This is a genomic window from Streptomyces polyrhachis, assembly GCF_042663125.1.
GTDB lineage: Bacteria > Actinomycetota > Actinomycetes > Streptomycetales > Streptomycetaceae > Streptomyces > Streptomyces polyrhachii.
The window spans coordinates 1-52,044 of sequence record NZ_JBHSZO010000039.1; the positions used below are offsets into that span (position 1 = coordinate 1).

The 52,044-nt window shown below is 70.3% G+C and carries 38 protein-coding genes and 2 pseudogenes; 18 read left to right on the forward strand and 22 right to left on the reverse strand.

Features of this window, described 5'->3' with window-relative positions; translation table 11 throughout:
- Positions 1–1,480, reverse strand: a 1,480-nt coding sequence (locus ACFQLX_RS21260) for a 2-oxoacid:acceptor oxidoreductase subunit alpha (protein ID WP_386417497.1), incomplete at its 3' end; no start/stop codon positions are given.
- A 408-nt stretch (positions 1,481–1,888) separates the two neighbouring features.
- Here ACFQLX_RS21260 and ACFQLX_RS21265 point away from each other — a divergent pair.
- The gene (locus tag ACFQLX_RS21265) at positions 1,889–2,476 is read left to right on the forward strand and encodes a TetR/AcrR family transcriptional regulator (protein WP_386417499.1); all 588 of its coding nucleotides are present in this window, start codon (positions 1,889–1,891) and stop codon (positions 2,474–2,476) included.
- 237 nt (positions 2,477–2,713) lie between these two features.
- The gene (locus ACFQLX_RS21270) at positions 2,714–4,462 is read left to right on the forward strand and encodes an MFS transporter (RefSeq protein WP_386417501.1); all 1,749 of its coding nucleotides are present in this window, start codon (positions 2,714–2,716) and stop codon (positions 4,460–4,462) included.
- A gap of 121 nt (positions 4,463–4,583) precedes the next feature.
- Here ACFQLX_RS21270 and ACFQLX_RS21275 read toward each other — a convergent pair whose 3' ends face one another.
- The 7 genes from ACFQLX_RS21275 to ACFQLX_RS21305 all read right to left on the reverse strand — a co-directional run bounded on the left by ACFQLX_RS21275 (position 4,584) and on the right by ACFQLX_RS21305 (position 25,045).
- Positions 4,584–5,258, reverse strand: a complete 675-nt coding sequence (locus ACFQLX_RS21275; RefSeq protein WP_386417503.1) for a TetR/AcrR family transcriptional regulator — start codon at positions 5,256–5,258, stop codon at positions 4,584–4,586.
- A 223-nt stretch (positions 5,259–5,481) separates the two neighbouring features.
- Positions 5,482–7,305 (reverse strand): NAD(P)/FAD-dependent oxidoreductase, encoded by a 1,824-nt coding sequence (locus ACFQLX_RS21280; protein WP_386417505.1) that lies wholly within the window; start codon positions 7,303–7,305, stop codon positions 5,482–5,484.
- Positions 7,306–7,319: 14 nt separating this feature from the next.
- Positions 7,320–8,987, reverse strand: a complete 1,668-nt coding sequence (locus tag ACFQLX_RS21285; protein ID WP_386417507.1) for an NAD(P)/FAD-dependent oxidoreductase — start codon at positions 8,985–8,987, stop codon at positions 7,320–7,322.
- A gap of 82 nt (positions 8,988–9,069) precedes the next feature.
- Complete coding sequence (locus tag ACFQLX_RS21290; RefSeq protein ID WP_386417508.1) at positions 9,070–14,493, reverse strand: beta-ketoacyl synthase N-terminal-like domain-containing protein; 5,424 nt, start codon at positions 14,491–14,493, stop codon at positions 9,070–9,072.
- Positions 14,493–23,213, reverse strand: a complete 8,721-nt coding sequence (locus tag ACFQLX_RS21295) for a type I polyketide synthase (protein WP_386417510.1) — start codon at positions 23,211–23,213, stop codon at positions 14,493–14,495. Before ACFQLX_RS21295 ends, ACFQLX_RS21290 begins: the two co-directional genes overlap by 1 nt.
- 151 nt (positions 23,214–23,364) lie before the next feature.
- Positions 23,365–24,723 carry an NAD(P)/FAD-dependent oxidoreductase gene (locus ACFQLX_RS21300; protein WP_386417512.1) on the reverse strand — a complete coding sequence of 453 codons (1,359 nt, stop codon included), beginning with the start codon at positions 24,721–24,723 and terminating at the stop codon, positions 23,365–23,367.
- Complete coding sequence (locus ACFQLX_RS21305) at positions 24,716–25,045, reverse strand: acyl carrier protein (protein ID WP_386417514.1); 330 nt, start codon at positions 25,043–25,045, stop codon at positions 24,716–24,718. Before ACFQLX_RS21305 ends, ACFQLX_RS21300 begins: the two co-directional genes overlap by 8 nt.
- A gap of 243 nt (positions 25,046–25,288) precedes the next feature.
- On the opposite strand from ACFQLX_RS21305, the gene ACFQLX_RS21310 reads away from it, so the two are divergent.
- Both ACFQLX_RS21310 and ACFQLX_RS21315 read left to right on the forward strand, forming a co-directional pair.
- Positions 25,289–26,041: a 4'-phosphopantetheinyl transferase family protein gene (locus ACFQLX_RS21310; protein WP_386417516.1), complete on the forward strand. Its 753-nt coding sequence runs from the start codon at positions 25,289–25,291 to the stop codon at positions 26,039–26,041.
- Positions 26,042–26,192: 151 nt separating this feature from the next.
- Positions 26,193–26,963 (forward strand): thioesterase II family protein, encoded by a 771-nt coding sequence (locus ACFQLX_RS21315; protein ID WP_386417518.1) that lies wholly within the window; start codon positions 26,193–26,195, stop codon positions 26,961–26,963.
- 86 nt (positions 26,964–27,049) lie between these two features.
- On the opposite strand, the gene ACFQLX_RS21320 is transcribed toward ACFQLX_RS21315, so the two are convergent.
- The 5 genes from ACFQLX_RS21320 to ACFQLX_RS21340 form a co-directional block, all read right to left on the reverse strand.
- A complete protein-coding gene (locus ACFQLX_RS21320) occupies positions 27,050–27,580 on the reverse strand; it encodes a flavin reductase family protein (protein ID WP_386417519.1) in 531 nt (176 codons plus the stop codon).
- A gap of 115 nt (positions 27,581–27,695) precedes the next feature.
- Positions 27,696–29,171, reverse strand: a complete 1,476-nt coding sequence (locus ACFQLX_RS21325; protein WP_386417521.1) for an amino acid adenylation domain-containing protein — start codon at positions 29,169–29,171, stop codon at positions 27,696–27,698.
- The gene (locus ACFQLX_RS21330; protein WP_386417522.1) at positions 29,168–30,307 is read right to left on the reverse strand and encodes an acyl-CoA dehydrogenase family protein; all 1,140 of its coding nucleotides are present in this window, start codon (positions 30,305–30,307) and stop codon (positions 29,168–29,170) included. The genes ACFQLX_RS21325 and ACFQLX_RS21330 overlap by 4 nt, the downstream gene beginning before the upstream one ends.
- 52 nt (positions 30,308–30,359) lie before the next feature.
- On the reverse strand, positions 30,360–31,790 hold the full coding sequence (locus ACFQLX_RS21335; RefSeq protein ID WP_386417523.1) for a citrate/2-methylcitrate synthase: 1,431 nt from the start codon (positions 31,788–31,790) through the stop codon (positions 30,360–30,362).
- Positions 31,791–31,874: 84 nt separating this feature from the next.
- Positions 31,875–33,224 carry a cation:proton antiporter domain-containing protein gene (locus tag ACFQLX_RS21340; RefSeq protein WP_386417525.1) on the reverse strand — a complete coding sequence of 450 codons (1,350 nt, stop codon included), beginning with the start codon at positions 33,222–33,224 and terminating at the stop codon, positions 31,875–31,877.
- A 520-nt stretch (positions 33,225–33,744) separates the two neighbouring features.
- On the opposite strand from ACFQLX_RS21340, the gene ACFQLX_RS21345 reads away from it, so the two are divergent.
- From ACFQLX_RS21345 to ACFQLX_RS21355, 3 genes are read left to right on the forward strand one after another with little or no spacing between them, the layout of a single operon-like run.
- The gene (locus ACFQLX_RS21345; protein WP_386417526.1) at positions 33,745–33,921 is read left to right on the forward strand and encodes a hypothetical protein; all 177 of its coding nucleotides are present in this window, start codon (positions 33,745–33,747) and stop codon (positions 33,919–33,921) included.
- Complete coding sequence (locus tag ACFQLX_RS21350) at positions 33,918–35,252, forward strand: glutamate-5-semialdehyde dehydrogenase (protein WP_386417527.1); 1,335 nt, start codon at positions 33,918–33,920, stop codon at positions 35,250–35,252. Before ACFQLX_RS21345 ends, ACFQLX_RS21350 begins: the two co-directional genes overlap by 4 nt.
- A 15-nt stretch (positions 35,253–35,267) precedes the next feature.
- On the forward strand, positions 35,268–35,432 hold the full coding sequence (locus ACFQLX_RS21355) for a hypothetical protein (protein ID WP_386417528.1): 165 nt from the start codon (positions 35,268–35,270) through the stop codon (positions 35,430–35,432).
- Between the two features lie 60 nt (positions 35,433–35,492).
- Here the strand turns inward: ACFQLX_RS21355 and ACFQLX_RS21360 are convergent, their stop codons facing one another.
- From ACFQLX_RS21360 to ACFQLX_RS21370, 3 genes are all read right to left on the reverse strand, one after another.
- A complete protein-coding gene (locus ACFQLX_RS21360) occupies positions 35,493–36,215 on the reverse strand; it encodes a transposase (protein ID WP_386417530.1) in 723 nt (240 codons plus the stop codon).
- 252 nt (positions 36,216–36,467) lie between these two features.
- Complete coding sequence (gene proB, locus ACFQLX_RS21365) at positions 36,468–37,613, reverse strand: glutamate 5-kinase (RefSeq protein ID WP_386417532.1); 1,146 nt, start codon at positions 37,611–37,613, stop codon at positions 36,468–36,470.
- A gap of 74 nt (positions 37,614–37,687) precedes the next feature.
- Positions 37,688–38,647, reverse strand: a complete 960-nt coding sequence (locus ACFQLX_RS21370) for an alpha/beta fold hydrolase (protein WP_386417534.1) — start codon at positions 38,645–38,647, stop codon at positions 37,688–37,690.
- Between the two features lie 794 nt (positions 38,648–39,441).
- On the opposite strand from ACFQLX_RS21370, the gene ACFQLX_RS21375 reads away from it, so the two are divergent.
- A complete protein-coding gene (locus tag ACFQLX_RS21375) occupies positions 39,442–40,503 on the forward strand; it encodes a hypothetical protein (protein ID WP_386417536.1) in 1,062 nt (353 codons plus the stop codon).
- Positions 40,504–40,536: 33 nt separating this feature from the next.
- Here the strand turns inward: ACFQLX_RS21375 and ACFQLX_RS21380 are convergent, their stop codons facing one another.
- Both ACFQLX_RS21380 and ACFQLX_RS21385 read right to left on the reverse strand, forming a co-directional pair.
- Positions 40,537–41,217, reverse strand: a complete 681-nt coding sequence (locus tag ACFQLX_RS21380) for a TetR/AcrR family transcriptional regulator (protein ID WP_386417538.1) — start codon at positions 41,215–41,217, stop codon at positions 40,537–40,539.
- Positions 41,218–41,392: 175 nt separating this feature from the next.
- Positions 41,393–41,995 carry a TetR/AcrR family transcriptional regulator gene (locus ACFQLX_RS21385; protein WP_386417540.1) on the reverse strand — a complete coding sequence of 201 codons (603 nt, stop codon included), beginning with the start codon at positions 41,993–41,995 and terminating at the stop codon, positions 41,393–41,395.
- Positions 41,996–42,158: 163 nt separating this feature from the next.
- Between ACFQLX_RS21385 and ACFQLX_RS21390 the strand changes: the two genes are divergently transcribed.
- Genes ACFQLX_RS21390 through ACFQLX_RS21400 form a run of 3 tightly spaced genes read left to right on the forward strand, consistent with a single transcriptional unit; the run spans position 42,159 to position 45,025 of the window.
- The gene (locus tag ACFQLX_RS21390; protein WP_386417542.1) at positions 42,159–43,232 is read left to right on the forward strand and encodes a 3-oxoacyl-ACP synthase III family protein; all 1,074 of its coding nucleotides are present in this window, start codon (positions 42,159–42,161) and stop codon (positions 43,230–43,232) included.
- Positions 43,229–44,803: an acyl-CoA carboxylase subunit beta gene (locus ACFQLX_RS21395; RefSeq protein ID WP_386417544.1), complete on the forward strand. Its 1,575-nt coding sequence runs from the start codon at positions 43,229–43,231 to the stop codon at positions 44,801–44,803. The genes ACFQLX_RS21390 and ACFQLX_RS21395 overlap by 4 nt, the downstream gene beginning before the upstream one ends.
- A gap of 12 nt (positions 44,804–44,815) precedes the next feature.
- Positions 44,816–45,025 carry an acyl-CoA carboxylase epsilon subunit gene (locus ACFQLX_RS21400; RefSeq protein WP_386417546.1) on the forward strand — a complete coding sequence of 70 codons (210 nt, stop codon included), beginning with the start codon at positions 44,816–44,818 and terminating at the stop codon, positions 45,023–45,025.
- A gap of 137 nt (positions 45,026–45,162) precedes the next feature.
- Here the strand turns inward: ACFQLX_RS21400 and ACFQLX_RS21405 are convergent, their stop codons facing one another.
- The 3 genes and pseudogenes from ACFQLX_RS21405 to ACFQLX_RS21415 form a co-directional block, all read right to left on the reverse strand.
- Complete coding sequence (locus ACFQLX_RS21405; protein ID WP_386417564.1) at positions 45,163–45,738, reverse strand: aromatic-ring hydroxylase C-terminal domain-containing protein; 576 nt, start codon at positions 45,736–45,738, stop codon at positions 45,163–45,165.
- Positions 45,739–45,771: 33 nt separating this feature from the next.
- Positions 45,772–46,830: pseudogene (locus tag ACFQLX_RS21410) on the reverse strand (FAD-dependent oxidoreductase); the annotation flags it as partial.
- A 310-nt stretch (positions 46,831–47,140) separates the two neighbouring features.
- Positions 47,141–47,299 (reverse strand): hypothetical protein, encoded by a 159-nt coding sequence (locus ACFQLX_RS21415; protein ID WP_386417548.1) that lies wholly within the window; start codon positions 47,297–47,299, stop codon positions 47,141–47,143.
- A gap of 161 nt (positions 47,300–47,460) precedes the next feature.
- On the opposite strand from ACFQLX_RS21415, the gene ACFQLX_RS21420 reads away from it, so the two are divergent.
- The 7 genes from ACFQLX_RS21420 (at position 47,461) to ACFQLX_RS21450 (ending at position 51,162) form a co-directional block, all read left to right on the forward strand.
- Positions 47,461–47,712: a helicase associated domain-containing protein gene (locus ACFQLX_RS21420; RefSeq protein WP_386417550.1), complete on the forward strand. Its 252-nt coding sequence runs from the start codon at positions 47,461–47,463 to the stop codon at positions 47,710–47,712.
- Entirely contained in the window at positions 47,657–48,265 is a 609-nt protein-coding gene (locus ACFQLX_RS21425) for a class I SAM-dependent methyltransferase (protein WP_386417552.1), read from the forward strand. The genes ACFQLX_RS21420 and ACFQLX_RS21425 overlap by 56 nt, the downstream gene beginning before the upstream one ends.
- Before the next feature lie 243 nt (positions 48,266–48,508).
- The gene (locus ACFQLX_RS21430) at positions 48,509–49,327 is read left to right on the forward strand and encodes a DUF6042 family protein (protein ID WP_386417554.1); all 819 of its coding nucleotides are present in this window, start codon (positions 48,509–48,511) and stop codon (positions 49,325–49,327) included.
- Positions 49,328–49,376: 49 nt separating this feature from the next.
- Positions 49,377–49,640: a hypothetical protein gene (locus tag ACFQLX_RS21435; protein WP_386417556.1), complete on the forward strand. Its 264-nt coding sequence runs from the start codon at positions 49,377–49,379 to the stop codon at positions 49,638–49,640.
- Positions 49,637–50,002, forward strand: coding sequence for a hypothetical protein (locus ACFQLX_RS21440; protein WP_386417558.1), 366 nt, complete (start codon positions 49,637–49,639; stop codon positions 50,000–50,002). Before ACFQLX_RS21435 ends, ACFQLX_RS21440 begins: the two co-directional genes overlap by 4 nt.
- Positions 50,003–50,288: 286 nt before the next feature.
- Complete coding sequence (locus ACFQLX_RS21445; protein WP_386417560.1) at positions 50,289–50,804, forward strand: DUF4265 domain-containing protein; 516 nt, start codon at positions 50,289–50,291, stop codon at positions 50,802–50,804.
- Positions 50,805–50,856: 52 nt separating this feature from the next.
- The gene (locus ACFQLX_RS21450) at positions 50,857–51,162 is read left to right on the forward strand and encodes a hypothetical protein (RefSeq protein ID WP_386417562.1); all 306 of its coding nucleotides are present in this window, start codon (positions 50,857–50,859) and stop codon (positions 51,160–51,162) included.
- Positions 51,163–51,385: 223 nt separating this feature from the next.
- Here the strand turns inward: ACFQLX_RS21450 and ACFQLX_RS21455 are convergent.
- Positions 51,386–51,568, reverse strand: a pseudogene (locus ACFQLX_RS21455) (IS5/IS1182 family transposase); the annotation flags it as partial.
- Positions 51,569–52,044 lie beyond the last annotated feature (476 nt).

The window sequence follows — 52,044 nt, forward strand, 5'->3', positions numbered from 1 at the left end:
GCTCGTGGTTGGCCGGGTCGTAGGAGATGTTGCCCGAGCCGTCCTGCTTCTCGATACCGCCGATACGGTGCTCCAGGCCGGGGGTGCCCGGGACGGCCCAGGGACGGGCCAGGGTCTTCGGATCGCGCTTGTACGGCCAGAAGACTTCCGTACCGTCGGCCAGGGTGTGGTTGGGGCTGCGGGCGAACTGCACCCGCAGGTCCGGCAGGTCCTGCGGGTGCGGGATCCTCCATGGCTCGGAGCCGTTGGCGAGATAGCCGTCGGAGAGCAGGAAGACCGGAGTGCGGTAGGCCAGTGCGATCCGGGTCGCCTCCAGTGCGGCGTCGAAGCAGTCGGCTGAGGTCATGGGGGCGACGATCGGGACGGGGGCCTCGCCGTTGCGTCCGTACATTGCCTGGAGGAGGTCCGCCTGCTCGGTCTTGGTCGGCAGTCCCGTGGAGGGGCCGCCGCGTTGGATGTCGATGACCACCAGCGGCAGTTCGAGTGAGACGGCCAGAGCGATGGTCTCCGCCTTGAGCAGGATGCCCGGACCGGAGGTAGTGGTGACGGCGAGCGCGCCGCCGAAGGCCGCGCCGAGGGCGGCCCCGACCGCGGCGATCTCGTCTTCGGCCTGGAAGGTGCGTACGCCGAAGTTCTTGTGCCGGGACAGCTCGTGCAGGATGTCGGAGGCCGGGGTGATCGGGTAGGAGCCCAGGAAGAGCGGCAGGTCGGCCTGGCGGGCGGCGGCGATCAGCCCGTACGACAGCGCCAGGTTGCCGGAGATATTGCGGTACGTGCCGGAGGGGAAAGCGGCGGTGGCCGGGGCGACCTCGTAGGAGACGGCGAAGTCCTCGGTGGTCTCACCGAAGTTCCACCCCGCGCGGAAGGCAGCGACGTTCGCCTCGGCGATGGCCGGCTTCTTGGCGAACTTGGCACGCAGGAACTTCTCGGTACCCTCCGTCGGCCGGTGGTACATCCACGACAGCAGGCCCAGCGCGAACATGTTCTTGCAGCGGTCCGCGTCCTTGCGGGTGAGCCCGGAGTCGGCGAGCGCCGCTGCGGTGAGGGTGTTCAGGGGGACGGAGTGGACGTGGTAGCCGTCCAGGGAACCGTCCTCCAGCGGACTTGTCTCGTAACCGGCCTTCTGCATCGCCCGCTTGGTGAACTCATCGGTGTTCACGATGAGCTCACCACCGGGGGAGACGTCGGCGAGGTTCGCCCTGAGGGCGGCCGGGTTCATGGCTACGAGGACGTTCGGTGCGTCGCCGGGCGTGAGGATGTCATGGTCCGCGAAGTGCAGCTGGAAGCTGGACACTCCCGGCAGGGTTCCTGCGGGGGCGCGGATCTCGGCGGGGAAGTTGGGCAGTGTCGCCAGGTCGTTGCCGAAGGATGCCGTCTGCGAGGTGAACAGATCACCCGTGAGCTGCATACCGTCGCCCGAGTCACCTGAGAAGCGGATGATGACCCGGTCGAGCCGATCCGTCTGTTTCGTCACTGGCACGTGCCTCTCCCTGGGCGGAATGTGCGCGCGGGCATGCACCCGCAGAGCCGTCGCGCTGAACGAGGGTGGGGAGCCCGCTGCGAGCATAGGAGGATCCTCGGATGAATTCAATGGTTGCTGAATTATTCGAGGAGAGGTTCGTGCGAGCCGCCGACGCCCCCTCGGTCCCTGCGTGCCCGGAGTGCCGATCGCCCGTCGGTGCGGGTTCAAAGACCAAGTAGCGATGGCGAGTTGGAGGTTTCGGCGGTACGGAAGGGCTTTGACCAAAGAAGTCACCAAGTGTAGAGTTCATGGTCGGCTGAACTGTCGTGAGGTTCGTCGGCACGCCGTTCTGCGGTCGCGGACGCCCATGCCGGGGCCGGGCGAAGCACGTCCTTTGGAAGCTCGTGAGCGAGAGGAGGTGCGGCGGTGGCCGAGAGCGGGGACGGGACCGGTGCGCGTGAGGACATCATGCGGTCGGCCGCCGACCTCTTCGCCGAGCTCGGTTACCGCAATACGTCGCTGCGTGCCGTGGCGGCGTGCGCACGCTGCGATCCCGCGCTCATCGCCCACTACTTCACCTCCAAGGAGGACCTCTACGACTCCGTTGTCGCGGAGGTGGTCCATCCGGCCGAGGTGTTCCGCGAGGCGGTGGGGCGGCGGGATCGGGCCGCGGCGGAGTGGCTGCTGCGGCGGGCCGTGGCGGACTGGGGTGACCCCGTGCAGCGCCGGCGCATCCTGGGCGTACTGCGCTCCGCGCTCGATCTGCCGGCAGCCCGGGAGCGGCTGCGCCGGTCGCTGATCCCCGAGGGGGTCGCGGGCGCGGACGAGATCAGGCTGGCGCTGATCGGCAGTCTGCTCGTGGGGGTGGTGACGTCGCGTCCTGGAGGGCTGCTTCCTGGCGGACCGGGGGGAATCGGGGACTCCTCGGAGCTGGTGTGCCTGCTCACGCCGGCGGTGGCCTCCCTCCTCGTCGCCGATCCGGTCGGGTCCGATCCGGTCGAACCGGTGGTGTGACGCTGACTGCGCGGAGTGCTCCGGAGCCGCCCGAAGGTATGCCCGCCCCGTCCATCCCGAAGGCGCCCCCTGTGTGAACAAGGGTGTCCTTCCGGCGCGTTGGGACCTCCCCGGTTGGTCGGCAGTACGGACGTCGAGCTTGCGCCAGGGAATTCAGTACTCGTAGACTTCACTGGGCAATGAAATAACCCGGGGAGCGCTGACACCGGCCGGCGCACCCAAGGAGGAGGCACGAGCATGGAATCGATCGACACGGCTGCGAAGGCACCGGTCGCGCCCGGCGGTTCGTCCGGACCGCCGCCCGCTCCCCACCCGGCGCGCTGGCTGATCCTCGCCGTCACGCTGTCCGCCGTCTTCATGCAGATGCTGGACACCACGATCACGATGGTCGCGCTGCCCTCGCTGCAGACCGACCTCGGCTCGACCTTCGCCGAGATCCAACTCGTCGTCGCCGTCTACTCGCTGGCCTTCGCGTGCTCCCTGGTCACGGGCGGCAGGCTCGGCGACATCCATGGCCGCCGCAAGATCTTCCTGATCGGCATGCTGGGCTTCACACTCGCCTCGGTGCTGTGCGGCGCGGCCCCCGGCTCGACCTTCCTGATCGCCTCCCGCGCTCTGCAGGGCCTGTGCTCGGGCCTGATGTTCCCCCAGGTCCTGTCCATTATCCAGATCACGTTCTCGGCGAAAGAGCGCCCCAAGGCCCTGGCGATGTACGGGGCGTCGATGGGTCTGGGCACGGTCCTGGGCCCGGTGCTCGGCGGCTGGCTGATCGAGCTGGACCTCCTGGGCACCGACTGGCGCGCGATCTTCTACGTCAACCTGCCGGTCGGACTGATCGCCCTGCTGCTGGGACTGGCCAGGATTCCGGAGTCCTCGGCGGAGGGCGCACGACGGCTCGACGTCACCGGGGCGGCCGTTCTCAGTGTCGGGCTCTTCAGCCTGATCCTGCCGCTGGTCATCGGCCGTGAACACGACTGGCCGCTCTGGAGCCTTGTGCTCCTGGCGCTGAGCCCGCTCGTGCTCGCCGGGTTCTTCGGGTACGAGGCCGCGCTGTCCAAGCGTGCCGACAGGTCGCCGCTGGTGCCCAGCGGCCTCTTCAGGGAACGGTCCTTCACCGTCGGACTGCTGATCAGCGTGGTGTTCTTCGCCGGCATCCCGTCGTTCTTCATGGTCTTCTTCATGAGCCTGCAGATCGGCTTCGGCTACACGCCGATCTCCGCCGGCCTGGTCAGCCTCGGCTTCGCCGCACTCATCGCGGTGGGCTCCGCCCGCTCGGCCGCCGTGGTCAAACGGCTGGGCACCAAGACCCTCGCACTCGGCAGCGGTCTGCTGCTGGTCGGCATCTCGGGCGTCATGGGCACCCTGCACTGGGCCGGATCGGACCTGCACGGCTACCAGTTGGTCCCCTCGCTGATGGTCGCCGGCCTCGGCGGCGGCTTCTTCCTCGCCCCGTGCACCGGCATCATCCTGGCCGGTATCCGCTCCCGTGAGGCCGGCGCGGCGTCCGGCATGCTCGCCACCGTGCAGCAGGTCGGCATCGCCATCGGCATCTCCGTCGCGGGCATCCTCTTCTTCGGCCTGCTCGGTTCGAACGCAGACGGGGCCAGCAGGTCGGCGCTGCCGGAACTGCGCGGCGACCTCGCCGCGGCCGGACTGTCCGCGCAGCAGCAGGCACACGTCATCACCGGGTTCCGCAACTGCTTCCACGACAAGATGAACCAGAAGGACCTCACCGCCACGCCGGGGAGCTGCGTCGCTGTCCAGCAGGAGGTGGCGAGCGCTCCCGTACCGGCTGGGACCAGGGCGAAGGTCCAGGCCGCGGTGCTCGGCAGGGCGGTTCCCGAGGCCCGCAAGTCCAACTTCAGCGACAGCTTCGGGCAGGTCGCGTTCTGGCAGATCGGCTGCTTCGGCCTGTCGTGCCTGCTGGTCCTGGCGCTGCCGAAGGTTCGCCCCGAGGACGTACAGGACGTTCCCGGAGGCGCCTGACCGAAGCGAAGGGCGGCCCCACCGGGGGGCGGTCCGCGGCGCCCTGGTCAACCCCGTGCTCGCGGCGGCCGCCTGGGTCATCGTCCCGGGGGGCTTGATACGGGCCCTAGGTTCGGGACGGTCAGTCGAAGTGCACGTCCAGGGCGGGGCTGTACCACTCGATGAGCTCTTCGAAATCGAGTGAGGCGAGCGGTTCCATGTGCAGGACGTAACGCAGCATCACCAGGCCGGCGAGCTGCGCGGACACCAGAGAGGCCAGCGCGGGGACCGTCTCGCCCCCCAGGGGCGCGAGGTGCCGGATGCAGGTTGCGAAGCCGTCCTCGATCTGGTCGCGGAAGGTCCTGGATGCGGCCTCGTCCGACAGCCCGGTGCGGTAGACGGCGACGAGCGCGGGACGGGTCGACGGGCTCTCCCAGAAGGACAGGAACGTCCGGGCGATCCGCTCGCCCGGACGTTCCGGGGCCGACTGCGCGCTGGCGGCTGTCAGGGAGTCGAAGAGGGCCGCGGTGTCGAGCCGGGAGGCGACCGCGTCCTGGAACGCGCCTTCCTTGTTGCCGAAGAAGTGGTGGATGAGGGCGGGGTCGACCCGTGCCTGCTGGGCGATCGCACGCATCGTGGTGCCCGAGTACCCCTTGGCCGCGAAGAGTTCGAGCGCCGCGTCGAGGATGTGCTCCCTGGTGCCGCTCTGGCCGGGGCGGCGGCCGCCACCGCGCGAGGGGGATCGGCGTCCCGGGGCGGCGGAGGCCGGCTGGGCGTCGGCCTGCGCGGCGCGGGGGGTCCTGTTTCCGATGTCCACCAGTCCCCCTTCGGGTTAATTCACTGTTACAGGAAATCGACGGTACCACCCTTCCCCGGGGGAGGGCTCCCCGGGGAAGGAATTCCACTTGCGCCGGGGAAGGCTGGGTGCGCCACTCGCGCGGGTGGCGCACGACAGGGAACCGCCGCCGACGGTCCCATGCCCGAGGGCCCGTGCGGTGCGGCGGTTCCGCTGGCAGGATGCTCGTCGGCGGCTCTCGCGCCTATCGGTCGGTGTCGGGCAGGACGGTGGCCCCCGGGGTCAGGACCCGCTGCACCATATGCGGGGCGCGGCGTTTGGCCCATAGCAGTACTTTGACCCGTTTCAGCGGGGTGAAGTTGTAGTAGCGGTCGGTCGGATCACCGAAGGCGAACAGGGGCGGGACGAACGAAGCGCTGCGCAGCCGGCCGAAGACTCGTTCGGCCGCGGCGCCCGGCGCCAGCCTGCTGTCCGCGACCTGCCGTGCCAGCCGGTCCATGTCGTCGAACAACGCGACGAATCCCGGATAGACGGGAAACCACAGGCCCGCGCCCCTGAACCGCCCCAGCTCACGCCACTGGTCGGGCCGCCCCGGTCGGGCCAGGGCGTCGTTGCGGGCCCGCTTGAGGGACAGTGCGGCGAACATCGAGTGCAGCAGCCAGACGCGGCAGAAGGCGTTCCAGAGCCGGAAGTCGGTGGTGGCTGTCAGCGCCGTACTCAGCAGCCGCTCCCCGTGCTCGATCAGCGAGTCCTGGAACGATTCCAGCGGCCGGAAGCGCGCTACCGACCAGTCTCCGCTGTCCGCCGCGGAGATGAGGTGCGCGGCCGCCTCGTGTACCAGCTCCGCGGTCAGGGTGACATCACGCGAGAGCGTGAAGTCGCAGCGCACGGCAGAGCGTTCGAGGACGACGAAGCCCTCGCCGGCGGTGGCGTTGGCGCCGTACTGCCACGGCTCGGAGCCCGTCCACGGACGGACCGCTGCCGCCTGCGCGAACTGCCACCGCAGATCCGGGAAGCGGCTGATCACCTGCTGGAAGTCCTCCTCGGCAGAGGCCGATCGCTGCGGCCACAGCTTGGCGTCGAGGCTCACCGCCACGCTGGTCAGCGCGGTCTCGCCGGTGCGCTGCTCACCGAACGGTACGAGTTGGATCCACCCGCCGGGGAAGACCACCTGCGTGGTGCCCCCCGTCCAGGGAGTGCCCCCGCTGCCAGGGTCCACCCGCCGCTCCAGCGGTCGGACGCCCCGCAGATGCGCGGTCAGTACCCGCGAGGAGTGCCGCAGCGGACGCAGAGCAGGATCGGGGCCCAGGCGCCGCAGCATCGGCGCGTCGGGTCCGGACATGTCGACCACGAACGCAGCCCTGACGCTGCTGCCGTCGGCCAGTCGGACACGGAAGTCGCCGGCCTCGCCCACCACGTCGGTGAACGTCGCGCGGCCTGGCGGCACCCGGGCGCCGTAGTCCACGGCAAGGCGGTGCACCCAGGCGTCCACGTCGGGGCGGTACAGATGCGACTCGCCGTGCTCGCTCGGCACGTTGAACTGCACCACGTGATGCGGCCGTACGGGGGCACCCGGTCGCGCGTACACGAAGCCGATACTCCGCTTGACCCCGGACGTGCTGCGGATTTCCGCGGGCAGCTCGCCGAAATGCCCCAGCGCGGACAGCTCCGGCACTCCGTAGCGGCGGGCCAGCAGTTCGAAGACCTCCGCGGTGTACGGGACCGTTGTCTCCCCCGCCGCCGTGGTGGCGTCGTGCGGCGAGTCGACAAGGACCACGTCGATCCCGGCGCGGGCCAGGATCGCGGCGAGCATGCCGCCGCCGAGATGGGCGCCGAGCACGGCGACCGTGTGGCGCGCCGTGCTCGCGGGGCTGCCGGCTGCGGCAGCGCCTGCCCGCCCGCTGGGCGGGGTGCCCTGGCTGTCCGGCTCGGTGCGGGCCGCGGCGGACTCGCTCGGCAGCGAGGACTCCGCCGCCCCCACTGCCTCGGCGCCCTCCGCCCAGTCCTGTGCGGATCGTCGGGGGGCGCCCGCGGCGGATGACTGTGCCGTGTTCTCGTCCATGGGCATCGGCCCGTACTCCCTCATGAGTGCCTGCGCAGACGGGATCGCAGGAAGCCGCCGAGCGCGCCGGCCACCACCGGGCCGGTGTCTGCGGCCGCCGACCCGCGCTTGGCCCAGTGCATGGTGCGGATCATGCGGGCCGGATTGGGGTTGTAGAAGCGGTTCGCCGGGTCGTGCAGGCCGAACGGCGGCGGTGCGTAGCCGTCGTCCTGCAGCAGGTCGAACAGTTCGCCCGTGGCGTGGTCGGTGGTCGCCAGACCGGACTCGACGTCGCGGCAGGCGCCCCAGGCGGCATCAGTGATCTTGTTGAAGCCCTCACTTGCCGGGAACAGAGCCCCGGGGTACGGCTGCGCCTCCAACTCGCGCCAGATGAACGGGTCCTTGGAGCGCTGGAACCGGGTGAGCGCGTCCTGGGCGTTGAGCGTGCCGAGAACCGTACCCAGCGCCCACATGCGAAATGTGGCGTTCCACATCCCGTAGTCCCGGAACGAGGTGAACGAGGATGCCACCACGTCGTCATGGGACCGCACGAGGCCCTGCTGGAGCGTCTGGACGTGCGCGAAGCGCTCGGCTGAGAAGTCGTCGTCCCCGGCCGCCTCGATCAGCCGCCAGGCCAGCGAGTTGACCACATCGGTGGTGTTCGTCAGGCCGCGTGAGTACAGCGCGTCCACAAAGCCGGCCGCGTGCGAGGTCAGGCAGAAGCGGTCGCCGACGACCTGCTGCGAGGAGTACTGCAGCCGCCCGGTGGACACCCAGGGGCGTGCCGCCTTCGCGTACCTGAACTGCGGGGCGATGTCCGGGAAGCGCTCCAGGAACTGCGCGAACTCCTGCTCCGGTGGGAGACCGGTCTTCGGGTGCCTGCGCGGATCCAGGGTCAGACCGACGCTGCACAGCCGGTTGGTGGCACCCCGGTGGTTGTCGAAGGGGATGACCCACACCCAGCCCCCGTCGAAGACGTGGTGCAGGGTGCCCTGGTGCCAGGGGCTCGGGTTGTCGTGCTTGAGGCCGGCGGGGCACTCGTCGTACGGGCGCACCCCGAGCATGTGGGTGAAGAGGGCCCGCGAGTGGGTGCGCTGCTGGGGAACCTCGTCACGCAGGGCGAACTTCCTGGCCAGCGGCGAGTTGTGCCCCCCCGCGTCCACGACGTACCGGGCGCGGATCGCGGGCCCGTTCTCCACCGCCAGGGTGACTCCCGAACCGTCCACCTCGACGTCCGACACCCGGGTGCCGAGCCGCGGCACCGCGCCGTAGCGCACCGCGACACCGAACATGTACGAGTCGACGTCCTGGCGGAACATGTGGGATTCGGTGGACAGCGCTACGGGAATGACGAACTGGTTGATTTCGCCGGCATCCTGGGCCTCTCCCTCGCGGTGGTATACGAAGCCGAAGTTCCGTTTCTGGCCGTTGTTTGAGGACACCTTGGAGCGCATCGTCGAGAAGTGGCTCAGATGCGCGATCTCAGGCACCTCGTAGCGCGCGGCGAGGACGCGCAGCATCACCGACGTGTACGGGATGGTGGACTCGCCCACGGCGAAGCGCGGGTGGGTACCGGCGTCGATCAGGACCGTCCTCACCCCGTTGCGGGACAGGATGGCCGCCAGGATGGATCCGGCGATTCCGGCGCCCAGGATGGCGACGTCATGGACGGCCTTGCCGGGTGTGCCGGATGCGGGCAGCGGTTGCATGGTGTTCTTTCCTCCAGGTGTCGAAACGCAGTGGTGGTGCCGGGGTACAGGCGGGCGCGCGCGGTGGCCCGGCACCCGGCCGTCATGCCTGGTCCGCGGGTGGCGGCGGGGCCGGCGCACTGGTGGCGGCGGGATACCTCTCCTCGATCAGCCCGTGGAGGAAGGAACCCCAGTTGATGCCGGGGCAGGCGAAGAAGTCACGGCTGTTGATCTCCAGGCCCAGGTCGTCGCGGCAGCGGCCGATCAGCTCCATCACCATGAGGCTGTCCAGCCCCATATCGGCGAGCCGGGTGTCCTCGGTGAGGATGTCCAGCTCCAGGCGCAGGATCCCGGAGAGCTGGACGCGGATGTACTCGTCGAGCTCGGCGAGACGTTCGCGGCTGTCGAGCCCGATCAGCCGGGCGGTCAGCGCGCTCAGCCCGCCGTCTGCGGCCGGATCCCCGGCGGGCGCGCTGCGGATCTCGCTGAGGATGGGCCGCTCCCGCCGCGCCTCCATCAGGTCGCGGAACAGCGACCAGTCCGCCGAGCACACCGTACGGTGGGCGATCCCCTCGGCCACGGCCTCCCCGAGCAGTTCCAGCGCGTGGTCGGGGTTGAGCTGGTGCAGTCCGATGGAACGCAGGAAGGCCATCACCGAGTCGTCCGCGAGCCCCGACTGTGCGGCCCACGGCCCCCAGGCGACCGTCGTGGCGGCGAGCCCCTTGGACTGCCGGTAGTAGGCGAAGGAGTCCAGGAAGGCGTTTGCCGCCGAGTAGCCGGCCAGGTGCTGCGAGCCCCATACCGAAGCGATGGAGGAGAAGGAGACGAACAGGTCCAGGTTCTGGTCGATGGTGGCGTGGTGCAGTGCCCAGGTACCGTCCACCTTCGCGTGCAGGCACCGATCGTAGGTGGACGCCTCGCCCTCCCGCAGGAACTGCGGCTCCGACAGCCCCGCCGCGTGCACCACGCCGCGCAGCGGACGCCCGGACAACCTCAGTCGGCCGGTCAGCGAGCGCAGCGCCGATTCGTCGGCGGCATCCAGCGCCACCACTCGCACATCGGCACCTTGGGCCTCGATGCGACGGACGCCGGCGATACGGCGCGCAGTGGTGTCGTCGTGTTGCGGGTCGTCCCAGGCCGCACGGTCCGGAAGGCCGGTACGGCCGACCAGTACAACGGTGCCCGCTCCGTTCTTGGCCAGCCACTCGCCCAGCAGCAGGCCAAGGCTCCCCAGACCGCCGGTGACGAGATAGCTGCCGAGGTCGCTCAGGCGCGGCACCGGAGGCTCGGCAGCCTTTTCGGATCCGGCGGCCACCAGCCGCGGCACCAGCACGGTGCCGCCGCGCCGGGCCGTCAGATCCTCTGCGGTGCTCGTGGCGAGGAGGGCGGCAATCCGCTCCGCCTCCTCCGCCTCGCCCGCCGGATCCAGGTCGAGGAGACCGCCCCACAGCTCGGGGTGCTCCAGTGCGGCCACCTTGCCCAGCCCCCACAGAGGGGCCGCGGGCAGGCAGATGTCACGCTGCCCGTGGCCGGTCCACTGGGCGCCGCGGGTCACCACCCACAGCCGGGTGGTGGCTTCCTCGACCGCCAACTGCCGGGCGGCGGCCAGGAACACATGCTCCGCCTGGGCCCGTGCCTGTCCCACCGACTCGGCGCCGTACCCGGTCACCGGCAGGTCCAGGCCGCTCAGCAGGACGAGATGTCCGTACGGCCCGCTCTCGGCCAGAGCACGCAGGACCGCACGGCTGGACGGCGCGGCCTGGGTGACCATCGCTCCGCGCAGGGCCAGCTGCCTGGACACGGCCTCCAGCAGACCCGGGTCCGTACCGGCGGTCGCGGCAGCGCCCGAGCCGACCAGCAGCACCCGCTCCCCGTGCAGGCTCCGCTCAACGAACCGCTCCGGGTCGGCCGGACGCCAGACCTGCTCCCACACCGTCTCCGCCCGTGCGGTGCGGGGCACCTCCGCGGCGGCGGGGCTCGTGGAGCGCAGATGGACATCCCGCATCATGATCAGCACGCTGCCGTCGGAGCCCAGGATCTCCAGGCCGCCACGGAGCTCGCCGGCCTCCTCGACCGGGTCGAGCCAGCCGTGGACATAGCGCCGGGTGTCCTCGGGCGCGGACCTGGGCGCGGGAGTCCCGCCGGCCTGCGGGGCCTTCTCGGACTGGCGCAGCAGACCCAGCGTCAGGTCCAGCAGGGCTCCCCGGGGCAGTTGCTCGGCTTCCCGGTTGACTTCGGCGAGCACCTCGCCGGGCCCCTGGTAGACCTCGTTGAGGACCGGCTCGGCCCAGCCGGGAACCGAGATGTCGGTAGGGGCGATCGACACGCACCGGGCCCGTACCGAATCGAGGTCGCCGCCCGCGCGACGGGAGTCCGTGGGACGGCGCACCAGCACACCGCGGGCGTGCAGCCGCCAACTGCCGCTCTCAGCGGAGTCGATGCCGTGCCTGGAGAAGCACAGGAACAGCGAACGCCCCTCGTCGTCCTGGGGCAGTACGTAGACCCGTACCTGAGCGGGCCGCAGCCCGGGGTCCAGGAGCAGCGGCTCGCCCACCATGAACCGGTCCACCACCCGGGGCTGCGCGCCGGGCAGTTCCGCGGCGCCGGCCAGTGCCCAGTTGCAGAAGCCGCCCGCCGACACGGACCGCCGTCCGTCCGGTCCGATCTGGACGAACACCTCGGACAGATCGTCGAGTTCCGGCGAGAAGGTGGGCGATCCCGACAGCAGATGGCCCTCGAAGAGCGCTCCCGGCGCGTCGTCGGCCGTGAACTCCGAGGTGCCTTCCTCGGGGCTGTCGTTGAACCAGTACCGTTCGCGCTGCCACGGGTAGCTGGGCAGTGAGGTCCGGCGCGGCTTCTCTTCGCGGTGCACCGCGTCCCAGTCGACCGGTATGCCGCGGTGGTGCAGCGCCCCGAGGGCCTGGCCCACGATGTGCGCGTCCTCGCGGTCCCGGCGCAGTGAGGGGATCCAGCCGACGCCGTCCTCGGGAAGGCAGCGGGCACCGAGCCCGAGCAGCACCGGTGCGGGACCGAGCTCGAGAAAGGTGCGGCAGCCCGCCTCGTACAGCGCGGTGACACCCGCGTAGAAGCGCACCGGCGCCAGCACGTGCTCGGACCAGTAGCCGGGACGCAGCTGATCGGGTCCCCACTCGCGGCCCGTGACATTGGAGATGACCGGATACACGGGGTGATGGAACGTCAGGGTCTCGGTGACCTTGCGGAACTCATCGATCATCGGGGCCATCAGGGGTGAGTGGAAGGCGTGCGAGACGAGGAGCCGGCGGTGCTTGACCCTGCGGGCTGCCAGCACGCCGACGACCTTGGCGACCTCCTCCTCGGGGCCCGAAAGGACCACATCCGTCGGCCCGTTGACTGCGGCCACCGCCACCTGCGGCACCGGAGCGGCCTCGGCTATCGCCGCCCGGACAGTCGCCTCGTCGCAGACCAGGGTCTCCATCACGCCGCCCGCGGGCAGCGACTCCATCAGCCGGGCCCGGGCGGCGACGAGCCGGGCGGCATCGTCGAGCGAGTGCACCCCCGCGACGCAGGCCGCCGTGATCTCGCCCAGGCTGTGCCCGATCAACGCGGTCGGCCGGACACCCCACGCCTCCCACATCTTCGCCAGCGCGTACTCCACGGCGAAGAGCGCCGGCTGGGTGAAGCCCGTACGGTTGATGCGCTCGCCGTCGGACAGGGCCGGGCCGAGCGGCTCGTCCAGACAGCGGTCGAGGGCCTCGACCACCTGTGTGAGCGCGTCGGCGAAGACCGGCTCGGTGGCCGCCAGGGAGGTGGCCATCCCGGCGTACTGCGCACCCTGGCCGGTGAACAGCCAGCCCAGTCGGCGCGCCTTGGCACCCGACGGGCCGTGCGAGGAGACGTGGTCCACACGCTCCGAGGCGGCGAACGCGGCCAGGCCCGCGGCGAGCTGATCGCGGTCGCCGGTCACGCTCAGCCCGTACTTCATCCGGGCCCGCCCGATGTGCGAGGAGTAGCAGATATCCGAGAGGGTGCGTGCGTCGGTGCGGCGCACCCGGGCCCCGTACGCCGTCGCCATCTCCCGCAGCGCCTCCGGGCTGTTGGCGCTGAGGGTCAGCAGCCCGACCTTGCGGGGAGCGCCCTCGCGGGGGGTCGGCTGCGGCGCCTGGGAGAGCACGGTATGCGCGTTGGTGCCACTGGCGCCGAAACTGCTCACCCCGGCTGTCCTGGGACCCTCCGGCCAGGCCGTCTCCTCCTTGGTGATCTTCAAGTTGAGGGTGTCCCAGGGGACCTGCGGGTTCGGTTCGTTCAGGTGGAGGTGGCGGGGGAGCGTGTCGTGCTGGAGGGCCAGGACCACCTTCAACAGGCCCGCGGCGCCGGCGGCCGGCTCCAGATGGCCGATGTTGGTCTTCACCGAACCGATGAGGAGCGGCCGCTGCGCCGGACGCCCGCTCCTGGTGACAGCGTCCAGGGCCTTCAGTTCGATGGGGTCGCCCAGTTGGGTGCCGGTGCCGTGGGCCTCGACGTAGGTGAGATCGGCGGGGGAGATCCCGGCGTCCTTGAGCGCGGAGGTGATGACGCTCTGCTGCGCGGCCGGATTGGGGACCGTGAGACCGCTGCTGCGCCCGTCGTGCTCAGTCGCCACACCGCGCACTACTGCCAGGACCCGGTCCCCGGCGGCCTCGGCCTCGCTTAGCCGCTTCAGTACGAACAGGGCGCCCCCCTCGCCTCGGGCGTACCCGTCGGCCGAGGCGTCGAAGGTCTTGCAGCGGCCGTCGGGGGACAGCGCCCGCAACTTGCTGACCAGAACGAATCCATAGGGCGACAGCATCAGGTTCACGCCGCCGACCAGCGCCATGTCGCAAGCGCCGGACCGCAGCGACTGCACAGCCTGCTCCAGCGCCACCAACGAGGAGGAGCAGGCCGTGTCGATCACCATGCTGGGACCCTGGAAGCCGAAGGTGTACGAGATCCGGCCCGCCAGGAAGCTCGGCTCGCCGATCAGCTGATAGGCATCGACATCCGCCATGGAGCCCTTCTGCTGCCGCATTCGCACGTAGTCGCTCGTGCTGGCGCCGAGGAAGACCCCGACCCGGCTCCCCTCCAGATCGCTCGGCGGCAGACAGGCATCCTCCATGGCCTCCCAGGCCAGTTCGAGCACCAGGCGCTGCTGCGGGTCCATCCCTGCGGCCTCGCGCGGCGAGATACCGAACACGGTCGGGTCGAAGGTGTCCACCGGACCGTCGAGGAAGTTCCCCGACAGGGTGTACGCGGTGCCCGGATGGTCCGGATCCGGATGGTAGAAGCCCGTGACGGAGTGCCGTTCCTCGGGAAACCGGGATGTCGCGTCGTGCCCGTCGGCCAGCGACTGCCAGAACTGCTCGGGGGTGGAGCCACCCGGCAGCCGGCAGGAGAGGCCGATCACGGCAAGCGGCTGAGGCCGGGAAAGTTCCTGGACCCGGGCGCGCAGACTGCGAATAGTGCCGAGGGAGTCCTTCAGCCGGCCGCGGAGTGCGTCCTGGCTCGGCTGCTCGGCATGGCTCTTCGTCATCAGTTCTCCTCAAATCCAAGCACCTGTGAGTCGGAGATCTCCGCCTCCAGTTGGCGTAGCAGTTCCTCGTCGTCGAGGTCGTCCGTGTCTCCGCCCGCATCGACCGGGGACACGTCGGGTCCGGTCGTATCCGCGGTGGCACCCCCGGCGCCGACGGCCGGATGGCCGAGCTGCTCCAGCAGGTGCGCGGTGAGCGCCAGCGCGGTCGGGTGCTCGAAGGCGACTGTCGAGGACAGCTCGGTCTCCAACTCCCTGGCCAGCCGCAGTCGCAGCGTCAGCGACATCACCGAGTCCATGCCGAGTTCGAAGAAGCCCTGGTCGGCCCTGAGGTCGTCCTCCGGCAGGCCGAGCACACCGGCGACCTGTGTGCACACCCAGTCGAGCATCCGGTCCCGGCGCTGCTCGGGGTCGAGCACGCCGAGCCCGGCAATGAACTCGGTGCCGCCGGTCTGCTTCGCGGCCCCCATGACCGTGCGGAACAGTTCCCGGTGCGGGGCATCGGCGAGTGCGCTGCCGAACAGCTCCCAGTCCACGTCGGCCACGCACATGTGCACCGTGTTGTCCCTGGCCAGCAGGTCGAGCGCGGCGACCAGGTCGGCCTCGCGGAGCGCGGCGACCCCACTCGACTTGAGCAGCAGCGTCGTCCGCTGGTCGAGGAGCCGGCTTCCCTCCAGCGGCATTAGTTCCAGGTGCGCCACCGGTAGCCCGCTCGCCCTGCGCCGTGCGGCGAGTGCCCGCAGTGCCCAGTCGGAGGGTGCGGCGGCGCCCGTGACGGCACCCCCCCAGGTCCCGGGCACCGAACCGAGCAGGACGAAGAGGCGCACCGGGTCCTTGACGGTCAGCCGGTGCAGCTGCTCGGCCGTCTCGGCGCGGTTCCACTCGGTCCGCAGCACGGCCTCGGTGGTCGCCTCCAGCGGTGTCGCCAGCTCAGGAGCGGCCGCGCACAGCACCCCGGCGATGCCGCCGTCCGCCCTCAACCGCTGGACCAGGACGCCTAGTTCGTCCATGGACGCCTGGGTCCGGAGGGTGCGGACCTCCGCGCCGACGGCCTGCCACCGGGCGATGCGCTCAGCCGCGGGCAGGGGAGCAGCCGGTGCGGGATCCGTGTCGACGAGGACGATCCGGCGAGCCCCCGCGCCGACCAGCCAGTCCACCACCGGGGGCATCAGGGCGCCGCCGGAGCCGGTTACCACATGCCAGCCTTCGGCGGACAGCGGCCGCGCGTGGGTGCGCTTTGGCGCCTGGACACGCACCAGCGAACCCACGTGCACCGAGGAGTGCTCCACCCGGACGTGCTCGTCGCCCGGCGCACTCAGCAGTCGCGTCACCAGGGCGCGCAGTTCCTCCGCGCTGCCCCGGCTGAGGTCGACATGTCCGCCCCAGGCCTTTGGCCGGGTCATCGCCAAGGTACGGCCGAGCCCCGCGTGGGCTCCCTGGTTGCCGTCGGGGAAGCCCTCGTGCCCGGTCGGCAGCAGGGCGTGCCGGGTGACCAGCCACAGGCGCGGCACCGTGCCCTCGGCTCCGGCCAGCGCCGCGGTGAGCGCGGTCGTGGCGCGCCACCCGTCAGGGTGCGAGCCGAGATCCTCCAGCGGCCACAGATCACAGATCCCGGTGGTCGACTCGTCGGCGTGCGCCGCGAGCAGCGTCTGCCACGCCTCCCGGTCGGTCGGGTCAAGGACGAGATCCCCGCTGCCGGCCGCCCCCGCCGAGCGCACCCGGCGCACCTCGCAGCCCGCCGAGCGCAGCCCCTCGGCCACCGCGCCGGCCAACTGATCGGTGTCACCGCACACCAGCCAGCGCGCGGCGGGCACCGGCCAGGCGCCGTCCCGGTCGGCCGGCCGCTGACCGGCGGGATTCCAGACCATCCGGTACAGCAGCGAGTCGATCCGGCCCCGGTCCGGGTCGTCAAAGGCCGGTGCGGGGGCGGCTGCCAGACGCAGCCCGGCCAGCTCCGCCACGATCCGCCCCGCCGCGTCGAGTACGACCACATCCGCCTCCGGCCGTTCCTCCGCACCCGTGCGAAGCAGACCGCGGCGGACGCGTACGGTTCCCTCCAGGGCGGCGTTGACGCGGACGGAGGCGATACTCGCGGGCAGGGGCTCGCAGTCCGGTCCCTCAAGGCCGGTCCCCGCGCCGTCGGACACCAAGTGCAGAGCCAAGCGGAGCAGTTCGGCGGGCAGGCGGTGGCGGGAGGCTCCGTCGGACAGCTTCACGGTGACCTCCGCAGCTCCTCGTCCGCTGCCGGCCGAGCGCAGGTCAAGCCCTGGGAGGCGGTCGGCCAGCGAGGCCCGCAAGGGCTCGTCGTCGGCCAGCTCGCCGGGGTCGACCGCAGCGGAGGCAGGCGCGATCGGGGCCTCGGTGGACGCGCTCAGGGCAGCTTCGCCGTCTTGCGCCCACCCGGTCGGCGCTCGCAGCGCGAGGGTTCCCTGCCGGGTGTCAACCACGGTCTGCAGATCCGCCCGGCCTTCCTCGTCCGTACGGGGCGGGCTGCCGAACCGCACGCCGTAGAGGGCCGGCGCCGGAGAGCCGGTCGCCGCGGCCGAGGTGAGGGCGGCCTCCAGGAGCGCGGGCGGCGAGACGGTCGTAGCGGCTCCGGAGCCGCTGACCTGCCAGGGGCTGCGGGTCCCGTCGATCCCCACCGGGAGCAGGGCCGTCCACGGAGCGGTGGCGGGGCGCACCGGGGTGCCGACGAGGGCACCCGATGCCGAGGCGCGGTCCAGCGGGTTGTCCGCCAGCCAGTGCTCCTTGCGCTGCCAGGGGTAGCCGGGCAGATCCACCACCGTGCGGCCGGGGCCGGCGAACGCTGCCCAGTCGACGGGGGCGCCCTGAGCGTGGAGGGTGCCGAGACCGGTGAGCAATGTGCCCAGTTCGTCCTCGTCGCGGACCAGGGAAGGCAGCACCACGGGGCGGTGCACGCCGGCGGCCCGCAGCGACTCCTCGATGCCGGAGACCAGCACCGGATGCGGGGACACCTCGACGAACACCCGGTCCTGCGGGTCCTCGACCGCGCTCACGGCATCCTGGAAGAGCACGGTGTCGCGCAGATTGCGGCCCCAGTACCCGGCGGTGAGTGAGGAGCCCGCCACCTCGCGGCCCTCCACGGCGGAGTACAGCGGGATACGGGACTCGGACGGCACCAGATGCGCCAGGCCGGATACGAGCCGCTCCCGCAGCGGCTCCATCAGCGGCGAGTGCGGCGCCACCGGAACCCGGACCCGGCGCACGAACACATTCGCCTCGGTCAGCTCCTCGGTCAGCTCCGCCAGCGCGTCCACGTCACCAGCGACCACCGTGGTGCGCGGGCCGTTGATGGCGGCGATGCCCAACGTGTCCTCGTACAGGACCAAGTACGGAGCGAGGTCCGCGGGAGGCAGCCCGACGACGATGGAGCCGCCGGTGCCGACCAGCGTGTCAAGGAGCCGCGAGCGCAGGCACAGGACCTCCGCCGCCTGAGCCAGGGTCAGCGCCCCGGCGGTCCAGGCGGCGGCGACCTCGCCCATGCTGTGCCCGACAACCGCTGCCGGCACCACACCCCAGCTGCGCCACAGTTCGACCAGGCCGACCTGGACGGCGAAGACCAGTTCCTGCGGGATTCCCTCGTCGAAGGGGCGGCTGTTTGCTTCGCCGCGCAGCGAGGCCAGCGGGGACCAGGCGATCCACTTGCGCATCTCCTCCTCGCAGGCCAGCACCGCGTCCCGGAACACCGGCTCTGTCTCCAGAAGTCGGCGCCCCATGCCGGTCCACTGGGAGCCGAACCCGGAGAAGACGAACACGCAGCTGCGCTCCAACTCCGCCGTTCCCACCAGGACGCGTGGGTGTTCCTCGCCCCGGCCCATGGACCGCAGGGCCAAGCGCACCCCCTCCACGTCCTGGCCGACCACGACGGCCCGCTGCTCGAGATGACTGCGGCGGGCGGAGGCCGTGTACGCCAGGTCGGCGAGGGCTGCCGCGTCGCCGGATTCCACCAGGGGGAGGTACTGCCTGGCGGCGGCCGGCAGCGCCGTGGCCTGCGCGGCGGACAGCGGCAGCGCGAAGCGCGCCGGGAGATCCCCGGCCGGCCGGCCCGGGTCCGGGACCGGCGCCTGGGCCACCAGGACGTGCGCGTTGGTTCCGGTGAACCCGAAGGAGCTGACACCCGCGATCCGGCGCCGCCCCTCCCCGGGCCACTGCTGTGTGCTCCCGGCGATCCGCAGTCCCAGCCGCTCCCAGGCGACCTGCCGGGTCGGCTCGGTGGTCACACCGATGTGTGGCGCGATGCGCCCCCGGTGCACTGACAGGACCGCCTTGATGAGTCCGGCCATCCCGGCGGAGGCCTCAAGATGCCCGATGTTGGGCTTCGCCGAGCCGACGAGAAGCGGTGCGCCGCCGGGACCACCGGGGCGCAGCGCCTGGGCGAGCGCCCGCAGCTCGATGGGGTCACCGAGCGGTGTACCAGTTCCGTGCGCCTCCGCGTAGCCGACGTCAGGGCCACTCAACCCGGCCTGCTGGAGGGCCTGTTCGATCAGGGCACGCTGCGCCGTGCCGTTCGGCACGGTGAGTCCGCTGCTGGCCCCGTCCTGGTTCACCGCGCTGCCCGGCAGTACGGCGTAGATCCGGTCCCCGTCGGCGAGCGCGGTCGAGAGGCGTTTCAGTACGACGGCGCCTGACCCCTCGCCGCGCAGATAGCCGTCGGCGGACTCGTCGAACGTACGGCACTGGCCGCTGGGGGAGAGCGCGCCGCCGGCCGACACCGCGATCGGGATCACCGGGCTGAGGATCACGTTGACACCACCTGCCACCGCCAGATCGCTCTCGCCCGTGTGCAGGCTCTGAACGGCCAGGTGCACGGCAGTCAGCGAGGACGAGCACGCGGTGTCCACGGCCATGCTGGGACCGGTGAGTCCCAGGAAGTACGAGAGCCGACCGGCCGCACCGGCGAAGGAGTTGCCGGTGCCGTAGTACAGGTCGACGTCCTGGAGGCGGCTGCCGACGCGCAGTGCGTGGTCCGCGCTGTTCATGCCGACGAAGACGCCGGTCGCGGAGGCGCGCAGCCGGTCCCTGGTCGCTCCGGCGTCCTCCAGCGCCTCGTAGGCGACCTCCAGGAAGAGGCGGTGCTGCGGGTCGAGGCTGCGGGCCTCGCGGGGCGAGATCCGGAAGAAGGCCGCGTCGAAGCCGCGTACGTCGTTGAGGTAGCCGCCGCGCAGCGACGTGATCGTGCCGGGCGTCCATGACCCGGACCCGTCGGACAGCAGCGCCCGACCGTCCCAGCGGTCCGCGGGAACGTCGCGGATGGCCTCGCGGCCCTCAAGCAGCAGCTGCCAGTAGTCCTGCACCGAGGGGGCGCCGGGGAAGCGGCAGCTCATACCGACCACGGCGACCGGGTCGTCGACAGGGGCCGGCGCCGGGGCCGGGGTGGCTGCCGCCATGGGGACCGGCTTCGCGGCCGGTACCGCAGGCTGTGCGGTGGCCAACGCCTGTGCCTGGACCTGCTCCGCCTTGCGCGCCGTCACCGCGGGCAGCAGATGGTCGACAAGCTCGTCCAGGCAGGGGTGCTCGAAGGGGGTCGAGAGCGGGATGTCCAGACCGAGGCCTAGACCGAGCCGGTCCACGAACTCCACGATGCTCAGTGAGTCCAGACCGAGGTCGGCGAAGCCGCGCCGGGGCGGGATGCGCCGCTCCGTGTCCTGCCCCAGGACCTCCGCCAGCACATGCGAGGCCAGCCGCATCAGCGACCTGCGCTCACGATCGGCGCTCGCCGGGCCGACGGCCGCCCGGCTGCCGGACTGGAGGGCGGTCGTCCCGTCCGCCGCCTGTGCTCCCGCAGGGGAGTGGTGCGGGGCGGCAGCGGACGGGACGGCTTCCCGGATGGTCCCGTCAGCAGTCGGGGCCGTGTCCGGGGCGGCGCCGGCGGAGCGGGGCGGTTCCACCGGTGCCATGAGGTCGCCCGAGGGCGCCTCGTCTGTGGGCGGTGCGGTCAGATCCAGCTGCCGGGCGGGCCCGATCGGATCACCCGAGGGGCCGAGCAGCTGTACGGCGAGCCGGGCGGCCGTCGCCTGAGCGCCGGGCGCGGCGCCGGGAGCGTACTGGCTGCCCGGTGCCACCCCGGGCAGCCAGAACGACTCGTGCTGCCATGGATGCCGGGGTAGCACGGCCGACCTGCCCGGAATCAGGTCGGCCCAGCGGACCTCGGCGCCGGCGCAGTGCAGTTCGGCGAGTGAGGCCAGCAGCGTCGCCGGCCCGTCGGTGTCTCTGCGCAGCGAGCCGACGGCCACACCCTGACGGCGCAGTGACGTGAGCGCGTCGTTGAGCGGCCGTACGAGGGTGGGGTGCGGGCCGATCTCGACGAAGTCGGCGCCCATCCCCTGCAGCAGTTCGCGCACGGCAGGCCAGAAGCGCACCGGGCGCAGCATGTTGGCGGCCCAGTAGTCGGCGTCCAGCATGGCCACCGGCTCGTCGGGCCAGACCGTGGAAACGAACGCGGCGGGCCGGTCCACCGCCGGCAGGTCCGCCAGTTCGGCACGGAGCAGCTCGGCGAAGGGGGTCATCGCCGGGCTGTGGAAGGCGTAGTCGCCGGGCACGAACCGGGCGCTGACGGACTGCTCGCGCAGCAGCGACGCGATCGCCGTCAGGTCCTCCCCGGAACCGGCGAGCACCGTGGTGCTCGGTCCGTTGACCGTGGCGACCGTGACAGGGCGTCCTGTTCCGGCAGCGGCCTGGACGGCCTCCTCCTCGGGGAGCGCCACCACGAGCATCCGCCCGGTGCCCGCGGCGTCGGCCATGATGCGCCCGCGCCGTACGGCGAGATCGAGCGCGGTGGACAGGTCGAGGGCGCCGGTGAAGCAGGCCGCTGAGATCTCGCCGAGACTGTGTCCCACGACCTTGGACGGCACCACCCCGCGTGACGTCCAGACCTCCGCCAGCGCCAACTGCAGTGCGACAACAGTGGGTTGGGCGAACTCGGTGGCAGCGGGGTCGCCCTCGCCGAGCAGTTCGTGCAGACCGGGCAGACCTGCCGAGCGGAGCACCTCGTCGCTGCGCTCCAGGCTGGCCGCGGCGACTGGTTCATGCTCCCACAGGTCCAGACCCATGCCGCGCCACTGCGAGCCCTGCCCGGAGAAGACGAACACGGTCCGGTGGCGCCGTCGGACTTCGGCCGTGCCGGTCACCGTGCGCTCGTCGGGGCTGCCCTCGGCGAGCCCGCGCAGCGAGGAGCGCAGCTCCTCCGCGTTCGCGCCGATCACGGTGGCGCGTGCCTCGTGATGGGTACGCCGCACCGCCGCGGTGTGCAGTACATCGGCCAGGGGCTGCTCCCCCTCCAGCGTGCCGGCCAGGTCGCGGGCACGCTGCTGGAGGGCGGCCTGGGTGGAGCCGGAGAGCAGCAGTACGCGCGAAGCCGCCGCGGGCGCCGCCGCTTCGGGCGCCGGCTGTTGGGCGGGCGCGGACAGGAGCACATGGGCGTTGGTGCCGCTGAGACCGAAGGCGCTCACGCCGAAGAGGGTGTCCTCGCTCGCGTCCAGCGGGCAGGCCTGGGCCGAAACGGCCAGGGGGCCGTCAGCCCAGGGGATGGCCGGGTTGGGGGTGGTGAGGTGCAGTTGGGGCGGGACCAGCCGGTTTTGGGCGGTCAGTACGGTCTTGATCAGGGCGGCGACACCTGCGGCAGCGTCCGTGTGTCCGAAGTTGGCCTTGTGGGAGCCGATGTGGAGCTTGCGAGCGGGATCCCGGCCGGGTCCGAAGACCTCGGACAGCGCGAAGGCCTCGATCGGGTCGCCGAGCGGGGTGCCGGTGCCGTGCGTCTCGACGAACGCGACCTCGTGGGGCGTGGCGTCGGCGCGGCGCAGTGCATCTCGCAGCAGGGCTTCCTGCGCTGAGGCGTTGGGCACGGTGAGGCCCGCGCTGCGGCCGTCGTGGTTGAAGGCGCTGCCCCGGATGACCGCGAGTACCTGGTCGTCGTCGGCGAGCGCGTCGTCGAGCCGTTTCAGTACGACGACGCCGCAGCCCTCGCCCCGTACGATGCCGTCCGCCTCGGCCGCGAACGGCTTGCACCGCCCCGTGGGTGACAGGGCCTGCACCTTGCTCATGAAGATGGAGAGCTCGGGGGCGGCGAGCACGTTGACGCCGCCCGCGAGCGCGGTGTCCGCTTCACCGCCGGCCAGCGCGCGGCAGGCCAGGTGGACGGCGACCAGGGAGGAGGAGCAGGCGGTGTTCACCGCGAGTGCGGGCCCGTGCAGCCCCAGGGTGTAGGCGACGCGACCGGGCGCGAAGCTGAACTCCTTGCCGCTGGCGTAGTACGGGTCGATGCCCTTCACGCCCCGCGTCTTGGAGTGCAGCAGCGTGTAGTCCATGCCGAGCATGCCGAAGAAGACGCCTGTACGGGAGCCCGAGAGCTGGGACTTGGTGAGCCCGGCGTTCTCCAGGGCCTCCCAGGAGACCTCGAGCAGGAGCCGCTGCTGCGGATCCATCTCGCGTGCCTCGCGGAAGGAGATGCCGAAGAAGTCGGCGTCGAACCGGTCGAGTCCCGGCAGCACCCCCGCGTAGCGGCAGTACCCGGTGCCGGGGGCGGACCCGTCCGCGCTGATGTACTCCGGCCCCCAGCGTTCGGGTGGGATCTCCCCGATCACATCGACACCGTCGCGCAGTACGTGCCAGAAGGACGCGGGATCGATGACCCCACCCGGATAGCGGCACCCGATGCCGACAAGGGCTATGGCCGGATCGTTGGCGGTTCCGTTGCGGGCGGGCATGGATCCCCCTCCTGGAAGGAGTACGTCAGACGGGTGGCGGGGACGGGAGGCGCGAGGCGGCACGAAGGTCCCGGTCCGGGTGATGGGCGGGGATCCGCACCACCCGGACCGGTGCCGGCATCGGCCGGCTGCGGGGGGAGGCTTTCCGCTGTCAGAACTTGGCGGCCGCGGAGGGGGCCCTGAGCGTTCCCAGGTACTTGTGCCAGAGGTGGTGGGGATCCGCCTCGACCGCCTCGACGATCTCCCGCATCGCGGAGAGGGCCTTGGGCTCGCCGTCGTAGACGTCTCCCTGCAGCATCTTGAGGACGTCCAGGCGGTAGCGCGGGTCCTGGACGAACGCCGTGAAGAGGATGTTGAGCCGGTAGTAGATCGAGATGAACTCGTACCAGTTGTTGACCGCGCCGCGGAGTGTGGTGACGTAACCGTCGAAACGCTCCTTGCGGAAGTCCCCGGCTTGGTGCGCGGCGATGATGTCGGCGCTGGCGAGGCGGGCGCTGTTGAGTGCGACGCTGACACCGCTGGAGAAGATCGGGTCGACGAAGCGGGCCGCGTCGCCGATCATCACGAGCGAGTCGTCGGCGACCTTGCTCAGTGAGTAGCTGTAGTCGCCCTCGGCCTTGAACTCCTTGACCCGCTTAGCGTTCTTGAGTGCGTCCTGGAGGGCCGGGCGGCTGCCGATGGTGTCCCAGAAGAAGGCCTCCAGGTCGTTCTTGGCCTCCTTGAACCGCGCCTTCTGCGTCACGACGCCTATCGAGGTGATGGTGTCCGTGATCGGGATCTGCCAGACCCAGGTGTCCTCCAGCGGAAGGAAGTGGATGAAGATGTAGTCGGCCTGGTCCTTGTTGACGGCCAGCGCCTTGCGGTCGAAGTCGTCGAACCAGGTGTGCACCGCGTACTGGTTGAAGACCGGGTCCGGTTCCTTGACCTTGAGCTGGCTGCCCATCATGGTGCGGCGGCCACTCGCGTCGACGACCATGCGGACCGGGACACCGACCGGCTGGCTGCCGACCTTCGCCTGGATGACGGGGCGGTCGCGGTCGGCGAAGTCGACGCGGTTGACACGGACGCCGTGGTAGACCTTCGCGCCCAGGCTCTCCGCGTGCTGCAGCAGGATCTGGTCGAACTTGGCGCGGTCCACGTGGAAGGTGTGGTCGCGGTCGACGCCGGCCTGGTCGCGCTCGCTGAAGAGGACCTCGGCCGCGCGGAAGTCGTGGTCCAGGCCCTGAAAGCCCAGATGATCGATGTCCCGCTCCTCCGCGGAGGTCCACGCGGCGCCGTACTTCTTGGGGAAGCCGGCCGCCTCGACCTTCTCCATCGCGCCGGTCTCGATGAGTACCGGCGTCGTGGCCGGGACCAGTGACTCGCCGACGTGCTCGCGCGGGAAGGTCTCCGATTCGAAGACGACCACGGACAGGCCCGCCTTGGCGAGGTAGGCGGCCGCGGTGGAGCCGGCCGGGCCGCCGCCGATGATGCCGATGTCGTAGTCGTAGTTCGCCGATGCCTCAGACACCGTGGTCTCCTATCGCGATTTCCGGGTGGGTGACGTGCCTCGTGACCGCTGGTTGGTTGTCGGGCGAGCGCAGGGCGAGCAGCAGGTCGGTGATGCTGTCGAGGTTTTGGAAGTTGGCTCCGGTCAGCTCGGTGGGCGGGACGTTGGTTCCCAGCTCGTCCCGGATGAAGGTGAGCAGCAGAGCGGTGTTGATCGAGGTGAGGATGCCCCACTCGAGCAGCGGGGTGTCCGGGGCCACTCCCTGCGAATCGGGCTCGGACAGCAGTCGTTCCTGGATGAACTCGGTGAGCTGAGTGATCAGATCGTCGCGGTCACTGGCCACGTCGTACCTCCTGAAGATGCGTTGACGGGCGGGTGTCCCGCCTCGGATCAACAGATTTCACTGATCGTTGATTTCAACACCTGATGATGTCATTTCCAGATGAACTCTACTAGTGTTGAATTCTCCGTCAAGGGGTCAACGGCTACTGCTGCACGGATGGTTGGCGAAGGGATGGCCGAAGTGGTGAACCGAGAGGTGGGATGGCCGGGTCCGCCCGGAGGGCACCGGCCGACGCCAGGTGCGGTGCCCCGGCTGCCTGCCGCAGCCCGGCGCGGACCGCCGGCCGGGGAGGTGCACGTGTGGGCGGTGCGCGAGCCCGGCCCCGAATGCGGAGCAGTCCTGCGGCGCTGTCTGGCGCTGCTCTCGGCGGACGAGCTGCGCCGGTGGCGGGACATGATCGCCTCGCAGCGGCGGCTGTACGCCTCGGCGCATGCCGCGCTGCGCGCGCTGACGGCCGCGTACGCCGGTCTCCACCCGTCCGAAGTCGCCTTCACGACAGGCAGGTTCGGCAAGCCCTACGTGTCCCGCTATCCCGGGCTGCGCGTCAGCCTGTCGCACACCGAAGGCATGTCCCTGGTGGCGGTGAGCCGTGACGGACCCACCGGCGTCGACGTCGAACGGATCAGGCCGTTGGGAGATGCCTCCGCCCTGCGCGGCCAGGTGCTGTCCGAGGAGGAGTCCCTGGCGTGGCCCATCGCACGCGAAGATCCCCTCAACAGCGGGCTGTTCACCCACTGGGCCTGCAAGGAAGCCGTCCTCAAGGCTCTCGGCAGCGGCCTGGCGGGGGATGTGACCGCGGTGCGCGTCCACCCTGGTGCGAGACGCGCGGGGCCGGTGGAGGTACGGGCGGCACCCGGCTCCGCCGCGCGCAGCTGGAATCTCGAACTCATAGACGTGGGCAGCCGGTTCAGGGCCGCGGTGGCGGTCGCCGGCGGCGGGGCGACGGTCCGTGTTTTCACGCTCGAACCCGGCAGCCGGCCCGTAGGACCTGTCTGAAGTCCCTCGCCTGCGCCCCGATGCCCGTCGCGCGCCCCCAAGCTCTTCGGGCAGGGAGTGACCCCGCCGCACGGCGGTCGGCCCTCACCGCCCCCCCGCCTGGTCCCGTCATCGCAAGCCACCTTTCCAGTCAGAGCAAGGAGACCCCGTCATGTGGCAGTCGAACAGTCCTGAACCCGTCACCCGGCCCGCGCCGGGACGCGCCCGAGCGGACCGTCCCACGCTGCTGTGCCTGCCGCACGCGGGCGGTGCCGCGCGGGCCTTCGCGAGCCTGGGGGCCGCCCTGCCCGGGGCGGCGAGGACCGCCAAGCTCGAACTGCCCGGACACGGCGAACGGATGTCCGAGCCGCTGAGCGAGGACTTCGAATCGGTCATGGAGGACCTGGTCCGCGCCTCCGCACCGCACACCACGGGCCAGTACCTCCTGCTCGGGCACAGCATGGGAGCGGCATTCGCGTACGAGATGGGGCGGTACTGGAGCGGCCTGGGACGCCCACCGGCCGGTGTCGTCGTGGTCGGCCGCAACGGTCCCAGCGCGCGGCGTACCCTGCCCGACCTCCACACCCTGTCGGCGTCGGCGTTCCTGGACGCCGTGCGCCACCTGGGCGGAACCCCGCCGCAGCTCTTCGAACACCCCGAGCTGATCAAGCTGTTCGCCCCGGTGCTGCGCGCCGACTTCACCATCTCGGAGACATACGCGCCCCTGCCCGGGCCGCCCCTGCCGTGTCCCCTGTGGGTGTGCGCGGGCGTGGACGACCCCATGGTGGACGATCCCGGTCTGCGCAATTGGGAGGACCACGCCTCCGGTGAGGTGGCCGTCGACTGGCTGCCCGGCAACCACTTCCTGCTCGACGATCCGGCCTTCCACGCGTACGTCGCGGGCATCCTGCGGACACTGCCCGTCCCCCGCACCGCCGTGTGACGCGTCCTGCGCTCCGGCCGTATGCCGCCGGCCCCCACCCCGCGTCTCAGCGGGGTGGGGGCCGGCGGCGTACGGCCGGAGCGGTGTCAGGCGACGGGAGGCGTCCGCACTTCTGAGAACTGAGCACGCCAGTACGCCAGCGCGGTCCGATGGGCCGACACCCCGCCGTACACCAGGCGGCCGATCAGCACCTGGTGGTCACCCGCCAGCTGGCTGCTCGTGAGTACGCACTCCGCGAACGCCACGGTGGAGTCGAGCACCGGAGCCCCGGTGCGCTTCCCTGGACTCCAGGGCACGTCCGCGAACCGCTCGGGTACCGGCGAGGCGAAGGTACGGGCCGTCTCGGCCATCTGGCCGGAGAGGAAGTTGACGGCGAACACGGAACTCTGGTGGATGGCCTCCAGAGACGCACTGGGTTGCTTGACGCAGACCAGCAGCAGCGGCGGCGAGGCCGACACGCTGCACACCGCACTGCAGGTGAAGCCGCGTGGCTGGCCGTCGTCCGCCAGGCTCGTGACCACGCTCACCCCGGTCGGCAGGGAACCCATCACCGAACGGAAGGTCTGCAGATCCACCTGGTCGAGCAGGGTTTCGGACGCGCTGAATCGTTCAGACATGGGCGGTTCCTCGTCTCTGAGGCCGAGTCGGGCCAGGGCCGCGGACCTCATCGGGGTTCACCGGATGGGCTTCGGTAGGAGGCGCCCGTGGACCGGTAGCGGGTTCACGGCCGGATCACCGCGAGCCGACGTCGGTGAGCTGCTTCAGCAGGGCGTGGCGGTCCGTCTTGCCGTTGTCGGTAAGAGGCAGTTCCGGAACCACATGGACCGCGTCGACCACCATGTAGAGGGGGAGGCGGTCGGCGCACTCACGTTTGAGCTCGAGCAGCCCGGGACCCTTCGGGCCCGCCGCCACCACCACCGCGTGGATCTTCGCGTCCAGGCCGCCGCCCACAACGACACAGGCAGCTGCGGCGACCTTGGGGTTGGCCGCCACCACGGTCTCGATGTCGCCGAGCTCGATCCGGTGCCCGCGCACCTTGACCATATGGTCGCGGCGCCCCACGTACTCCAGCATTCCGTCGGGTCCCATACGGCCGATGTCACCGGTGTGGTAGGCGCCCTTCTGCGGCTCCTCGCCCCAGTAGCCGAGCATGACGGTGGGACCGCTGACGACGATCTCGCCCTCGCGTTCGCGCGGCGGGTGGATACGGATGCGGTCACCGCTGACGGCGGTTCCGATCGGCAGCGGTCGTGTGCTGCCGAGGTCGCGGTCGGTCACCTCGTAACTGGTGCACACATTGGTCTCGGTGGGCCCGTACCAGTTGAGCATCCGGACATCCGGCCATGCCGTGCGCAGTTCGTGTACCTGGTGGATGGGGAACGCCTCCCCGGCGAAGAGGCACACCCGCAGTGAGGGCGGCGGCTCGTCGGCCAGCAGGCCGCCGCGCTGCATCATCAAGACCAGCGCCGAGGGCACCGAGTACCAGACGGTGATCTTCTCGCGCCGTATCAGCGCGCCCAGCTGGGTCGGGTCGTACGCCAGGCCCTCGGGGACCAGGACGACCGAGGCACCGGCCAGGAAGGTGGCGTACAGGTCGAAGACCGAGAGGTCGAAGTTGAAGGGCGCGTGGTTGGACAACCGGTCGTCCGCGGTGACACCCACCTCCTCGACCGCCCAGTTGACAAAGGACAGGGCGTTGCGGTGGCTGATGCAGACGCCCTTGGGCTCACCGGTGGAGCCGGAGGTGTAAAGGATGTACGCGGGTTCGTCGGGGCCGCTCTCGTACGGCGGCGGGGCGGCTTTTGCCGGAGCCTCCTCACGGACCTCGGCGAACGAGGCCAGCGGCACGGAATCGTCCCAGGCCCCGCCCGCGGCACGGCGGATGCCGTCGGCGTCGGTCACCACCAGGGCGGGGGAGCAGCCGGCAGCGATGCGCTCCACGCGGGCGGCCGGGTTGTTGGCGCTGACCGGCGCGTAGATGGCACCGATACGCAGCGCGCCCTGCATCAGGGCGATGGCGTCCAGCGTTTTGTGGGTCCAGAGTACGACCCGGTCGCCGGGCCGCACTCCGCGGCGGTGCAGTGCCGCCGCGTACCGGTTGGCGAGGTCGTCCAGCTCCCGGTAGCTGAACACCCCTTGCGAGGAGCGCACCGCCGGGGCGTCCGGGGCACGCCGGGCGGAGTCGATGACGAGTTGATGGAGCCTCACAGACCTATCTCCTTCACTATCAGCTGACGCTGGATGTCCGAGGTGCCCGAGAAGAGCGTGCTGGGCACGGCATCGCGCAACGCGGCCTCGATGCCGTCCTCCCGCAGATAGCCGCGCCCTCCGAAGACCCGGACCGCGTCGGCGGCGGAGGCCAGCACGCCCTCGGAGACGGCCAGCTTCGACAGGGCGATCTCCAGTACGGACGGATCTCCCCGGTCCATCGACCAGCAGGCGCGGTACAGCAGCAGCCGGGCACTCTCCAGCCGTAGCTTCATATCTGCGATGCGGTTCGATACGGACTGGAACTCGCTGATTCTGCGGCCGAACTGGCGCCGCTCGCGGGCGTGCGCCACGCACTGCTCCAGGAGCCGGTCGAGAAGGCCGAGGTACAGCGCGAACAGGCAGGCTCGTTCCCAGCCCATGGAGTGCTGGAAGATCGCCGCGCCCGCGCCGGCGCTGCCGAGCACCTGCTCCCCGGGGACGAAGCAGTCCTCGAAAGTGACCGAACCTGCCGGGCAGGAGTGCATGCCCATCTTCTCGTAGGGCCTGCCCACGACCAGGCCAGGTGCGTCGCGGTCGACGACCAGGCCCGTGACTCCGAGGAAGCCCATCGCGGGATTGACGGTTGCGTACGCTACGTACACGTCTGCGGCCGGCCCGTTGGAGACGAAGCTCTTCGTGCCGTTGAGGAGGAACCCGCCGTCGGTGGGGGTCGCGATGGTGGCGAGTCGCGAGGAGTCCGAGCCGGCCTCGGGTTCCGTCATCGCGTTGCCCGCAATGAGCCGCCCAGCGGCCAGCTCCGGCAGCAGCCGCCGCCGTACGGCGTCACTGCCGAAGCGGTCGATGGGTACGGCGCAGGCGAAGGTGTGCGCCGCCGCGCCGAACACCAGCCCGGTGTCGGCACAGCCCCGACCCACGGCCTCCACGACCAGCGCGGTGTCGAGTGCGCCGAGCCCCTGGCCGCCGAACTCGCCCGGCAGGCACGCGCCGAGCATGCCGATCTCGCCGAGCCGCAGCCAGTCGTCACGGGTGTAGAAGCCGTGCTCTGCGCCGGGCGGCGACGGGAAAGCCGCCCGGGCCGTGTCCAAAGCCTTGTCGTAGCGGGCCTGTTGGTCCGACTTCCAGCCGAACTCCACATCTGCTCCTGGGGTACGGGGAAGGGGGCGCCCTCCCGCATCGGATCGCTGGTCAGCTCTGCTCGGGTGAATGGCGCAGGTTGCGCGGGCCGACGTAACGCAGCTGGGGGTGGATGCGGCCCTGCAGGGCTCGCTGCTCCTGGACATGGGCGAGCCAGCCGGGGACCCGGGCCGCCGCGAACATCGGGACGAACAGGTCGGAGGGCATGCCGAGCAGGTGGTAGATCGCGGCGGCATAGCAGTCCACGGTCAGATAGGGGCGGGGGCCGCGTGCCGGGTGGGCCGCGGCACGCACCGCGTCCAGGACCTGGAGGATGCGGTCCCCGCCGGGCCCGGCATTGAACCGGCGGGCCGCCTCACGCAGCGGTCTGACCCTGGGGTCCTCCGCGGTGGGCGGGGCGGTCCGGGCTCGGGAGGCACCGGCCGCGTCGGCACGGCCGTGCAGATAGGCGGCGGTGGTGCCCGGGTTGCCGTCCTGGCTGGCGAGGTTGATTACCTGGTGGGCGGCGCCGCCGTGCAGCGGTCCGGTGAAGGTGGCGAGCGCGACGGTGAGCGTGGCGAAGGTGTCGGCACCGGTGCCGGCCGCGACCCGGGCGGCGAACGCCGAGGCGTTGCAGCCGTGCTCGGCCTGCAGGACCAGGCACAGGTCGACCAGCCTCACGCGCTCCGGGTCGTGGGGCAGGCCCAGCATGTAGAGGATGTTCTCGGCGTGTGACAGCTCGGGTGCGGGGGTGGGCAGACGCCGTCCGGCGCGGGCCGCCTGCTGGGTCGCGAAGATCGTCGGGATCCGCGCGATCAGCCTCTCCCTGAGGTCGATGTGGGCGGCGGGATCGCCATGGGCCTCCGCGGCGACACCCAGCGCGGGGACCGCGGTGCGCAGCACCGACGACGTGCTGGAGCCGGCGTTGAGCTCGAGGTTGCGCGCCACCATGGGCGGCAGTTCACGTGCCGCGGCGAGTCGGGCTGTGAAGGCCCTCAGCTCACTGGGATCGGGCAGCCAGCCGCGGATCAGAAGGTGGACGACCTCCTCGAAGGTGACCCGGCCGATCAGCTCCTCGATGGGGTAGCCCCGATAGGACAGCCGACCGCGCACGGGGTCGACCTCGGAGATCCCGGTCTCGCCGACGATCACCTGTGAAATGTCGGTCGTCTCCTGGTCGAAGGCCGGGAACGCGGGACCTGGCAGAGGGGGGGCCAGGGCTGACGCGTCCGGCGGGGTCCTGATCGTGACAAGTTCGGCGAGTCGCTCGTCGTAGAAGGATCGCAACTGCCCGACGCATTCGATCTGTTCGATGAGGTCATCGTCGAGCGTGGTGCCCAACTCGTGTTCCAGATGAACCTGGAGTTCCACTGCGGTGAGCTCGTCCCAGCTGGCTACGGAGCGAAGCCGCAACTCGTCGCCGATGAACTCCGACGGCATGTCGAACACGCGGGAAAGAGTGCTGATGACGGGGTGCACCTGGTCCATCTCCTTGTGAGGCATTGCTGCTCCTGCGGGGGCGGGCAACGAGAGCCGTGAGGTGTCACGCAGCGGGTTCGACTGCTGGGCGCGCGGGACGGGGCCTGGTCAGCCGACCAGGTCCGAGGTGTGGCTGCCGGTCGGTTCGGGCAGCCGGACCACCGGAGGGGCGGACGTAGCGGGGACGGCCGGGGTGGCGACCGGGTCCCTCCGGGTGCGGGGGAGCAGCAGGGGGAGGAGCGGTCCGGTCATGGCGGTGGTGATGAGCGCCATGAGGACCATCTCCGTGAAAAGGGTCTGGTCGAGCACGCCCAGGTTGAGCCCGACGCCCAGGATGACCAGTTCTGTCAGGCCCCGGGTGTTCATCAGGACACCGACGCCGGTCGACTCCCGCCAGTTGAGCCCGAAGGACCTCGCCGGCAGTCCGGCGCCGAGCACCTTGCCGACGACGGCGGCGGTCAGGATCAGCCCCAGTTCGCCCCAGGCGGAGGGCGACATATCGGCGATGTCCACCGACAGGCCGGTGACGATGAAATAGACGGGCAGCATCAGTTCCCCGGCGTGCCGCAGCGGGCTCAGCACTTTCTCCTCCAGCAGGACCTTCGGCCTGCGGGGCATGACCAGGCCGAAGGCGAAGGCGCCGAAGATGGGGTGGATGCCGATTCTTGAGCTGGCGTACGCGGAGAGCAGCAGGCCCGCGGTGACCAGTGCTGCCAGCTGGTGTCCGGTGCCCTCGCGTGTGGACACCCTGGCGACGCACCAGGTCAGCAGCGGGCGGACGACCCATAACATGGCGGCGCCGTATACGGCGGACATCCAGAGGGTGTTGGTGAACCCGGCGGGACCGGACGCGGTGACGATCGCGACCACGCCGGCCAGCAGGCACCAGGCCAGCACGTCACCGAAGGCCGCGCTGGTCAGCGCGAGCGCGCCGATCTTCGTACGGCTGATCTTGTTGTCATTGAGGATGCGGGCAAGCACCGGGAACGCGGTGATGGACATGCTGACGCCCAGGTACAGGGCGAACGAGGTGAACTGGACCTTCTCGCCGTTGACGTGGGAGTGGTTGCGGTAGATCACCGCCGCGACCCCGAGGCCGAGCAGCATCGGGACCAGGATGCTGCCGGCCGTCACCCCGGCGACGGAGCGTTTGCGGCGCCGCATGGTCGCCCAGTCGAGTTCCCAGCCCACCGCGAACATAAAGAGCAGCAAGCCGAGTTGGGCGACCATCGAAAGCAGTGGGCGTACCTCGTCGGGAAACAGGCGGTGCGTCGGATCGCCGGGGAGCTGGCCCAGCAGGCTGGGCCCCAGCAGGATGCCTGCGGTGATCTCGCCGATCACGGCGGGCTGGCGTACACGCCGCGCCAGATGGGCAAGGAGCGTCCCCGCGAGCAGGATGCCGGCGATGCCTGCGATGGCGGTGGCTTGCAGTGCTTCGGCTGTGTGTGGATGCGTCACGGCATCTCCTCCGCAATCATCTCGTGTCGACTTAACTCACCAAACGTTGAACTCATCTTTCGTTGAGTTTTGCACGCGAGGTGGGGCGCACACAAGGGCTCTCGGGGCTTGCCGAAGCGACGGGCGCGTGCAAAACTCATCTCCCGTTGAATTCATCTATCGTTGAGTTGCCTTCGGATGTGATCCGCGGAAGGTGCCGGCCATGCGTGATCTGGTGGAGGCGGTCGAGCCATCGGACCCGGCATCCTTTGCTGTGGCGCCCCTGGAAGGCCCTGAGCTCCTGCGAGCCGCCGCCGGGACCGCTCCAACCCCCGCCCGCCCGCTCCAGCGCATGGCCCGCGCCGGCCTCCTCGGGCACAAGTCCGGACCGGGTTCGTGCGACTACCGGGCACCTGCGGCCCCTCGGGCCGCCGGAGCGGCTCGACACCATCGGCCCCGAGATCTTGCTGAACATCCAGCGCATAGCGCACGGCGCGGACCGTCGTCCCCGCTGCGCCCCCGTGCCCCAAGGAGGAATCACATGCCGAACCCGGACTTCAACCACTCCAACGGCTCGGTCGACTCCGACGCCCTCGCCAGGGTGATGCTGGCCGAGCTGACCGGCTGCCCCGATTTTGCTGCGGCCCACGGCGGATCGCCCCCGAAGGACGCCGCGGAGCGGACCGGGGCCGCCGCGCTGGACGGAGCCGCCCGATGACGGTCGCCAACGGGATCACTACGGCCGCGGAGGCCGCGGAGAGTGGGAAGGACACGCAGGGCGGTGCCACCGTTCGCGGTGCGGCCGCCGCCGCCCGTATCGCGGCCACCCGGCTGTCCACCACGATCGGCTCCGAGCGAAACGCCGCCCTCATTGCCGTCGCCCGGCATCTGAAGGCGAGTTCACGTGACATCCTTGCCGCGAACCGGCAGGATCTGGCGGCCGCCCGGGAGGCCGGCCGGTCCCCGACCGTCCTCGACCGCCTGACTCTCACCGGACAGCAGCTCCACGTCCTCGCGCAGACGGTACGCGCCCTGGCAGACGAGCCCGACCCGGTCGGCGAGGTCGCCGACGGCACGGTCATGCCGAACGGCCTTGAAGTACGTCGGATCAGAACGCCGCTCGGTGTCGTCGGCATGATCTACGAGGGGCGCCCGAACGTGACCGTCGATGCGGCGGCACTCTGCCTCAAGAGCGGCAACGCGGCACTCCTGCGAGGCTCATCGACGGCCCGGCACAGCAACACCGCCCTGGTCCGTGTCATACGCGAGGCCCTGGCGGACACCTCGGTCCCGGTCGACGCCGTCCAGCTGGTGCCCGGCACGGGCCACGCCGCCGTACGTGAACTCATGGCCCTGCGCGGCCTGGTGGACGTTCTCGTCCCGCGCGGTGGGCGCGACCTCATCGAGGCCACGGTCCGCGACTCCACGGTCCCCGTCATCGAGACAGGGATCGGAAACTGCCATGTGTACGTCGACGCACACGCCGACCTCGGCCAGGCGGTGGCTATTCTGCTCGATGCCAAGACGCAGCGCCCCTCCGTCTGCAACGCAGCGGAGTCGCTGCTCGTCCACGAGGGCGTTGCGCCCGTCTTCCTGCCCATGGCGCTGGCCGCGCTGGCAGCCCGTGGAGTGACGGTCCACGGAGACGAGCGGGTGCGCCGGATCCATCCCGAGGTGGTACCCGCCACCGAGGAGGACTGGGGGCGCGAGTACCTCTCCCTGGACCTGGCAGTCGCCGTGGTCGATTCGCTGGAGTCCGCCGTCGACCACATTCGGCGGTACGGCAGCGGGCACACCGAGGCGATCGTCACGGACTCGCAGCGCGCGGCCCGCCGTTTCGTCGCCGCCTTGGACACCGCGGTCGTGGCCGTCAACGCCTCCACCCGCTTCGCCGACGGCGGGCAGATCGGGCTCGGTACGGAACTCGGCATCTCCACCCAGAAACTGCACGCGCGCGGCCCGATGGGACTGAGCGCGCTGACCACCACTAAGTACGTCCTGGTGGGTGACGGGCACATCCGGGGCGGAGCCGCCGCCCCGCTGCCCTAGACAGGAGGTCTGGTCATGTACGTACGCATCATCACCGCGACTGATCCGTCCGGCCGGCTGCTGTACGAGGAGGAGCCGCGCCGGGATCAGTCCACCGCAGCCGCGCCCCCGCCCTGGCCCGAGCTGGCCGGAGTCGACGAGGACCCGGCCGAGTTCCATATCGTGCGCGGAATCGACTAGAACGCTCCTGAAGATCTTGTGTGAGGGGTAGTCCGGCCGGGGGTCGGGTGGCCTCTCGTGTCATGTGGTGGCCGTGGTGATGGTCCAGGTGCTGCCGGTGCGGGTGAGTCCGAGGTTGATGAGGCGGCGGAGGTTGAGGGCGGCGGCGCGGTTGTGGAGCCAGGTGTCGTTCTTGATAACGCCGCGATAGGGGACGCGGCGGTTGCCTTTGGCGACGAGCCAGGCGATGGCGCGTTCGACCGGTGGTCGCCAGCGGCGGTACTCAGCCTGCCAGTCGGGATCGGTGGCGGCCTGGTCGCGGGCGGCTTTGAGCAGGTCGTACTTGGCGTGAACGCTGAAGATGCGGCCGGTCTTGGAGCGGGTGCAGCATTCCTTGAGCGGGCAGCTGGCGCAGAGCTTCTTGAACTGGGCCTTGCGTGCGCCCGTCGCGTCGGGCCGGCCGAGGGGCTTGGTGTGTCCGGCGGGGCAGGTGACCTGTCCCTGTTCGGTGTCGACGGTGAAGTCGTCGGCGGTGAAGCCGCCGGGGACGGCCGGTTTGAGTGGCGGTGGCTTCAGGACCAGGCTGTGGCCCTCGCTCTGGAGGTGTTCGCGTAGGTCGCCGGTGCCGTAGGCGGCGTCGCCCAGAGCGGTGATCGGCGTGTCCTCGTCGGCGAGGAGGGCGCGGGCAACGGCGGCTTCGCGGTGCTCGGCCAGGAACGCGAACACACTCCCTGCCGGGATCAGTTCCCGGCAGGTCTCCCACACGTCCTCGCCGACGCTCTCCCCGCCCCATTCCCCCTGCATTACACAAGACTGGCCCCACTCCACCCGGAGCGGGCCAGAACCCATGATTTTCAGGATCGTCCTAGGGCCTGTACGGAGTTCCCCGCCTGCGCCCCGGCGCCCGGCACGCGCCGCCCGCGCTTCGTGCGGACGAAGGGGAACTTCGGACCGGGCCCGGACGCGGCCAAGCGCTGCGCGGGGGACGGTGGTCACCCCAGAGGGGCGCACGCGCGCACGGATGCAGGCGGGTCAGGGCAGTGACCGTGTGCACGGTCACTGCCCTGACCGTTCACCTCCACTGGCCGCCCGTGCGAACTCCGCCGCCGACCGGATCCGGATCCGCACGCGGGCCGGTTCGGGCACGGGCGACGCGATGGCGCCCGGCAGCGGCACCAGATCGTCATGGGGGACCACCTCCCGCGTCGAACGGCCCTGCAGCCGCAGCAGTTCCCGGGCGTCGAGGCTGGAGATGCCGCGGGCCACCACCTGGCCTCTTTCATCGAGGAGTTCCACCGGATCACCGGCGGCGAAGCCACCCTCCACGCACGTCACCCCGGCCGCGAGCAGCGGTCCGGTGCGCTGGGCGACGGTCCGTACCGCCTGCGCGGTGAGGCGGACCGCGCCGCACGGGCTGCTGGCGTGCTCCAGCCAGAGCAGATGGTCGGCAGCCCGGTGCCCGGTGCGCAGGAAGTGCGTGCCCGTCTCGCGTCCGGCCAGCGCGTCGGCGGCGTGCCGGGCGGCTGCGAGGACGACGGGAATGCCGGCGTCGGTGGCGATCCGCGCCGCCTCCACCTTGGTCACCATTCCTCCGGTGCCCAATCCCGAGTTGCCGGGGCTGTCGACCTCGATGCCCGCGAGGTCGAGGCGGCCGCGTACCTCGCGCAGACGTCGCGAGCCCGGTCGGGCGGGATCGCCGTCGTACAGGCCGTCGACGTCGGAGAGCAGGACCAGCAGGTCGGCCCGGACGAGATGCGCGACCAGGGCGGCCAGCCGGTCGTTGTCGCCGAACTTGATCTCCGCGGTGGCCACCGTGTCGTTCTCGTTGACCACCGGCAGTGCGCCCATGGCCAGGACCTGCACCAGGGCGCGGTAGGCGTTGCGGTAGTGGGCGCGGCGGCTGACGTCGTCGGCAGTGAGCAGGATCTGGCCGACCCGCACTCCGTAGCGGGCGAAGGACGCGGTGTAGCGGGCGACCAGGAGGCCCTGTCCCACACAGGCCGCGGCCTGCTGCCGGGCAAGGTCTCGCGGCCGCTCGGAGAGACCCAGTGGTGCGAGTCCCGCGGCGATGGCGCCGGAGGAGACGAGGACGACCTCGGTTCCTGCGGCCCGGGTCCGGGCCAGTACGTCCACCAGGGCGTCCACCCGGTCCGAGTCGAGACCTCCGGCTGCTGTGGTGAGGGAGGAGGAGCCCACCTTCACGACGATCCTCCGGGCTGTCAGGACATCGTGCCGCAGGGCTGGTTCGCTGCTCGGGCCGTGGTCGGCGGGGCGGTTCACCGCGCTGCTGGGCCGGACAGGGAGAAGTCTCCGGACGACAGGTGCCGGGGCATCTCGCGCAGCAGTGCGTGCACGGTCTCCACGACGAGGACGGGGCGTTCGTACGGTAGGTCATGGCCCTGCCCCGGGACGGTCTGCAGCACCGCGCCGGGTATGTCCGCGGCCAGCCGTCGGGCCTGTGCGGGCGGCGTGACGCGGTCAAGGGCGCCGACCAGGACGCGGGTGGGCAGCCGACCGAGCGCACCGAGGCGCCCCGCGCAGTCATGGGTGGTGAGAGCGGCGTAGAACTCGGCGATGGCCATCACAGGGATGTCCCGGAAGGCGCGGGCGCTCTCGCGGACCGTGTCGGTGTGCGGTCCCGATCCGAACACCGCACGCCACAGCGGGGCGGTGCTCGGGTGCGACAGCGGCCCCGTGAGCAGCCGGTGCACGGTCCTGGCCGAGCGGGGCGAGCGCAGCAGTCCGCCGGCGATCCGCTGCTGGGCCCAGCCAAGCCGCCGCAGGGCTGTGGTGTCGCGCCGGTTGTACGACACGGTCGCGCCCCCGGTCACCTCGCTGAGGCAGGTCGAGATGAGGCCCACGCCCGCCACCCGTGTTCCGAACAGGCCCGGTTCGCGGGCCGCCAGCTGCTGTACGGCCATGCCGCCCATGGAGTGGCCGAGCAGAATGACGGGTGCGCCGTCCCGGGTCACTGCATCCAGGACACGGGCCAGGTCGCGGCCGAGGAGGGGCATGTCGAGTACGGCGCTGCCGCGGGTGGAGCAGCCGTGGCCCCGCTGGTCGTAGCTGACCGCGCGGACCGCTGGGAAACCCTGGCGCGGCCGGGTCAGCGCGTCGATGTGCGGGCGCCAGTGGTGGGCGGCCATCGTCCAGCCGTGGCACAGCAGGACCGTGACGGGGGCGTCCGGATCGCCGTGGGTGTAGACGGCGATGTCGGCGCCGTCCTGCGTGCTCACCGACCGCGGCATGCGGCGGGTTCCGGCGAGGGCGGGGGCATTCATGAGAGCCGGCCGTGGGCGCCGGCGACCCGGGGGGAGCCCCGCAGTTCCCGGACGTCGGGGGCGCCTCGGCTACCGACGCCCTCATCGTTGGGCGGGGCTTCACGCAGGTGTGGCCGGGATATCTCCACCCAGGGGGCGGTGTCCGCGCGATGGCGCGCCGGTGCGTGCATGGCGGTCGGCCCTTCATCGAGGTGGGCGTGGACAGTTCGCACAGATCGAGAGTAATCTCAACGCTCAATGATTTCAATGGCTGTTGACATCTATTGCGAGAGGTGGGCGACGGGCTGCGAACGGGGCGGGAAGTCGAAGGTGTGACGATCTTCCGAAAGATTCTCTCCTTGTTGAAATTGGGGCTTGCTGACGCGAACTCGACTGGCGTACCTTCGCGTTGGCGTCATTCGCAGGGAGGTCGGCGAGGGCCGGGGTAAGCGCGGATGGACGCGTTCGGGGCGCGGCACTGCAGTTGACGGCCGTTCCCGCCGTTCGCCGCGCGTCCCGGGGTGGGAAGCCGGAACCATGTTCTTGATCGTCATGCGCCATCGAGCTCAACGTCTTTCGTCCGTGCGGCTACGCGCTCCCAGCGGGGCGCGATCAGGCATCGGGAGGTGTTTCGAGTCCGCAGAATCCTCTGGTCGCAAGGGGTTCGAACAGAGCACCGGCCGGCGCCGTACGCACCGGGCAGCACCTCCGCCGCTATCGAAGCGCGGTATCCCGAGAACAGTTCCCGACCGCAGAGCCTTGGAGTTCGCATGCCTGTTGTCACCGCGCCCGTGATCGCCCTGCCGAAGTATCAGGCGACAACCGACGAACTGCTAGACCACCTTGAGGAGAAGTACCGCGAACATCCCGGCCTGGCCAGGATCCGGCAGGTCATCCAGGCGAGCACCGTGGCCAGCCGCTGGTACACCCGGCCGCTGGCCGAGCAGTTCGCCGAGGGGTACTCGCTCTCGCAGTGGGCGGACGGCCACTTCCAGGCTTCTCTCGACTTGGCGGAGAGCGCTGCGCGTGGTGCTCTCTTAGGGTCGGGGCTGTGCGCCGGTGACATCGACGCGGTGGTGGTCATCAGCGCCACCGGCTACACGATGCCGGGACTTGACGTCCGGCTGGTCGAGCGACTCGGCCTGCCTTGCTCGGTGCGGCGGATTTCGGGGACCCACCTGGGTTGTGTCGGAGGGGTGTACGGCCTGTGCAGGGCGATGGAGGTGATTGCCGCGCGCCCGGGCTCCACGGTTCTCGTGGTGTGTGCCGACATCTACAGCCACTATCTGCACAGTCGTGACGACGGCATGGACGGCATGATCTTCAAGGGGATCATCGGCGACGCGGCCGGCGCCTGCGTGGTCCGCGCTGAGGATGGAGGTCCTCGGATGGAGCTCGGTGAAACCTGGGAGTACGTCCAGCCCCTCGGTCGCGACATTGTCGGATACCACCTCGGCAACGACGGATTCCACGTCTACAACTCCCCGCGGCTGCTTGGTGAAATTCGGGATGGAATGCCCCTGTTTGTCAGATGGCTGGAGGGCGCGACCCCGGTGGACGGGGACGCCGTGCCGTCGTTCGTGGTCTCCCATACGGGGAGTCCCAAGGTCATAGACGCGGTTGTCGAAGGGCTGGGGTGCGCTCCTCGGAAGGTCGCCCTGGCGCGCGACTCGCTCCGCGAGCTGGGCAATATCGGATCCGTCTCGATACTGGACGTCCTGGAGCGGACCTTCGCCAAGCCTCCCGCCGACGGTGCGGACGGCCTCATGCTCGCAGTCGGACCGGGTGTCTCCATGATGGCCGTGAAGGTCACTTATCGGAGCGGCGACTGATCGTCGCCCAGGGGGCGGTAGTACGCGGGCGGGTCAGGAAATCCCGGATCGGGGTTCCAGGGTAGGGGACAGGCGCAGCTCCAGGGCCGGCACCACCCAGGAGACGAACTCGTCGAAGTCCATTGTGGACAGGGGGTGGATCTTCAACAGGTAGCGCATGATGGCGAGTCCGGCGAGATGGCCCGAGGCCAGGGCCGCACGGGTCTCGGCGCCGGGGAGGGACTGGTAGTCCGTGTAGGAAGCCCACTTCTTGATGCTTTCCTCCACTCGGGCACGGAGTACCGCGGTGGTAGAGCTGTCTGCCAGGCCGGCCCGGTAGATGGCGGTCATGGCATAGCGGGTCGTCTCGTTTTCCCAGAAGGAGAAGTACGAGCGGGCGATCCAGTCGGCGTCCACGTTGCCGGTCTGGTGGGCGGACTGGGCCATCGTGTCGAAAACCGACGAGACGCTCAGCGATGAGTTGATCGCGGCGTTGAACACCCCTTCCTTGTTGGCGAAGTAGTGATGTACCAACGCCGGGTCCACCTGGGCATCCTCGGCGATTGCGCGGATGGTGGTCCTGGCGAAACCGTGGTCCGCGAAGAGGCGAAGCGCGGACGCGAGGATCTGGTCTTTTGTGCCGCTGTCCCCGGCCCGCCGCCCGCTCCGCGCACGGCGGGGAGGGGCGGGCTTTTGACCGGGCGTCGTGGGACCGTCTGCGGGGCTGGATGTCATGGGATCACTGCGCTTCAGGGATTGAGCGAATAATTCACTGTACAATGAAAACTACCTTACCATCCGGTCATCCGAGAATCCATCCACGGGTGACGTTCGGGCAACCCCCCGATGATGTCCCGTTGTTGCTCCGTGCGGAAGGCCTGGGTGGAGTGCCTTGCGCCGGGTGATGCGATCACTGCGGACCATCGTCCCCGAGCAGGGTCTGCCGCAGTCCCGGCGCGATCGTCTGGATGACCGTCTCGAGATCGGCCGAGGCGACGGAGTCCACGCGCGCCAGGTGTCGCGCAAATGCCACGCCGCCCAACTGTGCGCCGAAGAGCGCGGTGCGCAGCTGCGCGTCCGGCCCCGCCAGTTTCTGGTCGACCTGGCTGTTCAGTGCCTTGGCGACGGTCTCGCGCAGCACTGCCGAGGCCTCCTTGTCGGCGAGTGCGACCCGGTAGAGCTCGATCATCGGGGAGTCCTCCTCGTTGGGCTCCCACAGCGCCAGGTAGGTGCGGGCAAGGCGGGTGGGCAGGTCGTCGTCGATGCCCTCGTCCACTGCCGGGCCCAGGATTCCGGCCACCTTGACGGTCCGCACGATGAGGGCGCTGAGGACCGCCGCCTTGTCGGGCAGCAGCTCACGGGCGAAGTCCTCCGGCAGGCCCGCGGCTTCGGCCATGGCTGCGAACCGGGTCTGCCGGTAGCCGATCCGGGTGAACATGGTGCGGCCTGCGGAGATCAGGGCCTGGGTGGCCTCGGCGTAGACATCGGCCGGGTTCGCGGTGGTGACAGTCATGGCTGCAACTCCCGTAGGTGTGAGGCGCGTGGGTCGGCGCCGGGCCGCATCAGTAATTCATGACAGAGTGAACTCTCTTACTGTTGAATTTGTCAAGGGGCTCTGCGATGATTTCAACACCCGGTGAGTTGAGTCATGGCTCGCCTCTGCCCGAGGAGGAATCGTGCAGTCCATCGGCATCATCGGAGTGGGCTCCTACCTGCCCGAGGCCATCATCGACAACGCGGAGATCGGGCGCGGCGCAGGCGTGACCGACGAGTGGATTGTCCGCAAGACCGGCATCCGGGAGCGCCGGCGGGCCGCCCCCCACGAGGCCACTTCGGACCTCGCCGTCGCGGCAGGACGACGCGCCCTGGAGAGCGCGGGTCTGACGGCGGATCAACTCGCCTACGTGGTCGTAGCCACCTCCACCCCCGACCGCCCGCAGCCGGCCACAGCCGCCCTCGTACAGCACAGCCTCGGGGCCGGCCGGGCTGCGGCCTTCGACCTCAACGCCGTGTGCAGCGGCTTCGTCTACGCCCTCAAGACGGTGGAGAAGCTGCTCAGTGGCGCATCGGACGGCGAGCGACGCCACGGTCTGGTCATCGGCGCCGACCTCTACTCGCGGATCCTCGACCTCAGCGACCGCCGCACCGCCCCCCTATTCGGGGACGGCGCCGGGGCGACGGTCCTCGGGCCGGTCGCACCCGGCCTCGGCCTGCGCCGTATCTCGCTGGTCTCGCGGGGCGACGCCCACCGGCTGATCGAGGTCGCCGCGGGAGGAAGCCGCCGCCCTGCCTCCCAGCAGACCGTGGCCGAGGGCGGCCACTACTTCCGGATGGACGGCCGGGGGGTGCGCGACTTCGTTGCCGGCGCTCTCCCCGCGGAGATCGGCAGGCTCCTGGACGAGGCCGGTGTAACCCCCGACGCGATACAGCACTTCGTCCCCCACCAGGCCAACGGCGTCATGCTCGCCGAACTCTGGCCCGACCTCGGCATGCACCGGGCCGCCCTCCACCTCACCCTGGAGCGTTACGCCAACACCGGGGCCGCCTCCGTCCCGATCACCCTCGCCGAGCTGGACCGAAAGGGTGCGGCGGCACTCGGCGACCTGGTCGTGCTCGCCGCGTTCGGCGGCGGGATGAGCCTCGGTGTCGCGCTGCTCAACTGGGCGAGGGACACCCCCGCAGCCGGGGCGCCCCCCAGGGTCCCGCAGCTCCTCGCGGGCGGCCTTCCCGTCGCGCCGCTCGCGCCATGACCGCCGACGAGGCGGCCGTCCCCGACATCAGGGCACGGGCCGCTCAGCTCCGCACGCTGCGCGAACAGGTCAGGCGGGGGCAGGACGAGGAGGCGACCGCCGCCCAGCACGCCAAGGGCAAACTCACGGCCCGAGAACGCATCGGACTCCTCCTGGACGAAGGAACCTTCACCGAGTTGGAGCCACTGCGCAGGCATCGTGCCACCGGATTCGGCATCGAGGACCGCAGACCCCACACCGACGGAGTGGTCACCGGCTGGGGCACTGTCCACGGCCGCACCGTCTGCGTCTACGCCCACGATTCCCGCATCTTCGGCGGCGCCCTCGGAGAAGCGCACGCCGAGAAGATCCACCGTGTGATGGACCGGGCGGTCGCCGTGGGCGCACCCCTGGTCTCGCTCAACGACGGAGCGGGTGCCCGTATCCAGGAGGGCGTCTCCGCCCTCGCCGGCTACGGCGGCATCTTCCAGCGCAACGCCCGCGCCTCGGGTGTCATCCCGCAGATCAGCGTGATGCTCGGCCCCTGCGCGGGCGGCGCGGCCTACTCCCCGGCGCTCACCGACTTCGTCTTCATGGTCCGCGAGACCTCGCAGATGTTCATCACCGGTCCCGATGTGGTCCAAGCGGTGACCGGGGAGAAGGTCACCCTCGGCGGCCTCGGGGGCGCCGATGTCCACGCCGAGGTCTCGGGAGTCGCGCACTTCGCCTACGACGACGAGCCCAGCTGCCTCGAAGAGGTCCGCTACCTCCTCTCGCTCCTCCCGCAGAACAACCGTGAGACAGCGCCCGCCGCACCCCCGCAAGACCCGCCTGACCGCCCGTGCGACCCGCTTCTGGACCTGGTGCCCGCAGGCGGCAACCGCCCGTACGACATGCGCCGGGTGATCGAGGAGATAGTCGACGACGGCGAGTACCTGGAGGTCCACGAACGCTGGGCGGCCAATGTCATCGTCGCCCTCGCCCGTATGGGCGGCCAGGTCGTGGGAATCGTGGCGAACCAGCCCCTGGTCCTCGCCGGCGTCCTCGACATCGATGCCAGCGAGAAGGCTGCCCGCTTCGTGCAGATGTGTGATGCCTTCAACATCCCCCTGATCACCCTGGTCGATGTGCCGGGCTTCCTCCCCGGCATCGAACAGGAGCACAACGGCATCATCCGCCGCGGCGCCAAACTCCTCTACGCCTACTGCAACGCCACCGTCCCGCGCATTTCACTGATCCTCCGCAAGGCATACGGCGGCGCCTACATCGTCATGGACTCCCGCTCGGTGGGCGCCGACCTCTCGTACGCCTGGCCGTCCAACGAGATAGCGGTCATGGGCGCCGAGGGAGCCGCCAACGTCATCTTCCGCCGCCGGATCCGGTCCGCCAAGGACCCCGAGGCCACCCGCCGCCAGCTGGTCAAGGAGTACCAGGCCGAGCTGGTACACCCCTACTACGCCGCAGAACGCGGCCTCCTGGACGACGTCATCGACCCCGCGGACACCCGCCGGGTCCTCATCGAGTCCCTCCGCATGCTGTGCACGAAACACGCCGACCTGGCAGCGCGCAAGCACGGCAATCCGCCTCAGTGACAAGGAGTCTCCATGACCGCACCCATCGAAGCACCGACCATGGTCCGCGTGGTCAGGGGAGGCGAGATACCCGCCGAGGAAATGGCGGCCCTGACAGCGGTCCTGCTCGCCCGGGCCGCCGCCACCGCCCGGGACGGGGCACCCCCCTTCGCGGTGGTTCCGCTCTGGGAGCGTCCGGCCCCGACCACTCCGTACCGCTCCCCGCAGAGCTGGCGCAACTGAGCAGCAGGCAGCGGTCGTTGTCTTCGGACAACGACCGCTGCCGCACTGGTCCCACAGGCCAGCCCGTTCGCCGCTACGGTGCGAACGGGAGCTCTCCCACGGTGACCGACGCCTGCCTGCGTGGCCTGGTCAGCGCCTCAGCTCTGCTCGACCGCCGTGGACTCCTGCTCCACGCCGGCGGCGACCGGTCCTGCGAAGGGCTCCGCCGCACCTTCCGCAGCAGCGGTCCGCCGGGGCGCCGGTCCCTCGACCCCGCACCACTGGTGCAGCGCCCTCCGCAGCCGCTCCTCCCGCCCACCCGGGTCCTTCTCCCCATCGACCCAGGCCGCGTACCCGTCCGGACGCACCAGCAGTGCACTGATACCCCGTAGCCCAGGCACAGGAGCACCGATCTGTACGGGGCTGACGCGCGAGCCCCAAGCCTCGGTGACGGCCGTCCGCCGCCCGTCCTCGGCGAGATCGAGCAGCAGGAACCGGCCGTCCCGCATCAGCGAGTACAAGCGGACGTCAGCACCGCCGAGGCGCGGCACGGTGAGGTCGGGCACCCGTTGCCCGGCTCGCACCGATACCCCGGCGGCTCCTCGCCGGGTGTATCCGTTTCGCAGTCCCGCGATCGACTCCGCGGCGAACGTCCGGATCCGCCGATTCGACAGAGCCCCCGCCAGCACCGTGCGGCGCACCAGGGCCACTGCGGCAGACGGTGTCACGGACATCCGCGTGGCCCGGTCGGTCACCTGCAGGGTCCGCTGCGCCTGCGGCCGCCGCTCTGCTTCGTAGGTGTCCAGTAGCCCGACCGGCGCCCATCCCTGGATCTCGGCGGCAAGCTTCCACCCGAGATTCACCGAGTCCTGGATCCCCAGGTTCAGCCCCTGCCCCCCGAGCGGGGAGTGCAGGTGCGCCGCGTCGCCGGCCAGCAGAACCCGACCGGTCCTGTACTGGTCCACGATCCGCTGATGGATCTTGAAACGGGCCAGCCACTCGGGCTCGTACGGCCCCGGGTCGAAGCCGAGCGCGTCCGTGAGCACCTCGCTCAGCTCCTCCAGCGTCACCGGCTTCCGCGACCACGGCCGATCGGCCCTTGCCGCGGCGATGCGGAACAGCCCGCCGCCGTACGGTACCGAGACGGTGACCCCACCGCCGCCGGAGATGACCAGCAGTTCGTCCGGCGGGGGCCGGCGCAGGCGCACATCGGCGAGGATAGGCGCGATCTCGTACGTACGGCCGCGAAAGGCGATCCCGGAGAGTTCGCGTACGACGCTGTGGGCGCCGTCGCAGCCGACGACGAACTCGGCGCTCTCCGCCCACTCGCGCTCGCCCGAGCGGACCTGCAGTGTGACACCCGAGCAGTCCTGTGCCAGTGCGAACACCTCGGCTCCGCGCTCGATGGTGACACCGAGGTCGAGGGCGCGCTGCTGGAGGACTTCCTCGGTACGGCTCTGCGGAATGACGTTGAGATAGGGGAAGCGGGTGTCGAGCTCGGAGAAGTCGACGCGTGCCCCACGCACGGGCACCATCCGGCTGACCGGCCGTCCGAGCGCGATCAGCGTGTCGGCGTGGCCGCGCAGATCGAGCACCTCCATGGTTCTGCTGTACAGGCCCACGGCGCGGGACTGCGTGGAAGGTGCGCGCCGGCGTTCGAGGACGGTGCACGACACCCCCGCGGCGGCCAGTTCGCAGGCCAGGGCGAGGCCGGTGGGGCCAGCCCCGACGACGATGACTGACTGTTCTGGAGCGATGGCCACGGATTTCTCCTTCAACTGCTCTCGGACTGTCATGTGCACCGTGCGGACCCCTGCCACACGGCTGGAGCGGGTGCCCGAGACCTTCGAGGAGCGTCACCCGGACCTCAAGGCAGTAGCGGCCCGCCACGTGGCACGCCAACCACGGGCCGTACACGTCAGGGGCGAGCACGGCGGGCGGGAGAGTCTCCCCGCTGATATCGGTGACGTGCCCGACCGGATCGCAGTCGCCGTAGACGAGGTCGAAGCAGGGAGCTCGGGAGGTGAGGAAGAGAAAGGGGCAGCGGGCCCCCGTGCTGCCGGCCGGCCTTCCAGTCCCGCCCCCAACGGCCGGGAAGCGGTGAACTGCCACGTCACCCGCCGACCGGGCCTGGGATCAGACCTCGACCTCGATGACCGTGGCCTCGGTGAGGTTGGTGGCCTCCACCAGCGTCTCGGCGGGCGCGGTAGCCGAGGCGACTTCGACCGCGCTCAGGGTCACGCCGTCCCGTCCCGGTTCCAGGTGAATGCGGATGACCTTCTTCTCTGCGGGCATTGCGGAATTCCCTTCCACGGAGGCGGTCACAGAACTCAACGCTGGTTGAATTATACGGAGGGTGAATACCACTGACAAGGGATCGGCGCACGACGGGAGTGTTCCATCGGCGGCGGATCCGGTCGTCCCACAGGTGGCACCAGTACTGGGCCGCGCTCGGCATGATCTGGGACCCCCACGAAGCCTCCTGGCAGGGCAACCTCACCACCGCCGCGGCCTACCACCAAGAACACGGTCACCTCGCCATCCCCATCACCCAGCCCGCCGGCCAGTTCCTCATCGACCAACGCGCCGCCGCCCGCAAAGGCCGCCTCACCCCCGACCGCGAAGCCCAACTCACCACCCTCGACAGACTGGATGCTCCCGCACGGCGCGGACTGGCACCGCAAATACCACCGTCGCCGACGAGATGACCACCCAGGCCGAAAGCAACCACCTCACCAGCCCGAAACGCGACACCGTCGCCACCAGCATCAACTACCTCACCAGCCACCTCACCAGCCACCTCAGGAAGCCCTGGCCACAGCGCTCACCCACCCCGCCCACCAGCACTGGACGGGCCTGCACGTCCGCCACGACGAGGGCGCCGAACACCTCGACCTGTGGCTCGCCACCATCCAAAGCGACCTGGACTTCGGCAAGCTGTCCGTCGGCGCCACCGCCCGCGACCTCAAACTGGCCGACCCCGCCCTGCGCTGGTCGGGCGCCGCCCTGTACGACGGCGCCACCTTCGCCTACCTCACCACCCGCCCCGTCGACGACGACACCGACGAACTGGGCATCACCGCCCACGGCCCCGGAGCCGACAAGCTCCTCACCCAGGCCAATGACCTCCTGCACCGCTGGAACCAGCAGCGCCCCACACAGCCCACCATCACCGCCTACCCCGCGGCCGCCCACGACGACCACCTCGAAGCAGGCGCCCGCATCACCCGCCCGGACACCCAGCTGACCATCACCTGGTGAACCACCACAGCTGGGGACAACGGCTGTTTGACTGACTTCGACGAGGGCCGGGGCCACGACCGGGAGGTCGTGGCCCCGGCCCTCGGACACCGCCTCACCCTGGAGGGTGTAGCCGCCCCGATCCTCGCCCGAGTACCCACGCCGGCCGCTACCGTCGATCCGTCCGCCCGCAGCCCCGCTGATCACGTGCCAGGCCGACTGACCGCGCGTTTTCAAGCCCGCCAGCGATTTGGAGTGCCCACGATGACGATTCTCACAACCGCCGACTGGTCTCCCGAGCAGCGCGAGGAGCACCTGCAGGCGGTGATGAACAGCGGCTGGAGCCGTATCCACCCTCCCCTGCTGCCGTTCCTGTTGGTCGTTGTGGGCTTGGAAGGCTCCCCCTTCACCCGTGAGGGGCTGTTCCCCTTCCTTCGCAGGGGAAGCGATCCGCAGGACGCGCTCGATGCCTCGTGCTGGGACGACGAGGACGAGAACGACGACCCGCAGGAGGCGGCCGCTCTCGCGACAGCCCGCGCTGCCACCGACGGGTACGCCGCCCACTTCGGCCTGCCGCCGCTACGTACCGTCAACGACCTGATCGACCTCCTGGTGGCCGCGGGCGCTGTCCAGGAACTACCGGATGAGGGCGGCGTGCCGCACCTGCATCCGGCGCAACCGTTCCCCGTGCCGCAGGACGTCCTGCCGCTGGCAGAGGAAGAAGCTGCGATTCAGCGCAAGCTGCGCATCGAAGCGGCGTACGAGGGCGACTCGTACCGGATCATCGACCTGTTCGACTCCCGAGGTGCGCGCCACAGCGAGATCCGCACCAGCCTTGGCCGACTGGCCAGGATCATCGACGGCAACGCCTACGACGCCCGCCAGGCGCTCCAAATCCTGCTCGACGCCGGCGACTTCACCGCCAGCGTCGACCTCGAGGGCCTGGCGGAGCACAAGGTGTTCCGGGTGCGGTGCGACTGGGAGGAGTTCGACTCCGGCCGCATCCACATCCACGGCGTGAACGACCAAGGCCAGCTGGTCATCGACATGCCCAAGGACCTGGAGCTTGATCGGGGACGCTGATGCCGTCGTTAGCTAGCAGCTGGTATCGATGGGTAGCTATGCTGGGGGTATGGCGAAGCAGACGAACATCAGGCTGGACGAGGACGTCAAGGCGGCTGCCGAGGCCCGGGCCAAGCGCCGCGGCTTGAGCCTGCAGGGGTACGTAGCCGACCTGATCGAGCAGGACGTGAACGAGTCACGCACTGCCTTCATGGCCGGCGCCGCGGCGTTCCTGGCCTCGTACACCGAGCTGTTCGAGGCGGAAGTCGGTGAGGACCGCTACCCCGGCCTGGCGGAAGGGCCGGCGAACAGCGCATCGAGGGACGCCGCGTGAACCTGCGCATCGACCTTGCCTGGATCCTGGCAGTGGCCCAGCAGATCCCGGGCGACCCGCAGGTCGTCGACTACGGCGTGCCCGTAGCCGCGGAAGCACGCCACCGGGCGGAAGTCCTGGACCACGAGGTCTACCCCGAGCCCCACCACAAGGCGGCGGCGCTGCTGTGCGAGTTGGCGAGGAACCCCAGCCTGGAGGTCAGGAACCTGCTGTTCGCCGCCACGGTGACCGCGGCCTACCTGTCAGCGTGCGGCCTCCCGGTAAGCCCCGGCCTGGACACCGTCCTCCCCCTGGCCCGCGCGGCACGCGACGGACTCCCCGTACGAGAGGTCGCCGCGCAGCTCAAGACCTGGACGAGTTGATCTACCTCATCCCAGAGCGAGCTCGTTCGTTAACGGCGCACCAGGGTGCCCTGGTCGCGGTCGTGAACTACCTCGTCCGCCAGCACCGGATGACCCTGCATGTACGCCACAACGCGGATGCCGAACACGTCGATCTGTGGCAGGGGCAACCTCCTGGTGTTGGTGGGCTTTGTTGCTGTCCGTGAGAAGGGCGGCCGCATCCACGGGCGTTCACGAGAAGCTTTGACCAGTGTCGACTCGAGGCTTTGAAGATCGTTCCCCGTTCGTGAGGTGATCGTTCCCCGGCATGGCCGCGGCTGTGGATGATGGTGCGGTGACGAGCGTCAGGGACGACCATGTGAAGGTTCATTTCCGGCTGGAGGTGGACGAGGACGGTTGGCCGCCGGCAAGCGTGGAGAGCTTGTGGGCGGTGGACCTCGGTGACGGGACCGTGCGTCTGGACAACACTCCCTGGTTCGTACGCGGAGTCGCCAGCGACGACGTCATCCGGGTGGAGACCGACGAGGAAGGTGTCCGCTGGGCCGGTGGGACGGTGCGGGCTTCGGGGAACTGCACCATCCGACTGATCGTCCTGAGGGACGGCGGCTCGGAGGCTGCCCGGCAGACCGTGCTGGAGACGTTTCACCGCCTGGGCACGACCGGTGAGGGGATCGAGCAGTTCCGGATGGTGGCTCTCGATGTTCCACCAGATGCTGACCTGCCTCGGATACGGAAGCTCTTGGAGCATGGCGATGCCAAGGGGTGGTGGCATTGGGAGGAAGGGTGTGTCACCGCAGCATGGCGGGAGACAGAAGCGACGTGACCGCCATGGCGGATCGCCTCTCCTGGTGTGAAGGCGGCGTGGAGGACGACAAGTGACCATCTTTTGCTGCGTCAACTGCCAGCAGTTCCTGACGAACGACGTGGAAGCTGGGGAACCGCTGCGAGGGCCGGAGCGGTCGGCGGCTCACGCGATCGCCTTCCCTCGGATGGCTGCGGGGACCTTCAAGGTCAATTTTGATGCGAGTCTGTTGATCTTGCACCCGGATGACCTTCCCGGGGTCGCACGGCACCCCGATTCGCGGCGTCTTGCCGGTTGCTGCGGGATCGCCGGCCAGGACGGCCCCAACCTCGTATGCAGCGGCTGCGGCGTCGAAGTGGCGACCAAGGAGTCGGACTGAACGACGTGATGCTGCAGCGCTGCCCGCAAAGGCGTCGGCACGAGCAGCCGGCCCCGCGCCAGCGGCTGATGCGGACGAGCGGGTCCGGCAGCTGGAGGCCCGGGTGGCCGAGTTGGAGGCAAGCGAACGGAAACTGGCCACCGAGCGGGACATCCTCCGCAAGGCGGCCAAGTATTTCGCCGGCGAGACGAACTGGTGAGGAGCCGTCAACTAAGACCGTGTCCTATGTGGTGAGTCGAAGCAGTCGCTTGTAGCAGCACAGCGCTGCGGCGAGGCCGAGGAAGGCCAGGTAGTTGCGGGGGTGGCGTTCGTAGCGGTGGTTGAGTCGGCGGTAGCCGGTCAGCCAGGACAAGTCCCGCGTGCGGTGGGTCGGGTCTCCGATCCACCGCACGCCGCCCCATCGTTGCTCGTCGTGACGTGGGTGGTGCTATTGCGATGTGGGGGTGTGTCAGTGGCGTGTGGGGGTGTGCCACGATCTCCCGAATTGCATGAGCATGTCAATGATTGGTCTAGTCATGTTAGCGGTCATGAAATGGTTTCGTACAGTAACAACCAGCACCACCCCACCCCGTCCCACCCCGCACCCTTTTCGTGTCCCGCGCACCCGGCCACCCCCGAACCCCGGCGCCCGACCAGCGCCGCGCAGATGCACCGGACCAGCGCCGTTGCCTTCCCGCCCTCACTCACGACCCGGTACGGTGGAGACACCAAGCACGAAAGCGGAAGGCCGCAGCGGACCACGGAACGACGTCAAGAAGAGCGCTTGACCAGGGAAGTCGAGCCAAACTCGGCCCCAGCCCGCCGTATCCGCAACGGAGTTGCGGATGCCAGCGCCCGACCACGCTCTGAAGCGGAGCTTCAGAGCGTGGAGGACGGAGTCCT

What these genes read in the sequence shown, in the direction of transcription:
- ACFQLX_RS21270 (WP_386417501.1), top strand. Translation starts at nt 2,714, where the DNA reads ATGGAATCGATCGACACGGCTGCGAAGGCACCGGTCGCGCCCGGCGGT.
- ACFQLX_RS21280 (WP_386417505.1), bottom strand. Translation starts at nt 7,305, where the DNA reads ATGCCCATGGACGAGAACACGGCACAGTCATCCGCCGCGGGCGCCCCC.
- ACFQLX_RS21285 (WP_386417507.1), bottom strand. Translation starts at nt 8,987, where the DNA reads ATGCAACCGCTGCCCGCATCCGGCACACCCGGCAAGGCCGTCCATGAC.
- ACFQLX_RS21290 (WP_386417508.1), bottom strand. Translation starts at nt 14,493, where the DNA reads ATGACGAAGAGCCATGCCGAGCAGCCGAGCCAGGACGCACTCCGCGGC.
- ACFQLX_RS21295 (WP_386417510.1), bottom strand. Translation starts at nt 23,213, where the DNA reads ATGCCCGCCCGCAACGGAACCGCCAACGATCCGGCCATAGCCCTTGTC.
- ACFQLX_RS21315 (WP_386417518.1), top strand. Translation starts at nt 26,193, where the DNA reads ATGTGGCAGTCGAACAGTCCTGAACCCGTCACCCGGCCCGCGCCGGGA.
- ACFQLX_RS21320 (WP_386417519.1), bottom strand. Translation starts at nt 27,580, where the DNA reads ATGTCTGAACGATTCAGCGCGTCCGAAACCCTGCTCGACCAGGTGGAT.
- ACFQLX_RS21335 (WP_386417523.1), bottom strand. Translation starts at nt 31,790, where the DNA reads ATGCCTCACAAGGAGATGGACCAGGTGCACCCCGTCATCAGCACTCTT.
- ACFQLX_RS21345 (WP_386417526.1), top strand. Translation starts at nt 33,745, where the DNA reads ATGCCGAACCCGGACTTCAACCACTCCAACGGCTCGGTCGACTCCGAC.
- ACFQLX_RS21350 (WP_386417527.1), top strand. Translation starts at nt 33,918, where the DNA reads ATGACGGTCGCCAACGGGATCACTACGGCCGCGGAGGCCGCGGAGAGT.
- ACFQLX_RS21355 (WP_386417528.1), top strand. Translation starts at nt 35,268, where the DNA reads ATGTACGTACGCATCATCACCGCGACTGATCCGTCCGGCCGGCTGCTG.
- ACFQLX_RS21360 (WP_386417530.1), bottom strand. Translation starts at nt 36,215, where the DNA reads ATGCAGGGGGAATGGGGCGGGGAGAGCGTCGGCGAGGACGTGTGGGAG.
- ACFQLX_RS21375 (WP_386417536.1), top strand. Translation starts at nt 39,442, where the DNA reads ATGCCTGTTGTCACCGCGCCCGTGATCGCCCTGCCGAAGTATCAGGCG.
- ACFQLX_RS21380 (WP_386417538.1), bottom strand. Translation starts at nt 41,217, where the DNA reads ATGACATCCAGCCCCGCAGACGGTCCCACGACGCCCGGTCAAAAGCCC.
- ACFQLX_RS21385 (WP_386417540.1), bottom strand. Translation starts at nt 41,995, where the DNA reads ATGACTGTCACCACCGCGAACCCGGCCGATGTCTACGCCGAGGCCACC.
- ACFQLX_RS21395 (WP_386417544.1), top strand. Translation starts at nt 43,229, where the DNA reads ATGACCGCCGACGAGGCGGCCGTCCCCGACATCAGGGCACGGGCCGCT.
- ACFQLX_RS21400 (WP_386417546.1), top strand. Translation starts at nt 44,816, where the DNA reads ATGACCGCACCCATCGAAGCACCGACCATGGTCCGCGTGGTCAGGGGA.
- ACFQLX_RS21405 (WP_386417564.1), bottom strand. Translation starts at nt 45,738, where the DNA reads ATGTCCGTGACACCGTCTGCCGCAGTGGCCCTGGTGCGCCGCACGGTG.
- ACFQLX_RS21415 (WP_386417548.1), bottom strand. Translation starts at nt 47,299, where the DNA reads ATGCCCGCAGAGAAGAAGGTCATCCGCATTCACCTGGAACCGGGACGG.
- ACFQLX_RS21420 (WP_386417550.1), top strand. Translation starts at nt 47,461, where the DNA reads ATGATCTGGGACCCCCACGAAGCCTCCTGGCAGGGCAACCTCACCACC.
- ACFQLX_RS21425 (WP_386417552.1), top strand. Translation starts at nt 47,657, where the DNA reads ATGCTCCCGCACGGCGCGGACTGGCACCGCAAATACCACCGTCGCCGA.
- ACFQLX_RS21430 (WP_386417554.1), top strand. Translation starts at nt 48,509, where the DNA reads ATGACGATTCTCACAACCGCCGACTGGTCTCCCGAGCAGCGCGAGGAG.
- ACFQLX_RS21435 (WP_386417556.1), top strand. Translation starts at nt 49,377, where the DNA reads ATGGCGAAGCAGACGAACATCAGGCTGGACGAGGACGTCAAGGCGGCT.
- ACFQLX_RS21445 (WP_386417560.1), top strand. Translation starts at nt 50,289, where the DNA reads ATGGCCGCGGCTGTGGATGATGGTGCGGTGACGAGCGTCAGGGACGAC.